This is a genomic window from Peribacillus folii (assembly GCF_030271255.1).
Classification (GTDB): domain Bacteria; phylum Bacillota; class Bacilli; order Bacillales; family DSM-1321; genus Peribacillus.
In genome coordinates, this window is record NZ_JASJOM010000007.1 from 1 (window position 1) to 57,671 (window position 57,671).

Sequence of the window (57,671 nt, forward strand, 5' to 3'; positions counted from 1 at the left end):
AACCCGCCAATCGAATGGCGGGTTTTTCATTAGGAAACGGTTATCGCTGCGGTTTTGGTTTCGGCAAACACGTGAAGCAAAGGAACCTCTTCTTTGACTGTCTTGAATTTAAGGACCTTTTGGACAACATCACTTTTCTCCTCAATGATGGTCAGCCCTTCCAGGGTTACGTTAAAACTGCCCAAGTTGGATTTCAGCTCGCCCTCGATCGCCTTACCAGGCGGCAGGTTCAGCTGGACCTTTCCAGTAACGGACTTCGCATGGATGGAGTCGCAATCCATCCCTGAATTATTGCAAACGATTTCACCGTTGAACGTTTGGACATCCAATTTCTTGAAATACCCATCAGCTTTGATCGCTCCGTTCAAGGTCTCCGCTTCAAGGTCAGTAAAATTCGTATCTGAAATGGTAATCATCCCGTTACCGGTTTCCAGCTCACACGAATCACCATGACCGTGCAGGATATGAATGGCTCCATTCGCGGTTTTGGCTTTCAGATTCCCTGATTTCAAGGACTCTGTCGTAATGGCACCGTTGAACATCCTTACCTGAATGTCCTCATATTCCTTCCTCGGAATATACATGATCGTATCGACCTTCACCGCTTTTTCGCGGACCTTGAATTTCATCTTTCCATCTTGTATCGAAAAGTCCACTTCATCCAAGAAATTTTTTCTCGCCGCTTCGATATCCTCCACCCGGTATACCTTTGCTTGGCATTCAACCCGGACATCCTGCTGATCCCATGTCGCGATTTTTATTTTTCCATTTGCAATATCCACATCCACTTCGTTCAGGAGGTCAAGGTCATGCTGAAATATATGGCTGACCTCCACCGATTTGCCGAAGTTAAAATCAAGATCGGTATCCTTGATTTTCTTAAAAGCACTTTCAACGAAATCAAGAATCTTTTCTTTTGATGATTGGATATTCTTCTTGAACGTATCCTGAGTGCTTTCTTCGCTTTTCTTTTCGACGACTACCGTTGATAATTCATTTTGCAGTGACTGCTCTTTCGCTTCACTTTCCTGACTGGCTTTTTCCAGTTCTTCCAAAAGGGCCATGGCTTCATCTGCGGTCAGCTTCCCGTCCTGAATCATTTCCAGAATCTTCTTTCTTTCCTCCTGCATGAACATTCCTCACTTTCTACAATCATTTTATTCATACATACGCCTAGATATCTAAAAAGTTTCATAAATACTGTTTTTACCATCATTCGACAAAGCGAAATGACATTTTCCGAAGCGGGATAAAGAAAATTCCCCCGGAAATATTCTGTTTCCCTGCATTTAATCAAATGATTGATTAAACACTCCCTTTCAATTTTCTACAAATTAGTCCATCTCGAAGGACATCCTCCCTTCAAGCAAGTACTATACGCAAAATCCCAGCCATCCGCTTAAGTCGCCATAAAAGGAGCAAGCCGATTGGCTTGCTCCCTGTTAAGCATGTTCATGCTCCTGTTCTTTTGCTTCGATTAAGTTTTCCATGCGAATTTGGTCACGCGTCAACACCGGCTTTAAATATTTTCCGGTATATGATTCGGAAACCTCACATATTTTTTCTGGTGTGCCATAGGTGACAATCGTCCCGCCCTTGTCCCCGCCTTCTGGTCCCAGGTCGATGATATGGTCTGCCGTTTTGATGACATCAAGGTTATGCTCAATCACTAAAACGGTATCCCCATTATCAACCAGGCGCTGGAGGACTTCCAGCAGCCTTGCAATGTCATCGACATGCAGACCGGTAGTCGGTTCATCCAGGATATAGAAGGAGCGGCCTGTCGAACGGCGATGCAATTCAGATGCGAGCTTCACCCTTTGCGCTTCACCGCCTGATAATGTCGTTGCTGGCTGTCCAAGCTTAATATAACCCAAGCCAACATCAAAAATCGTTTGGAGCTTCCGTTTGATTTTCGGGATATTCTCAAAGAAACTGACGCCTTCCTCCACTGTCATATCGAGGATGTCAGAAATGTTTTTCCCTTTATATTTCACTTCAAGCGTTTCCCGGTTATAGCGTTTTCCATGACACACTTCACATGGAACATAAACATCCGGGAGGAAATGCATTTCGATCTTGATGATCCCATCGCCCCGGCAGGCTTCGCAGCGTCCGCCCTTCACATTGAAACTGAAACGCCCTTTTTTATAACCGCGGATCTTCGCTTCATTCGTCGTCGCAAAAACGTCACGGACATCATCAAATACGCCTGTATACGTTGCTGGATTTGAACGCGGGGTCCTCCCAATCGGGGACTGGTCAATATCTATGACCTTATCCAAATGCTCGATCCCCTTGATTTCACGAAACTCCCCTGGTCTAGCCTTGGCACGGTTCAGCTTTTGGGCCAATGACTTGTGAAGGATCTCATTCACTAACGTACTCTTGCCTGACCCGGAAACACCAGTCACGGCCGTAAAGACCCCAAGCGGGAACTTCACATTCACATTCTTCAGGTTATTTTCCTTGGCCCCTTTTATTTCGATGACACGGCCGTCGTTCTTGCGGCGCTCCAATGGCAAGGGAATGAACTTCTTCCCAGCCAAATATTGACCCGTTAACGAGTCAGGATTGTTCATGACTTCCTCCGGTGTGCCGGCAGCCACGATTTCCCCTCCATGGGCCCCTGCCCCAGGACCGACATCAATCAAATAATCGGCTGCAAGCATCGTATCTTCATCGTGCTCGACAACAATCAGGGTATTTCCGATTTCGCGCATATTTTGCAACGTTTCGATCAAACGGTCGTTATCCCGCTGATGGAGCCCGATGGACGGTTCATCCAAAATGTACAGCACACCCGTCAATCGGGAACCGATCTGCGTTGCCAATCGGATCCGCTGCGCCTCGCCGCCTGATAGTGTTCCCGCTGCCCTGCTCAACGTCAAATATTCCAACCCTACATTAGCCAAAAATCCGAGCCGCTCGCGAATTTCCCGTAAAATCAGCCTGGCAATCGCGGCCTCTTTTTCCGTCAAATCAAGCTCATCGAAAAATACCAATGCATCCTCAACCGATAAGGCGGTCGTTTCACTTATATGGACCCCTTGGATGAGCACGGCCAGGCTCTCCTTTTTCAAACGATGGCCCTTACAGGTTGGACAGTGGTGCTCCGACATGTATTTTTGCATTTGCTCACGTATGAAATCAGAGCTCGTCTCCTTGAAACGCCTTTCGATGTTCCTTAAAATACCCTCGAAGGAAATATATCCTTCTTGCACTCTTCCAAAATCATTTTTATAGCGGAAATAAATCTTATCCTTGCCTGAGCCATTCAAGATCTTATCCATATTATCTTGGGACAAATCTTTTACGGGCACATCCATATCGATTCCATAATGGTTGCAAACCGCCTCAAGCAGCTGAGGATAATATTGTGAGCTGGTCGGTTCCCAAGGTGCAATCGCATGCTGGCGAAGGGTCAGATCCTTATCGGGTATGATGAGGTCCCGGTCCACTTCAAGCCTTGCACCCAAACCATCACAATCAGGGCATGCCCCGAACGGGCTATTGAAGGAAAACATCCTCGGTTCCAATTCTTCAACCGAGAATCCACAGTATGGGCACGCATGGTGCTCACTGAACAGCAGTTCCTCCTCACCCATGACATCAATGATGACCTTGCCTTCACCAAGCTTCAAAGCACTTTCCAATGAATCGGCAAGCCTGGCCCTCACACCCTCTTTAATGACGATCCGGTCGATGATGACTTCGATTGAATGCTTTTTATTTTTTTCGAGAACGATTTCTTCACTTAAATCATGCATTTCCCCATTCACGCGGATGCGGACATATCCCTGCTTCTTGACATCCTCCAAAACCTTCGCATGTGTCCCTTTCCTGCCTGAAACAATCGGTGCCAATACTTGAAGTTTGGTCCGCTCAGGGTAATCGAGGATGCGGTCCACCATTTGCTCGATCGTCTGGGAGGTGATTTCTATATTATGGATCGGACAGGTAGGCCTGCCGACCCGAGCGTATAACAGCCTTAAATAATCATAGATTTCCGTAACCGTCCCTACGGTCGATCGAGGATTGCGACTGGTCGTTTTCTGGTCTATGGAAATGGCAGGTGACAAACCTTCGATCGCATCGACATCCGGTTTATCCACCTGACCCAAAAATTGTCGTGCATAAGCGGACAATGATTCCACATAACGTCTTTGCCCTTCTGCATAAATCGTATCAAAAGCCAAGGACGACTTTCCAGATCCGGATAATCCGGTAAGGACGACCAGTTTGTCCCTCGGTATCGTGATATCAATATTCTTTAGATTGTTGGCCCTCGCGCCCTTGATCACAATCTTATCCATTGCCATGTTTCCTCACCCTTCCGCCTTTAACTCTAGTAATAAATCACGCAGCTCGGCAGCTCGCTCGAAATCCAGCGCCTTTGCCGCTTCCTTCATTTCTTTTTCCATGCTTTCCATCACTTTCAGGCGCTCTTTTTTAGGGAGCTTAGCGAAGCTTGGCGCAGCATCTTCCTGATACGCTTCCCCTTCTTCCGCTACATGGGTTGCCCTGATGGAGTCGCGAATATCCTTTTGAATGGTTTGCGGTCGGATTCCATGTTTTTCATTATGCGTTTCCTGGATTTCACGGCGCCGCCTCGTTTCATTAATGGCAAGCTCCATCGAATTCGTGATGCGGTCCGCGTACATGATGACATGCCCGTTGGCATTACGCGCAGCACGGCCCATCGTTTGGATGAGCGATCGCTCCGAGCGGAGGAAGCCTTCTTTATCGGCATCGAGGATGGCCACTAACGAAACTTCCGGTATATCTAGCCCTTCCCGCAAAAGGTTGATTCCGACCAGCACATCATATTTGCCCATTCGTAGCTCGCGGATGATTTCTATTCTTTCTAAGGTTTTCACTTCCGAATGGAGGTATTGGACCTTGATGCCAATCTCCTTTAAATAATCCGTCAAGTCTTCGGACATCTTTTTCGTCAAGGTCGTGATCAGGACACGTTCATCCTTTTTGACCCGATCCTGAATTTCACCGATCAAGTCATCGATCTGCCCTTCAATTGGCCGAACCTCGATGGTCGGGTCAAGCAACCCGGTTGGGCGAATGATCTGCTGGACCATTTCAGGGGTATGCTCGAGTTCATACGGTCCCGGTGTCGCTGAAACGAAGATCGACTGATGGACCTTTTTCTCGAACTCCTCAAATCTTAACGGACGGTTATCCTTTGCGGACGGCAGACGGAAGCCGTGATCCACAAGCACTTGCTTCCGCGCCTGGTCGCCATTGAACATGCCCCTGATTTGCGAAAGGGTCACATGTGATTCATCGACGACCAATAGGAAATCCTCTGGAAAGTAATCGATTAACGTATATGGCGTGGCACCTGCCGGACGGAGCGTCAAATGCCGGGAATAGTTCTCGATTCCTGAACAAAACCCCATTTCCCGCATCATTTCCAGATCATAACGGGTCCGTTGCTCCAAGCGCTGGGCTTCAAGGAGCTTTTCATCTGCCCTTAATTCCTTCAATCGTTCTTCCAATTCCAGTTCGATATTCTGTATCGCTATTTTCATTTTTTCTTCGCGCGTTACGAAGTGGGAAGCGGGAAAAATGGCAATGTGTTCGCGCTCACCGGTAATTTCACCAGTCAGGGCATCGACTTCACGGATACGGTCGATCTCATCTCCGAAAAACTCAACTCTTACGCAATGCTCATCGCGGGAGGCCGGAAAAATTTCGACCACGTCGCCGCGCACACGGAAGGTCCCGCGTTGAAACGCAATATCATTCCGCTCATATTGAATGTCCACGAGCCTGTGCAGCAAAGCATTTCGGTCCATTTCCATCCCTGTCCTGAGGGAAACCACCATCTCCCGGTATTCTTCTGGAGATCCGAGTCCATAGATGCAGGATACACTGGCAATGATGATGACATCTTTCCTTTCGAACAACGATGAAGTTGCCGAGTGTCGGAGTTTATCGATCTCATCATTGATGCTGGCATCCTTTTCGATGAATGTATCGGTGGATGGGACATACGCCTCCGGCTGATAGTAATCATAATAGCTTACGAAGTATTCAACGGCATTGTTGGGGAAAAACTCTTTGAACTCACTGTAAAGCTGACCTGCCAACGTTTTATTGTGGGCAATGACCAGGGTCGGTTTATTGATTTGCTGGATGACATTGGAAACGGTGAACGTTTTCCCTGTCCCCGTCGCACCCAATAACGTTTGCATTTCCTTTCCTTCTTTGACGCCATCGACAAGCAATTCAATTGCTGCAGGTTGATCTCCTTGAGGAGAGTATTTTGAGACTAACTCAAACTTATCCTTCACCAAGCATAGCCTCCTATTGAAATATTTTTATATGATAAACGGGACATGGACATACCCCTTCTATTTATTCCGGTTTAATAAAGCATATATACACATTCTACCACAATAGGCTCAAAACAAACCAGCAATAAGCGAACACGCATTCTGCCTTTCTCGGATGATACCGTTTATCCCGCTTGCGGGGCACCAAGCTAAGTACAAAAAAAGCACCTTTGATGTCAGGCGCTCTTGGAGGTTCGTTTCATCATTCTTTTCGATAGCCAGAATCCCACTGTCAGGGATAATGCATCAACGATGATCAATAAGTTCGTATGCGTATAACCTTTATATGCTGAAGCTGTTATCAAGGCGACCGTTAAAACAAGACCGACGACATTGTTATAGGTGACCCTTGAAAAAAGCATGACAAGTAAACAAGGAAGGAAAAGGGCAGAAAGAAGTTTAATCATTTTGTCATCTCCTTTGTAAGAGAAAAATAGAGTATTTTAAGTTTAAATGATTATGATGTTTTTTGCCAATCTATTTCCTGCTTGATTTCCGGTACCCGAGAACATATGGATGATTTTAACATTATCGCCATAACGAAAGGGAAGCAAACCCCCATTCAAGGAAGTTTGCTTCTTTGACGATCAATATGGATCCGCTTCGTGCCCTTTTTTGGCAGCATCCCCAGGGTTATCCGTCCCGCCCACCGGTTTGGAGGATTCCGTATGGTCCGCAGCGGAAGCAAGTCCGTCTCGAAGTCGGCGGCCATAGTCTTCATCGGCCTCTTTCGCAAGGGCGACCATTTTCTCCTGAATGCGGGGGTCGGCCGGTGCCAAGGCAGATACCAAATTGGAAATCAATTCGTCCCTTTCCCAATCTTCGAATTCACGGTATGTTTCCCCAGCCTGTTTCGTATTGCTTTGGCGATCTATGGTTTCACGTACCAGTTTTCCTTCAACGAAAGGTGTATATTCCGTACCCGTCTGCTTGGCTTCCTTCAAGCCTCCTACGGTTGATGGTTCATAGTTTATGTGTGGGCTTTGGTTTCCTCTGCCCACTTCATATTGCATTTGTCCGCCAGTCTGATTCGTGGCTGTCGGCTTTTTCGGAGCATTGATCGGCAATTGCAGGTAATTCGCCCCCACACGGTGGCGTTGTGTATCGGAGTATGAGAACGTACGCCCCTGAAGCATCTTGTCATCCGAGAAATCAAGGCCATCCACCAATACGCCTGTACCGAATGCAGCCTGTTCGACTTCAGTGAAATAGTCCTGCGGGTTTCTATCCAATACCATCGTGCCGACATGCAGCCATGGGAATTCATCTTTCGGCCAAATCTTGGTATCATCGAGCGGATCAAAGTCCAATTCGGGATGATCATCATCACTCATGATCTGTACGTTTAAATCCCATTCAGGAAATTCCCCGCGTTCGATCGCTTCATATAAATCCTGCGTGGCATGATTGAAATTGGTTGCTTGAATCTCGTTGGCTTCCTTTTGGGTCAGGTTCTTGATCCCCTGCTTCGGTTCCCAATGATATTTGACCAGTACAGCCTTGCCTTCTTCATTCACCCATTTATAGGTATTGACGCCTGAACCTTGCATCATGCGATAATTGGCGGGAATGCCCCAAGGGGAGAATAAAAACGTGACCATATGAAACGTTTCCGGAGAGCTGGAGCAAAAATCGAAAATCCTTCGCCCATCCTGGATGTTCGTGACTGGATCAGGTTTGAAGGCATGAATTAAATCGGGAAATTTCATGGCATCGCGGATAAAGAAGATTTTCAAATTATTCCCGACAAGATCCCAGTTCCCGTCTTCCGTATAAAATTTAACGGCAAACCCCCTCGGATCACGTAACGTTTCCGGTGATGTCCCGCCATGGATAACAGATGAAAATCTCACGAATACAGGCGTTTTTTTACCATCCTCCTGAAACACCTTCGCCCTCGTATATTTTGAAATCGGTTCGTCCCCTGCTTTGCCAGTCGGAACAAAATAACCATGGGCACCAGCACCGCGGGCATGCACGACCCGTTCAGGAATGCGCTCCCTATCGAAATGGCTGATCTTCTCCAGGAAATCATAGTTTTCCAGGGTGCTTGGACCTCTGTTCCCCACCGTTCGAAGGCTCTGGTTATTCGTTACAGGGTGCCCTTGCCTGTTCGTCAATGTTTCTTTGGATTCATCATTCGAGTTTTTGGATGTATCAGACATAAAAATCCCTCCTTTGTAAATAAAAGCCATATCACCACTTTACTTTCCCCAATTCCCTCCATTTCACTCTTCAATCTTTCATTTTTATTTATTTTCTTTAAAAAGAAAGATGGATTTCAAGACTTCCTTACGAAGCACACCTAATTTTGTATAAAGAGAGATCTCTCCATTATAATGAATATAAATAAAAATTTTAAAGCGGGGTGTCCTCATTGGATGAATCGATATTAAGTAGACTTGGCAGGATGATGACAGGAAAAATAAGTCGTTGGATTGTCATCGCCATATGGATAATTGCAGCAATATTATTGACCTTCACATTGCCTGCCGTAAAAGACGAAACAGCAAACAATGCCGCGGAACTGCCTGCGGACTCAGCATCTGTCGTTGCAGATGAATTCATTAAAGATGAATACCCTAATTCTTCAGGGATACCGGCCTTACTGACATGGCATCGCGAAGGCGGACTTACGGATGCCGACTTGGCTGAAATCCAGTACCTTTCAAAAGAGCTGACGGATCATCCACTGAAACAGCAGTCCTCCTTGCCGCCAATTCATGAAATTCCGTTGCCTGCTCTAAAAGGAAATGTTTCAGAAGATGGCAGCACCTTCGTTCAGCCGCTTTTCTTTAAAGAAAATGCCGAGACGGCCACTTTGGAAAAAAACTTGGAAAACATTAATGACATAGTTTCGGAACGCATCGGTACAGATCCTTTCAAAGTTGCGACTGATTCGGATGAGCTTTCCCTAAGGATCACAGGTCCTGTCGGGATATCCGTCGATGCTACGGGATTATTTGCGGGCGCTGATTTCCAATTGCTTTTGGCTACCGTAATCCTTGTACTTGTCGTTCTCCTGCTCATTTACCGGTCGCCGCTACTAGCCATCATTCCCCTGATCGGAGTGGGCTTCGCCTACCTTGTTACAAGTCCGATCTTAGGATTCATGGCGAACCAAGGCTGGATCACGGTCGATTCACAAGCGATTTCAATCATGACCGTATTATTATTCGGGGCAGGTACGGATTATTGTCTATTTTTAATTTCACACTTTAGAAGTGAATTAAGGAATCATGAAAGTAAACGGAAAGCCATGATGACAGCATTCAAAGATTCATCAGGAGCCATTGCGATGAGCGGCCTGACGATCGTCATCTCCCTGCTGACCTTGCTTGTCGCCCAATACGGTGCCTATCATCGGTTCGCGGTGCCGTTCAGCTTGTCCATTTTGATCATGATGGTCGCTTCCTTAACACTTGTACCAGCATTACTTTCGGTATTCGGCAGGGCTTCCTTCTTCCCAATCATACCCCGCACGGCGGCAATGGAAGAAGCACGTGCCAAGAAAAAAGGAAGAGCCGTCAAAAAACAAAAGGAAACAGGCCGCATCGGTAAATGGATCGGTCATACCGTCACGACCAAACCATGGACCGTCATCGTTTCCTGCCTAATCATTTTCAGCATTTTAGCGGGATATTCTTCACAGATCAAATATTCTTATGACATTCTTTCTTCTTTCCCTGAAGATATGAATTCCCGAGAAGGTTACGCTGTCATTTCCGACTCCTACTCACCGGGTGAACTGGCACCGGTCACGGTGGTCGTCGATACGGAGGGAAAGGATGTCGATTTAGCACCGGCGTTGAAAGGGATGAAAATCATTGGAAGCGTCAATGATCCCGTTTCCGGTAAATCCAATCCTGACCTGCAGTCCTATGAAGTCAAATTCAACATCAATCCGTACGATATAGCGGCAATCGATTCCATTCCCGGCATTCGCCAGCTGGCCGAGAAAGAATTGAAGGAAGCCAACATCTCGAACGTCGATGAAAAGGTTTGGATCGGCGGCCAGACCGCTACCCAATTCGATAAGAGGGATACCGTCAAAGCCGACGAATTCAAGATCATCCCGATTATCATTGTCTTGATTTCTTTGCTTCTCTTAGCTTATTTGCGGTCTGTAACAGCAATGGTGTACTTGATGGGAACCGTCATCCTTTCATTCTTTGCGGCCATGGGACTGGGCTGGATCATCCTGCATCATTTCATGGGCGTGGATGCCATCGAAGGGACCATCCCACTTTATTCATTCGTTTTCCTTGTTGCTCTCGGGGAAGATTATAATATTTTTATGGTTTCGAGCATTTGGCGCAAGAAAAGGACGATGCCGATCAAGCGTGCCATCAGGGAGGGAGTCGCTGAGACGAGCGGTGTCATCACATCAGCCGGAATCATTCTGGCTGCCACCTTCTCTGTTCTTGCCACACTGCCGATCCAGGTACTTGTCCAATTCGGGCTCATTACCGCTCTAGGAGTCTTGATGGACACATTCATCGTCCGTCCATTCCTCGTGCCGGCGATCACCGCCCTGCTTGGCCGCCGTGCTTTTTGGCCAAGTAAGGTCCATGATATAGAAGAAAAGGAACATGCCAGGCAATGACGTAAACCTGCCTGAAGCCTAATAATGAAAAACCCTGTGTCCTTGATGCACAGGGTTTTTCCGTGTTTTCAAAATTCAGGAAAAATTTTGGTTGACACCCTCTTCACCACCTTTTATAATTACATTAAGTTCAAATATCTCAAATTAAAGATAATTAATTTCAAGATTAATTTTTAGGAGGAATAATCATGACCGTAGCAAAATGGACGATCGACCCGACTCACAGTACGATTGAATTTTCAGTGAAACACATGATGATCGCTAAAGTGAAAGGCAGCTTCAACATATTCAGCGCCAATATTTCAGCGAATCCAACGGACCTGACTACTGCAGAAATTGACTTTAACGTGGATGTAGCAAGCATTGACACTCGCAATGCAGACCGAGATAATCACCTGCGTTCAGCTGATTTCTTCCACGTCGAAAAAAATCCAACATTAACCTTCAAGTCAACAAAGATCGTGAAAACGGATGACGATGAATACGATGTAACAGGAAACGTGACCCTTAATGGAATCACTCAAGAAGAAACCTTTGCCATCACCTTCGAGGGCCAAGGAAAAGATCCATGGGGAAATGAAAAAGCAGGATTTAGCGGCAAAGGGAAAGTCAAACGCAGTGATTATGGGCTTACTTACAACGCAGCATTGGAAACGGGCGGCGTCCTCATTGGTGATCAGATCACCCTCACCCTCGATATCGAAGCAGCTAAAGAAGCATAAGAAAGAAAAAAAAGAAGCAGTGCGGCTGCTTCTTTTTTTTATGAATTTCTCGTTCGATAAAGTAAATAAATGAAATAGGGGGCCCCGATGCTTGCCGTAAAGACACCGGCTGGTATTTCCAATGGGGAAAATAATGTGCGTCCAATCAAATCGGCTATCATGACGAGGATGCCGCCAAGCAAAGCTGATGCGGGTAACAGCACACCGAAGCTGGAACCTACCAGCCTTCGAGCCATATGGGGTGCCATTAACCCGACAAAGCCTATTCCTCCGGCAAAAGCCGTCGCACCGCCAATCAAGGCCGTACTGATCATCAATAATGTGAACCGTTGTTTTTGAACATGCCCGCCAAGCCCCGTCGCCAGGTCATCACCGAGCTCCTGTACATTGATATTCCTCGCATAAAGAAAAGCAATCAGTAGAAACAGAAACGTCCAAGGAGCCAGTATGGCGATATTATTCCATGTAGAATTAGACACGGAGCCCGTAATCCAGAGGTTCGCCTGGCTCGCTTGGTAGACCGGCCCAAGAATCATCATGATTGTCGTGAGCGCCTTCATCAAGGCCATGATCCCTATTCCGATCAACACGAGCCTTATTGGGGGAACGCCATTTTTCCAGGCTAAGGAATAAACAAGCAATGCCACGATAGTGGCGCCGATGAAGGCAGCTAACGGCAGCCAATTGATGCTCACCGTTAAAGAATGATTCTTATCGCTAAAAACTGCCATGAAGCCAACGACCGCCACAGTCGCCCCTCCTGTGATTCCCAGGATATCGGGTGAGGCAAGCGGATTCCGGATCATCCCCTGAAGAATTCCACCCGCTACGGCAAGACCCATCCCTACCAAAAGGGCAACGATGATCCTGGGCAGGCGGAAGGATTGGATGATCAGGCGATCGCCATCCGTTCCCCCTCCCAATAAAACCTGCAGGACATGCCAGGGATGAATATTCATTTCACCCATTCCAGTACTGATTACAAATACCGAGGAGGTGATTAAAAATAAGATGAATACGACGAACATCGCTTTTTTATCGATCAAAAATGATATTTTTTCATTAAATAAACGAAAGCTTTTATATGACTTCATCGGCCGCTGAACCCCTTTCTAGCTATATAAATGAAGAATGGGGTGCCAATGATCGCCGTCATCACTCCGACGGGAACTTCCCGGGGCATCAGGATATACCTGGATAGGATATCGGCTGCAAGTAAAAGCACCGCCCCGAAAAGTCCGGAAAACGGAATCAGCCAGCGATGATCGATTCCTGCTATATAACGGGTAAGATGCGGAACGACGATTCCTATGAAGCCTATCGGTCCTGCAACGGCCACCGATCCGCCGGCGAGCAGGATGACGGCCAGCCCCAAGGCCAGCTTAAGTAACACAATATTCAGCCCAAGACCCTTTGCCACATCTTCACCCATGGATAATACGTTCATTTTACCGGAGACGATCAAGGCCAGTCCCCATCCAACTATAAGGTAGGGAAGGACCGCAACTAAATTATCAAGGCTTCTGCCGGAAACCGATCCAGCGAGCCAGAACAGCACTTGATCCAATAGAGCTTCATTGGAAACAAGAAGACCTTGTGTCAATGAAGCTACCATTGCGGACATGGCAGCTCCAGCCAGGGTCAGCTTCATCGGTGTCAAGCCGCCCCTCCCCATGCTTCCTATCAAGTATATACTTATGGCAGCAATTGCGGCCCCGAGGAAAGATAACCAAGTGAATACCTGCAGATTGCTTATCCCCAAAATGGTGATGCCTGTAACTACCGCCAAGCCCGCCCCGGCGTTGACTCCGAATATATCCGGTGAAGCGAGAGGATTTTTAGTCAGTGTTTGCATCAGCACCCCTGAAATGGCCAAACTTGCGCCAATTGCCGAAGCGATCAAGGCACGCGGAAGTCTGACTGATTGGATCACGATATGTTCGTTCGATCCATTGAAATGGGTGAAAGCATCCATGGCCATTTGCCATGTCGTATTCGTATAACCGTAAACAATGCTTGAGCACAGTAAAAAAAGCAGCAAAAGAATGGTCATGAACAGCCCCATCCATTTCTGCCATTTATTTTTCAATAACATATCCAGTTACCTTTCCAATCTTGTTAGTTTACTAGTTTCCTTAATTGTACTGGCGCCATCGGAAGCATGTCAATGATTTTGATAATCGTTTTCAATTATATATTGACAGAAAAGTATATTCATTTTATGATTGTGCTGTTAAGTGCGAATGATTATCATTTGCTCAAAATTGGAGGGATACATATATGTTCAGGTTTAAGTCATTATTCACCATATTTACTATATTTGCAGTCTTCCTGCTTGCCGCATGCGGAAACACGGAAGAGAAAACGACAGGAAATAACAAGGAAGACAAGAAAGCGGATACAAGCTATACAATCGAGCATGCCATGGGTTCCACGAAGCTGAAAAAAGCACCTAAAAAAGTGGTCGTTCTCACCAATGAAGGTACCGAGGCATTGCTCGCTTTAGGGATCAAACCTGTTGGTGCCGTACAATCTTGGCTTGGCGACCCTTGGTATGACCATATTAAAGCAGATATGGATGGGGTCGAAGTGGTTGGTGTCGAACACGAGGTGAACTTGGAGAAAATCGCGGCCCTTAAGCCTGACTTGATCATCGGCAGCAAGATTCGTCAAGAAGCCATTTATGATAAACTAAGCGCAATCGCCCCTACAGTCTTTTCCGAAACCCTTAGAGGAGATTGGAAAGAAAACTTTATGCTTTATGCAAAAGCCGTCAACCTTGAGGATAAAGGGAACGACGTAATTGCACAATTCGATAAGCACGTCGAAGATCTTAAAGCTAAATTGGGTGACAAGGTAAATCAAGAGGTTTCCGTTGTCCGTTTCATGGCTGGCACTACACGGATTTATTATACCGATTCATTCTCTGGAGTGATTTTCGACCAATTAGGCTTCAAACGTGCAGCACAACAGAAGGAACTGTTCACTGCAGATAATAAACTAGGCAACCTTGCCATCGAGGTGGGCAAAGAAGTCATCCCGAAAATGGACGGAGATATCCTCTTCTACTTCACTTACGCTCCTGAAGGCGATAAACAAGCTCTCAGCACGGCAAAAGAGTGGACGAACGATCCACTTTGGAAAAACCTTGATGCAGTCAAAAAAGGGAATGCCTACGAAGTCAGTGACGCCACATGGAATACGGCTGGCGGAGTCATTGCCGCTAATGAGATGTTGGAAGATCTAGAAAAAATCATGCTTGAAAAGAAATAAACAAGACTACGCTCCTGCAATAATCATTACGTTCTAGAAAAAAGCACCCTAGGATGGACACTTTGAAAGTGTCCACCCTATAGGGTGCTTTTGTTTATAATGAAGAAATGCAGATTGCCCATAGATTTGCAGGATTGGACTTTATCCGTTGCTTTTCACTGCAGGAGGTCCGTTGAGACTCCGTTCCATTCCACTTTACAAAAGAACTTGATTAACTTGTGGGTTACGAAAGGGTTCACTGTTAGATGTCCTGTCCTAATCTCGTTGAGAGTTCAATCTAAAAAAGATGCCGCCTGCAAAATACAGGCAGCATCCCCTTCAAAATCCCGAGCCTTTTTATCTGCAGACGCTCGGCTTTGCTACTTAGCGTTAACCCGCTTGTCCACTTTCCTTCAGTTGATCGTCGACGAACAAGATGCCCAATTCATAATGCTCCCCGTCAAACAACGCTCTTTGCACGAAACGAATTTGTTCATTATTACCGATAACCTCAAGCTTGCAATGGGCCCTGTTGATTTGGAGCGCCCTGTATAGCTCTTCTTCTTCCCGAACGATGACACCGTTGATTTTGGAAATGACTTCTCCTTTGACCAATCCCATTTTATCAGCCGGAGACTGAGGGATGACGCCCAAAATCTGAACACCGAGCTTGCTTTTGGAAAAATAAAAAGGAAGCCTTTCATCCATTGCCTTTTGGGAATGATGCAGGAATTCACGTCCGAGAATAGCCAAAATGGCCGTGATGATGGCCAGTGTCGGGTACCAGTAGCCAACGATGGCCAGCGCCGTAATCACCACTCCCAATGCTCCCACTTTTTTGCCTTGTGCCCTGATTGCCCGCTCTGGGAGCGTGCCGTGAACTTTTTGCTTGAAACCGATCAATATCGGCAGCATGATTGGCGATATCGCCATATCCCCGATCGAGAAAACCGGATACCAATCGAAAGGAACCGGAAGCTGTCCTCCCGGTATCATGACGAACATCGGAATTAGCCAGATCCTTTGTGAAACGTAAACACCTATCGGCTGCCCCCTTTTTGACACCTGCAGCTGAGGTGAGGCTTTTTTACTGCCATTGCGGACAATTAAAAATCCTTCGGCAACGAGCAAAAGCCCAATCAGAATTACAAGCGTCGGGTAGATGGACCGAACCAGCTGATCCATGGCATCCTGGAATAACGGCAGCTTGATGTTTCTATCATATAAAAAGAAAAGGATGAAGAAGGTGATTCCCACTGTATATACGGGTGAAAGGATCCTTTTGTTCAAGGTCAATACAGCGAGTATCGTTACGCCGGCCATGATGAACACCGCTGCCAACGGAATGGTCAGCCCCGATGCCAGCGTTATGCATGAAAGGATCACTCCCCATAACAATCCATGAGGCAGCAATGAACGCAGCTCCATGGAAATCCTGTAGACCTTCGTATTAAAATCATGGCGTTCCCGTTTAACGCGAAGATAGCCGATGAATAAACAATATGCAATCGAAATATAAAGCAAAGGATGAAGGAATAGTTTTCCTAATCCCATCATGCCTGCCAACAGCCAATCCGTTGTCAATTTCTTTCCACCATCCTCAAAGGGTAATTAAATATTTGTGAAATTCGTTCTTGCCAGTTACCTCCTATTCTATCAAAAATGTAAGCTCCCTGCCTATCAAGATGCAGAAAAAGTAGCTTTCGCAAAAGTTTGTCCCACATCCTATACATGGTAAGGAAAAATGCTGGCACCAAACGGAGAAAAGGCACCGCCTCAGGGAGGCGGCACCTTCATTCATCATTTCACTAAATAGTTCAAAGCCGTGCGTAACTGGATATCATTATCTTCATCTTGGATTTTCTCCAGAATTGCGCTTTCCAAATGAGCTGCCGTTTTTGCATCCAGCTTTCCTGTCACCTTAAGACCATCCTGCTTTTGAAAGGCTTTCACGGCAATTTCCGTATTCCAATCGTAATAGCCGTCTTCGCGACCCGTTTCAAACCCAAGTCCCTTCAGAATGCTTTGGGCATATTGGATTTGTTCATCGTTCATGTCTCGCTCCAACACCCCTTCAACTGCAAGCTGATGGGCATTAAAGTAATCCGGCTGCTTCACTTTGATCGTCGGTTCAATTCCTTTTTTATGGATCCAATTCCCTGAAGGGGTCAGCCACTTATACAGTGTAAGTTTTATTTTACTGCCATCCCCCATCGGGACAGCCTGCTGCACGGTACCTTTCCCAAAGGTTTTCTCCCCGATCAAGGGATAGCCTCCTGCCTCCTGCATCGCTCCAGCAAGGATTTCCGAAGCTGAGGCGCTCCCTTTATCCGTCAAGACGGCAATCGGATAATTTTTCGCTTGCTTGAGGGTCGTAAAAAACGATTGCCTTTCGCCCGTTCTTTCGGCTATTTGCAAAAATGGCTTATCCTTTGTAATGAACTCGCCAAGAATCGTTTCCACACTGGAAAGGAGACCGCCCGGATTGCCGCGGACATCTATGACCAACCCTTTGATTCCTTTCTTTTCTAACTGTTTCATCTGCTTTTTGAAGTCTGCCGCCGTATTTTCCGAGAAGGTGGTCAACTCGATATAGCCAATTTGTTCCCCTGCCACTTCCTTGACGGATGAAAATACAGTATCCAATGGAATTTCGGCACGCACCATATTGAACTCCAGTGGATTAGATACCCCCGCTCGTTTTATTTCCATTTTGACGGGTGAGCCCTTTTTGCCACGGATTTTCAAGCGTGTCTCATAAAGATCCAAACCTTCGACACTCTCACCATTCACCTTAAGGATTTGGTCTTTTGGCTTCAAACCCGCCTTTTCGGCTGGCGAATCCTTATAAGGAGACACGATGATGACCTTCCCATCCTCCATGCCGATTTCAGTCCCTATCCCTTCGAAAGAAGAATCCAGGGTTTCATTGAATTGCTTGGCGGTTTCCTTATCCATATATACGGAATAAGGATCTTTCAAAGCCGACAGCATGCCTTGAATTGCTCCTTCCACCAAACGGGAGCCATCCACCTGTTCGACATACTCACTAACGATCAAGCCATAAGCTTGCTCCACTTTCGCCCACTCTTTATCCTTGGAAATGGCTGGGTTTTCAGGCTTTGTTTCATTTTTATCCGGGAGACTTGTCCAATATATGCCCCCCACTGCTCCAATGGCTAGTGATATGATGATGGCTAGCGGAAGTACCCATTTTTTGACCATATTTATCCCCATTTCTGACCTGATATGTATTCCACTATATGTAGCGGTGGACAAGAATATGCCCCATGCGAAAATCGTGGCCATAAAAAAACAGACCAGGAATTCATCCAGGTCTGTTTTACCTCAAGTTAACAGGGTATCAATTAGGTATATAGTTTAATGGATTGACAGCGTTCGATTTGCTATAATTCCATGCGCCTTTATGTAGTTCGAAGTGTAAATGCTGTCCGAATGAATGGCCTGTGTTCCCCATGATGCCCACTTGTTGGCCTTTGGCAACGACAGCGCCCTCACTTACTTGCCTAGAGCTTAAATGTGCATAAACCGTAGTCCATTGCTGTCCGCTGATTGAATGGGTAACAAAGACGACGTTACCGTACGAACTCGAGAAGTAAGAACGGCTTACGATCCCGTCGGCTGCCGCTACAACCGGCACCGTTCCGCTGGCAGCAATATCAATGCCGGCATGCTTTTTATTCCAACGTTCACCCATCGTGGAAGATACATAGCCTGCACTAGGTCTGGTGAATGTACCTGAAGATACAGCAGGTGCTGAACTTACATTGGCTGAAGAGTGAGAAGCTGCTGGCGCTGCACTGCTTTTTGCACTCGATCCCGAAGAAGATTGTTGCTTGGCTTGGGATGCCGCTTTCGCTGCAGCTTGTGCTGCTTCCTGCTCTGCACGTTTTTTAGCTTCGGCAGCCGCTTTTTTACGGGCCGCTTCCAATTCAGCAAGACGTTGATTTTCCAGGCTGATGGCAGATTTGATGGCTTTTTCTTGAGCAGCAAGATTCGCCTTTTCTTCCTCTAAGCCCATTTTCTCGTCTTCATGTTTTTTCGTTTGGTCCTTCAGTTTCTTGACTAAAGCATCCTTTTCCTGCTTTTGCTGCTTTTGCTGTTTTTCGATTTCCAACAGTTCAGCTTTTGCGACTTCTAGACTGGCAAGCTTTTGTTCGACAGCATTTTGTTTTTCTTCAAGATCTTTTTTATCAAGCTCATGCTGCTTCAAAATATCCCGGTCGGCCTCAGCGATCGTTGCTACAGCTCCGACACGGTCCACTAAATCGCCAAAACTTGATGATCCGAATAGCACTTCAAGGTAGTTGACATCCCCGCCGGTTTCCTGGAAAGAAAGTGCCCGTTCCTTCAACACTTCATTACGTTTGGCGATGCGCTCTTTCAATACTTCGATCTCTTTTTTTAATGCTTCGATCTCATTTTTCGTTTGTGTGATTTCAGCATTTTTAGCCTCGATTTTTTTGCCGGACTCTGCAATTTTCGCTTCAATCGCTTCGATTTGATCTTCTGCAGTCATTTGCTTATCCTGGAGGACATCGATTTTCTTCTCCGTATCGGAAATGTTCGATTCAACGCCCGAGCGTTTTTCCTGAATCGAATCTTTCTGCTTTTCCAGATCGGATATGGACTCCGCATGAACGGATGGTACTGCCAGAAAACTTCCCAACCCAATCATGATGGAAGCATTCATGGCAATGATATTTTTTTTCAACGTTTCATTTCCCCTTTCAATCCCGTCACATCTATTGCCCTGCAACGTCTCTCTATCTAGACCAAGCTTCTTTTTCTTTAAAAGGAACCACTTTTATACTTTCAAGAATTTCCTGACGGACATCAAGCTGCCCCATATCCCGATAACGGCACCTATCACGATGAGGATGGCCGAAACTTGATAAATAAATGGGCTTGCAGGCAGAAGCTCTACGAATTTGAACGTAATCTGCGGTTGTGCATATTTATATAGATTGTAATAGAGTACGGCAATCAGGCCTATTGGCACGATTGCACCGAGGATTCCTAACCAAAGCCCCTCGAGGAAGAATGGCCAGCGGATGAATGTATTCGTTGCCCCTACCAATCTCATAATCTCGATTTCTTTTCTTCTAGCTACAATTGTGATCTTAATCGTATTCGATATCAGGAACATTGCAGTGAATAGCAAGCCTACAATGAGGACGATCCCTATGTTTCTCGCAATATTCACGAAGCTGAAAAGCTTCTCGACGTATCCTTGGCCATATTTGACGCTTTGGATATAATCGAAGCCTTCGATTTTTTTAGCCACCTTGATGACATCTTGCGGCGATTTCGTTTTGATGATATAAACGTCCCTTAAAGGGTTGTCCTGTTCAAATGGTTTAAAGGCTTCCCCATTATCACCCAAGTCATCTATCAAATTCGTAAGCTCTTCATCTTTTGGAGAGAAAATGACTGATTCAATGCCATCCATCTCCGTAATTTTCTTACCGATCGCCTTTATATCGTTTTGATTCGCTGCGTTATCAATATGTGCGCGAACTTCGACATCCTTCTCCACATTTCCCGCGATATGATTTAAATTCATCATGAGCACTAAAAAGACTCCGACCAATGTTAGCGTGACCGTTACTGCGCTTACTGAAGCGAACGTCATCCATCCATTACGGCCAATATTTTTAAAACTTTCACGGAAGTGACGGAGCAATGTTCTAAATTTCATATCCGTAATCACCTCGATGTTCATCGCGAACTATTTTTCCACTTTCAATGGCTATGACCCGTCGTTTGATATTGTTGACGATGTCCCTATTATGGGTGGCCATGACCAGTGTCGTTCCGCGTTTATTGATTTCTTCAAAAATGTTCATGATTTCCCATGATGTTTCAGGATCAAGATTCCCTGTAGGCTCATCGGCTATGACGACCTTCGGATCATTGACGATCGACCTGGCAATCGCTACCCTTTGCTGTTCCCCGCCTGATAATTCGGAAGGCAGCATTCTGGCTTTATGCTTGATGCCAACCAGATCAAGGACTTCCATGACCCTCTTTTTGATTTCTTCCGGTTCCTTTTCGATGACTTCCATGGCAAATGCCACATTTTCATATGCTGTGAATGTTTGAAGGAGTTTAAAATCCTGGAATACCATACCAATATTGCGGCGGAATAGAGGAACTTTCGAATTGCGGATACTTGGCAGGCTAAGTCCATTGACCAAGATATTACCACTAGTCGGCTTTTCTTCCCTATACATCATCTTGATGAAGGTCGATTTACCGGCACCGCTGGGTCCTACTACATAAACGAACTCGCCCGGCTTAATTTTTACGTTGATCCCATTAATGGCAATGACGCCATTCGGGTATGTCTTTTTCACATCTATCATTTCTATCATTTTAAAACCACCTAATATGCTTGAATTATCTTTATGTAATTACAGCTTTTTCGACAATTTCCACTGAATTCTGACAGGAATCGCTCTTACTTGAGCACAGACACATTATAACATCATATTTTGTCAAATTAAGCATTAATAATATTACATTTTCATTTCAGTCAGTCATAATTCAAGATATCCGTAATAATTCCAGGGATTCGTTGTTGGTTAAGGAATTAAATGTGAGAGGAATCGGGGATTCATTAGGGGGAATGCGGAATGAAACGTCCTGCTGATGCAGAACGTTTCGGCGGTCACTCATTTATGTTCGGCAAGCCATTCGGCGACCATGCTGGCTTCTTTGCCCTGAATGATTCCCTTAGGCATGGCTCCTTGTCCATTTGCAATGACCTTTTCGATATCAGCCTTCGTCAGCTTCGAGCCGACTTTCGTCAAATTCGGTCCTACTCCGCCCTCAAGATTAGCCGCATGGCAGCTCGAGCATTTGTTTTCATAAATCCTGGCAGCATCACCGGCTCCTGCCGTTGTCGTTTCATTATTTTCACCTGCAGGCTCTTTGTCTGACGCACCGTCGTTCCCGCCGCATGCAGCCAATGCCAGAGAAGTGCCCAAAACTAGGGCCGCCCATTTCATCTTCATAGATCTTACCCCCTCTTTCTATTACCAATACAAGAACATTATACCAATGTCACTCCAGTTTAAAACCCTCACCCAGCACTTCCGATGCGTCCGTGACGATTACAAACGCTTTAGGGTCAACGAGTTTCACCAATTGTTTCAATTTGGTGAATTCGGACTGATCAATGACACACATCATGATTGGGCGGATGTCATCCGTATAACCGCCATAACCGGATATCCCCGTCACCCCTCGGTCCAGTTCATGTATGATAGCATCCCTTACATCTCTTTCCTTATTCGTGATGATCAATGCCATCTTGGATCGATTCAGCCCTACTTGAACAAGATCGATCGTTTTACTCGTCACATATAAGGCGATCAACGCATAAAGTCCTTTTTCAATATCAAAAACGATCGCTGCACTTAATACGATGATGCCATCGATAATGGCAACACAGGTGCCCAATGACATATGGGTGTACTTGTGAAAAATCTGGGCAGCTAGATCCGTGCCTCCCGTAGAGCCTTTCCCCCGAAAGACAATGCCTAGCCCAAGACCGACCATCATTCCTCCGCAAATGGAACCAAGCAAGGCATCATTCGTCCAAGCAGCCCAATCCTTTGTCAAAAATACCACCAATGGCAGGAACAAGGTTCCAATCAAGCTTTTGGCACCGAAATGCCGTCCCAGGATGATAAGTCCAGCAATGAATAAAGGAATATTGAACCCCCACAAAACATAAGCTGGTTCCCATCCGAGAGTGGACCGGAGGATCGTACTGATCCCGCTGACCCCGCCCGATGCCACTTGATTGGGCAGCAGGAAAACGTTAAAACCGATGGCAATTATGGCCGAACCCACGATTACCAATCCATATTCGATTAACTTTTGCATCAAAGGGGGCTTCGGCTCCCGGTATCTTTTTCTCATTCTTCATTATCTCCTCAAACCATCATTCATCATTATTTAGTATTGGCGGATCATAGCATGGCATGCCCTTTCACATCCTGTAAAAATAATCCAGACTGCCTATTTTAGCAGAACGTGTAAGGCAAGCATGATTTTCATAAAAAAAACCGGACCCCAGAACGGGTCCGGCCATTTCATTCAATTATAATTTTGACCGCAGGTATGCATCGATGAACATATCAATATCCCCATCCATGACCGCACCCAGGTTTCCGGTCTCCGCACTCGTACGGTGATCCTTGACCATGGAGTACGGATGGAAAACATAAGAACGAATTTGGCTTCCCCAGCCAATTTCCTTTTGCTCACCGCGAATTTCATCCAGATCTGCTTGTTGCTGTTCAATTTCACGTTGATAAAGTTTGGCTTTCAGCATATTCATCGCCTGGGCCTTGTTTTTGATTTGCGACCTCTCGTTTTGGCACGTCACTACCGTATTGGTAGGTAAATGGGTGATCCGGACAGCCGAGTCAGTCGTATTGATATGCTGACCGCCAGCGCCGCTTGCCCTGTACGTATCGACCTTCAAATCTTCCGTCCGTATTTCGATATTGATCGTCTCATCGAATTCCGGCATGACTTCACAAGAAACAAATGAAGTATGGCGTCTCCCCGATGAATCGAAAGGAGAAATACGAACAAGACGGTGAACGCCTTTTTCCGCTTTCAAATATCCGTAGGCGTTATGGCCTTTGAAAAGCAGAGTGACACTTTTGATGCCCGCTTCATCACCTGGAAGGTAATCAAGGGTCTCCACTTTAAAGCCTCTTTTTTCACCCCATCTTGTATACATGCGCAGCAGCATCGAACCCCAATCCTGCGATTCCGTTCCGCCTGCACCAGGATGCAGTTCAAGGATGGCGTTTTTCGAGTCATATTCTTCGCTTAATAACAGTTGCAGTTCGAAATCATTCATCTTCTGTGAAAGGATCGTGATTTCTTCTTCAAGCTCTGCCAAAAGTTCAGCATCATTCTCTTCTTTCACTAGTTCATACGTCAGATCCAGATTTTCGTATGACTCGTTCAGTTCAGCCAGCTGGGTGACCTGCTCTTTCAATCCATTCGTTTCATTGATGACGGTCTGTGCTTTTTGCTGATCATTCCAAAAATCAGGGTGTGTCATCTCATTTTCAAGCTGAGCGATTCGTGCCTCTTTTTCATCTAAGTCAAAGAGACCCCCTAAAGTCCGTTAATCGTTGCGCTGTCCGTTCAAGTTCATTTCTAATTTCTCCTAATTCCATTTCCATTCACCTCATCAAATATGTTAAAAAACTCCCTGCAGAGGGATTCCTCCGTGCAAATAAGCCTCTTCAAACTATATGCAAATATACGACTTTATGCAAACGAAACATGAAAAGAGGCGGCAAGTCATACACTTGACCGTCCCTTACTCATTATACACCTACTATTAGCCTACACTGCCATGGCAATTCTTATATTTTTTACCGCTTCCGCAAGGACATAACGTATTTCGGCCAACGTCATCCTTCTTACGGGCCGGAGCCTTTTTCACTTTGCCCCCATCTTCTTCCTTGGGGTTTACCGCTTGTCCTTGTATGACTTCCTTGCGCTCTAAATTGTTGCGGATTTCTGCTTTCATGATGTATTTAGCCACTTCATCTTCCATTGAGGCAATCATCGCCTCGAACATCGCGAAGCCCTCTGATTGATATTCACGAAGCGGATCGATCTGACCATAGGCGCGAAGGTGAATCCCTTGACGCAATTGCTCCATTGCATCGATATGATCCATCCATTTGCTGTCGACTGCACGAAGGACGATAACCTTTTCGAATTCACGCATTTGCTCGTCGGACAGCTCTTCTTCTTTTTGATCATAGTCTTCTTTCACTTTAGCTAAAATGAATTCAACCAATTCCGCTTCATTTTTCCCATCCAAATCAGCTGCGGAAATCGAACCCTCATCGAATAGGTTACCATTCAGGTAATCGACAAGGCCTTGCAGGTTCCAGCCTTCCTCATCACCCATTGGTGCAAATGCCGCCACATTGCGCTCGACGGAGGCAGCTATCATCGTTTCGACGATTTCGCGCAAGTTTTCGCTTTCCATCACATCGAAGCGCTGCTTATAGATGATTTCCCGCTGCTGGCGAAGAACATCATCATATTGCAGTAATTGCTTACGTGAATCGAAGTTATTGCCTTCCACCCGTTTCTGGGCGGACTCAACGGCCCTCGTCACCATCTTGCTTTGAATTGGCTGGGAATCATCCATGCCAAGGCGTGTCATCATGTTCTTCATGTTATCGGAGCCGAAACGGCGCATCAATTCATCTTCCATCGATAAATAGAATTGTGTGACCCCTGGATCTCCTTGACGGCCCGAACGGCCGCGCAGCTGGTTATCGATACGCCTGCTTTCATGGCGCTCCGTACCAATGACGGCAAGCCCGCCGAGCTCCTTCACGCCTTCTCCAAGCTTGATGTCCGTACCACGGCCGGCCATGTTCGTAGCGATCGTAACGGAGCCTTGATTCCCTGCGTTGGCAATGATCTCCGCTTCACGTTCGTGATTCTTCGCATTCAGGACATCGTGCGGAATACCCTTTTTGGATAAATAAGCTGAAATGACTTCAGACGTTTCAATGGCTACCGTTCCAACCAGGACAGGCTGCCCCTTTGCATGCCTTTCGGCGATATCCTCGACGACAGCTCGGAATTTGCCATCGGTTGACGCATAAATGAGATCGGCCCGGTCATCCCTGATGATATTCCTGTTTGTCGGAATCGCAATGACGTTCATATTATAGATATTGCGGAATTCCTCTTCTTCCGTTTTGGCAGTCCCGGTCATGCCGGAAAGCTTTTCGTACATCCGGAAGTAATTCTGGAAGGTGATCGTCGCAAGCGTCATGCTTTCATTTTGGATTTCAAGTCCCTCTTTCGCCTCAATGGCCTGGTGGAGGCCTTCACTGTAACGACGGCCTTTCATCAAACGGCCAGTGAATTGGTCGACAATGACGATTTCACCTTCCTGGACGACATAATCCACATCCAAATGCATGGAAACATGCGCCTTCAACGCCTGGTTGATATGATGATTCAAAGTAACGTGGCTTATATCGAATAAGTTATCGATATTGAACGCTTTTTCAGCTCTGTTCATGCCTTCTTCGGTCAGCTGTACGCCCTTTGTCTTTTCATCATACGTATAATCCTTTTCTTTTTGCAGCGTTTTGACAAACGCATTGGCCTGGATATAAAGCTGGGCCGATTTTTGGGCCGAGCCGGAGATGATCAACGGTGTCCTCGCCTCATCGATCAAAATCGAATCGACTTCATCGATTACAGCAAAATGCAAGGGGCGCTGGACCATTTGTTCTTTATATAACACCATGTTGTCACGCAGGTAATCGAAGCCTAACTCATTATTCGTGCTATAGGTAACATCGGCATTATACGCCTCTTGTTTTTCCTCTTTTGAATGGCTGTTCAGGTTCAGGCCGACGGTCAAGCCAAGGAATTCAAATAATACTCCCATCTCGGAGGCATCACGGTGGGCCAAGTATTCATTGACCGTAACGACATGGACACCTTTGCCAGTGAGCGCGTTCAAATAGACCGGCATGGTGGATGTCAGCGTTTTACCTTCCCCCGTTTTCATTTCCGAAATATTGCCGTCATGAAGGGATGCCCCGCCCATGATTTGAACGCGGTAAGGATATAAGCCAAGGGCACGCTTCGCCCCTTCACGGGCAACAGCAAAAGCCTCGACGAGCAAATCGTCGACGGTCTCCCCATTTTGGTAGCGCTCCTTGAACTGCCCCGTTTTGGCACGCAGCTGCTCATCCGATAAGGCTGCCGTCTCATCAGCAAGCGCTTCGACTTGGTCAGCAACTCTTTCCAGACGTTTTATTTCTCGCTTATTCGGATCAAAAACTTTATTTAATATATTAAGCATTCAATAACGCTCCTCTATTAGGGTAATGATCATACAGTGGCAAAATTCATATAAGTAAGAAGAAATGCATCTTCTATTATTCCTAATCCTCGTTTAATTTTACCACTTCTATCCTAGAGGTACAACTTCATGTCACTTCCATGCCTATTGTCCCGAATTCAATTCTTGCGAAAAACAATGGATAAACTATGAGTAAAACTGTTAAAATAGAAGGAAGTATAATTTTATTCTTGGAAATTCCCCACTATTCCAAAAGCAAATGTGAATGATCCATAACCTTCCATCACTAGCTGCTGCCAAGGTAATCCAACCAGATTTCATGTTTGAATTTTTAAAAGGTGGGCTACTAAAATTTAAAGTAGAAGATAAATAGAACATGTTTCGAGGTGGTATTATGATTGGTGAACGTGTAAAAAAACTGCGTGAAGAAAAGAAGATGTCGATGACTGAACTTGCCGATAAAGCCGGGGTGGCAAAGTCTTACTTAAGTTCGCTAGAGCGTAACTTACAAACGAATCCTTCAATTCAATTTCTCGAAAAAATCTCCGCCGTCCTTAACATTCCTGTTGATGCCCTGCTTTACGATGCACCAAATAAGGAAACCTTGGACAATGACTGGATGAAAATCGTGGAGGAAGCCATGAATTCTGGCGTGTCGAAGCAGCAATTCAGGGAATTCATCGAGTTCAATAAATGGAGAAAAGATAAAGAAGAATAGAAGTTTATTAGTCTACCTACATACTCCTGAAGTGAACGGCTTGAAAAGGCTAGACTCACTTAAAATTCATGGGAATTATAAGCCCTATGAACAGCAATGCGAACAATGCTGTTCATAGGGTGTTTTAGTCTCTTAATTTCCATCGCTCTCCTCTAGCGGAAGCTCAAGGCATTTCCGTTCAAAAAAAGCACTAATTTCCTCTTTTTTAAAACCCAAGCTCCGTGCTTCTGATATCAACTCCACCCATTCCTGATCCATTTCCATGTTAGCCACCTCTTCTACCTCCTAAAATACCTTTGTATTTCAGGCAGACCAGCCATCTTAGTCGAGCGGACCTTAGACCTGTGCCTTTGCGCCCTTATTTTTCAATAAGTTTGCCTTTGTCGTGGTACTAATTACCAAATACATCGCTTGTTAAACATATTATACCGGATACTCGCACCATATATTGTTATATTATGTCGCCAAACTAGCAAAATGCAAAAAATTTTATCCGACAAAATATTACAATATTAAGAAAATTCAAGTCCCTCTTCATCCACTTCACTTTCTTTTTTTTATGAAATAAAAAATGTTGCTCTTCCTATTCGGCTGATTTTGCCTATTAACTCTCTCCATCACCAGCGGATCCAAGGCTTTTTGCACAGTCAGGTCATCACCGCAGGTCGGGCAAAGCCACAGTCCATATTCTGCACTGCTAAAAGAAGCCCGATGGCATTTATGGCAATTCTTTTGATACAAGCTATCCAACCCCTCTGCACCTTGATCAAATTGTTTTTTATAAATAACTTAATGTTCTTTTTAAAGAACTAACAATTTGAGTATAGTACAAAAGCAAGAATCAATAGAATAGGTACTATTAACTATTTATCTTATTAAAGAACAGTATCGTTCTCTAAATAAAACATCCTATCCGCATGAACATCGCCACAGTTCACTGCCCTGAACACACTCTATCAACAAGCAAAAAAGCACAACCCATTCCTGGGCTGTGCTTAGTTCAAGGATTCAGTTTTAGCTAGGTTCGATCAAGCCGTAGCGGCCATCCTTACGACGGTATACCACGTTCGTTGTGTTAGTGTCAGCATTCGTATAAACGAAGAAGCTGTGGCCAAGCATATTCATTTGCAGAATCGCTTCCTCACTGTCCATCGGCTTCAAATCAAAGCGCTTATTGCGGACCACTTCCACATCATTATCATCTTCGAATTCATCGACCGCTTCATCAACGTCCGTATTGAAAGCAAATGCTTCCGGAGTCGTTGATAAGTTGTTCCTGAATTTACGGTTGACCTTCGTTTTATGTTTACGAATTTGGCGTTCAAGCTTATCATTGATCAAGTCAATGGCAGCATACATATCCGCATTTTCCTCTTCAGCACGAAGAACCAAATTCTGCATAGGAATCGTCACTTCGACCTTGGATGTATTATTGTTCACTTTCAAATTGACTAACACATTTGCATCTGGTGTATTGTTAAAATACCGTTCTAGCTTGCCGATTTTCTTTTCGACGTATTCTCGAATTGCTGGAGTTACCTCAATGTTTTCACCGCGTACGTTGTAATTCATAAAGTGAGTCCTCCTTAAATTAAGACTATAACAGTTAGATTCTACAATACCCCTCCTGTTTCCTTTGGAAACATATCATGAAATATGTCGAAATTACGAAACAATTGTCGGAAGGTTTTTGAAAGGGTTGATGTCTTCCCTAGCCTCATTATAACAAATGCCTGACGATAATGAAAAAATTAAGCATAAATAATTTACAGAAAATTTAAATATTTTTAACATAAAAGCCGTTTGGAAACCAAACGGCTGGGTATATCAATTTCTTTTATCGTAAAACATGCCGTCGATCGATAGACTTTCATATGGATTCATATATTTATTGGAGGACTTTTTCTTTTTGTTTATTTCCTGGATGTCCCGCTGTATCTCCTGCTTTTGAAGCTTCAGCAGGCTGTCGACCTGCTGATTAAGCAGCATCGTCCTGCGGCCCAGCTGCTGCTCTGCATCAGTAAAGGGCGGCTTGATTTGTGCTAGGGCCTCATCCCTTCGATCGATCAGCTCGATGATTTTCCCGATTTTATCCTCACGTTCCTCAATTGCCCTATCCTCCAGAACGGCAAGCAATTCATTGGTCAAGTCGTGAAAGGCTTGAAGCATTACACTTGCCCGCTTTGGCTGAATTGTTTTTTGCGATTGATCTGAATGACTTCCTTCCACGTATTACGGAAGTCCGTGACAAGTCCTTCCACCTCATCCAAGGCAGCCACATCATTTTTCGTATTCGCCTCTATCAGGCGGCGATTCATGAAGTCATACAGAATCATCATTTCCTTGGACACCTCGACATCCATGTTCAGCGTCACCATCAATTCATGGATGATGTTTTGCGCCTTGATGATGTTGGTGTTTTTCGCTTCGATGTTTCCTGCTTCAATGGCCTTCCGCCCAAGCGTGATGAACTTCAGGCAGCCATTGTAAAGCATCAATGTCAGCTCTCCCGGGGACGCCGTATTGACCGAATTTTGTTGATACGATTGATAGGGATTATTAATCGCCATATTTATCTTCCTCTCCCGCTTGCCTTAACTAAAATAAGATGCTAACGATGAACTTTGGCTGTTCGCCTTCTGGATTGCCTTTTCCATCGCCGTGAACTGGCTGTAATAGCGGGATTCCAGCTTCGTTAGCTTTGCTTCGAACGCTGAAATCCTCGTATCCAGTCCATTGACCATTTTCCCGATGGTAAAATTGTTATTCACATATCCGGCCTTCCCGGCTTTTTCCGTTATGACCTTCATCGAAGATTGTATATCATCACGCAAACGGCGTGCCAGTCCCTTTTCCCCTTTTTCCGCTCCGTCAGCCATGAACATATTGTAAATCGCATTCGGGTCCTCGCTGATCGCTGCCCGGAGCTTGTCCTCATCAATCGTCAGTTTACCGCCCTCCAAGTAATTCTTAGTCGTGGTAATGCCCAGGCTGCTGAGATTGTTTTTTCCCGCAATCCCATCCACAGCGGTGTATAGGGAGGTTCTCATCGTGGTCAAGAGGCTTTTAAGCGTCGAGTCGCTTTTTAGCATTCCGCTTTTCGCCTTCTCTTCCCACAGCTTCACTTCGTCTTCCGTCATTTCCTTCTTTTGCTCAGCAGTCAGCGGGGTGAAGGAGCGATATTTCGCTTCGCCGGTTTTATCCTGGACCTTTTTAATGATTTCATTGTATTTGTTCACAAACTGCGTGACCGTGTCCAAAACGGCATCCACATCAGCCGTCGAAGAGAACGTGACGGTATCTGTCGTTTTTTGCTTTACCGTAATTTCCGCTCCATTGATTTGGAACGTATTCGAAGGGCGGGAAATATCCAGGCCATTATACGTAACCGATGCATTTTCGCCTTTTGTGCCGCCAGCCTCTTCATTGTTGCTGCTCAGTTTTAACGCAGCAAAAAAATCTCCGCTGCCACCCAGTTTAATTTCAGGTCCATCCTTGACATCACCGGTATTTTTGGCGGTGACCGAAAAGTTTTGCGAATTTTGATCAAAAAACAGCGTGACCCCCGAATTGGCATTGATTTTATTGATGACACTCTCCAGGGTATCATCGGCATTAAGCGTAAGCGTATACGGCTTAGGCGTCACACCAGCATTATCTACCGTATCGAAGCCGCCCTCTTTATTTGGAGCCAATATCGTAATCTCTTGAGGTGCCGTGATACCTAATTCCGACAATTTCTTTTTCGCGTCAGTGACAGCCGACTTTTCCGTACTGGCCATCGTTGCTGCCTTGGCAAGACTGTTCACCTTGATATTTCCTGTAAAGTCACTTGCCGAGCTTACATTTTTTACGGATATGGCCTCTGGATTCGAAACCGATACCTTCTTTTTAATGAAAGAAGATTGCTTCCCGATCCCATCACGGATGAGCGTATCCAATTCCGATAATGAAGTATTGATCGAGCGGTAATCATCGCGCTGCCACTCGGAGTACTGCTTTTTCTGGGTCAATTTGTCCAAAGGCACCCGTTCCGCCTGCATCATGCTTTTGACCAATTCATCTATGTCCATTCCACTTGCCAATCCACTGATCCGTACCATATTTCATCACCCGCTTATATTTTTTCATCGACCATTATGCCGACAAACTCTGTCATTGCCGCATAGAAATCCAATAATTTTTTAGGGGGAATTTCCCTGATCGTCTCATCGGTTACGTCATCCACAACCTTGACATAATACTCATGAAGCTTTTCATGATACTCAAAGCGTACCGCCGTATGTGTCGGGTTGAGGAAGGTGTTTAAGCTCTCCACCACTTCCTGAACCTTTTCTTTCGTTGGCTGGCTGCTTTCCGCACTTTGTTCCGAATAGGCCAGCGTATTCATTTCACGCTGATAATAAGAACTGATACCATCCGAGATGGCTGTTCTGAGTTGTGAGGAAAGAATATTCGTGGACAAACTCTCCAGCATCTTAATAGCCCCCAATATGTTGTCTTTAGTTTTTATATCGGTTCTGAAATTGAACTTTACAGTGTTCATACAAAGGTTTTATCATTATACTGAGAACAAACATTCTGTTTCGAAAGGAGATAACATGATTAAAAAGGAAGTAGAGGAAAGGAATTCAGACTTTTATTAAGGAGGTGTCCATGATGATGCTTACTGAAATTCAGAGAAATATATTATACGCAAGCATAATAAGTGACGGGGAAATCACGAAAATTTATAAAAATAGCAGGAGAAAGAACAATAGCTACCGAGAGCACTACGGTATATCTCAAGAAGAGTACCGAAAATGGAAAGTCGCCTTCTTTGATGGGCTATTGTATATAACTCCGGCAAGCCAATCTGTACGTTCCGCATCTTTAGAATTATTCACTAACTTATTCCCTCATTTTTACAGAAAAGATGGAACTAAATATCTTCCTTTCACTTTAATTAAAAATTGTCTATTACCACATTTCTTAGCTATTCTATACATGGATGATGGCTCTTTAAGCATCTCGTTTAGGGTAAATCATAATAAGAAAATCATCTACCTCACACCTCATATTTACCTATACCTTCAGTGTTATCGTAAGGACGAATTAGAGAAGTTAAAGGACCATATTTTCACCACCTATGAGTTATCTTTTAGACTGGGTGCTCGTAAGGATGGACATGGATTCATTCTAAAAACTACTTCTGTTAAAGAAACGTTTCGTTTCCTTGAACTAATCGAACCTGTGACTACAACCTGTTCTTCTATGTTATATAAAACCTCTTGGGATTTTAGATATCAAAAAGAAATAATTAAATGGAAATCGAAGTATCCTGACTACACGGTTGTTACCAGCAGTTCCGATCGGTCTAAACCTTATTCTCCAGATGAAATCAAATTATTAAATCAACTCAAAGAAATTGGATACTCGACAAATGAAATAGCAAAGGTGCTAAAAAGAAGTTATTGGTCCGTTAATTACAAATGGAAAGATATTAAAAAAAGAAACTAACACCACTTCTTGATAGCATTCCATACAAAATGATAATTTCTATCCATTTGCTTTATAGAAAAAAAGAGACCCTAGCAAAACTAGAGTCTCTTTCACGTTATTAACGAAGAAGTTGTAAAACTCCTTGTGGTTGTTGGTTCGCTTGCTTTGCGACTATGTCTTTCGAGCATAGAATAGACTATATCTTCACCCTTAACTTAATAAGGGGCTGGGCACTTCGAATGGCTGCTGCCACCCTACGGATTTCATGGTCATAGCTTTCGCCTTAGACTGTATATCCTAGTCGTTGAACCTTCTCCAGAGTTTCCTCAAAGGAGCTTGGCTGCTGATTGTCCATTGTGTCATCTCCATCATTTTCAGACCATCACGCTTACTGTTTCCAGTTACGTTGTGGTTGGTAGAGCTTTAGGAAGTTCCAGCAATTCACCCAGTCATCCTTTTATCCATTACTGGATAAAACGCCCTTCAAATTTACCTTAGAAGTTGTAAAACTCCTTGAGGTGCGGAATTTGCTTGAGCCAACATTGCTTGAGAAGCTTGTGCCAAGATGGAGTTTTTAGTTTGCTCCATCATTGTTTTAGCCATATCGGTGTCTCGTACACGTGATTCAGCAGCAGTCAGGTTTTCAGAAGAAGTACCCAAGTTGTTGATTGTGTGCTCTAAACGGTTTTGGTTAGCACCTAATTTAGAACGTTCTGCCGATACTTTATCGATCGCAGATTGGATTTTCGTGATAGCAGCTGATGCGTTTTTAGCGTTAGAAACATCAAGACCAGATTCAACGCCTGTAGAATCAGTTCCGTTGCTTACATCAGCAGTAGCAGTGAAGCCTGTTCCTGTACCTGTCAATCCAAGAGCGCTTGCACGCATATCTTTGATTTCAAGTGTTAGGCTTTGGTTTTCGTTAGCACCGATTTGGAATTGAAGACCTGCGCCAGCTTCAACAGCATCTTTGGCTTTTACTTCAGCAGACCCATCTACAGTTGCAGCAGCATCTACTGATAAGCCTGCGTCTCCACCGATAGTTGCTGCAGTCGCAGATTCAAAACCAGCTTTTTGTTCAATTTTAAGGTTAGTCCCGTCAACAGAAGCAGTATATTTGTCTTTCAAGTCAGCGTTCGAATTGATCGCTGCAGCTAAGCCAGCAAGATCTTTGAACTCACCATTTGCTGCATCATCTGCAGCAGCGGCCGTGAAAGTTGCTCCATCGATTTCAACTGTCTTACCAACAGTAGTATCTAGAGTACCTGTTGATGTTACGCTACCTTTAACAGCAGCAGCAGCAGGTACAGCTGCTTGTGATACAGTTTTGCTATCTTTAGCACCGTTCAATAATTTTTGCGTATTGAACTCAGTCGTGTTACCGATACGGTTGATTTCAGATGTTAGGGAATCCATTTCTTTTTGGATTTCGCCGCGGTCGTTTGTTGTATTAGTATCAGTAGATGCTTGAGTAGCAAGTTCACGCATACGTTGAAGGATGTCAGTTGTTTCGTTTAATGCACCTTCAGCCGTTTGGATTAAAGAAATCGCATCTTGTGAGTTACGGGAAGCTTGATCCAATCCGCGGATTTGGCCACGCATTTTTTCAGAGATTGCCAGACCTGCAGCATCGTCACCAGCGCGGTTGATACGCATACCTGAGGCTAGTTTCTCCATAGATTTAGATTGCGCGTTTGTCGCACTTGATAATTGACGGTGCGTGTTAAGAGCTGAGATATTGTGATTGATGATCATTTGTATTTCCTCCTTGAGTTTTCAGTTCCCACATCCATGTGGTTCATTACGACGGGCAGTGACTAAGTCGGCCGCCTATATCATGGCCCGTCGTTGTATAGTTAATATCGGCCTGCTTCGAAACATATTTAGCGGATTTTACGATTTTTTCTTGAAATACTCATTTATGTTTTCCAAAAGATTGGATTCAGTTTGGGCGGCTTCGCCATTTTCCTGCTGGATCGATAGATAGATTTCCTTTCTATGGATCTCGACATTTTTCGGAGCATTGATTCCAAGCTTGATCTGCTCTCCCTCAATCGAGAGGATCGTAATTTCGATATCATCGCCGATCATGATCGATTCGTTAGGTTTTCTTGTCAATACGAGCATCATTTCGCCCCCTGTTCAATGCGGGGTTCAAACAGTTTATGCTTTGTGCGGTAATCACTGCCGCTCATGATGAATTGCTTGCCTAATTTTTTCGAGCCATTTATGATGACAGGAGCCTGAAGGTTTGCCGTCGATTGATTGAAGGGATCAGAAATCGTCAAAATCACGAACGTAAGGACATCCTGTTCTTTTTCTATTTGTAAAAGCTCGAGCACTTCATCTGTAAGCTTCACTTCGTAATCAGGAAATACATCAAAAGGGTTCGTCACAATGAAGGCAATCTCTCTTGTCCTTGTCGATTGCAGGACGAAAAACGGGGTGTCATCCAACGTGAGCAGGCCAAACTGCTTTTCCTCCAAAAAGCCCGGCAGCCCGCTTTCGAAATGATAAATCTCTTCTGCGGCCAATTCGATATCGCCATGAAATTTCGTTTGCACTTTCATCACTGTTCTCACTCACCTGTCTGATCCGGATATAAATTCATGAAGTCTATATCCAGCGTATTTTTTTGTAAAATTTCCACATTCACACGGCCCGGTGTGTATGTATGTTCCGGCCTGTTGATCTGGGCATCAATGATCGGTTTTTGGGCGGTTGCTTCAATCTCCACCTGTGCCGGCTCGTAGTCAAGCTGCACGCTGAAATAAGAGGGAATCCAGCCAAGATTGAATTGCTTTTCCGCTCCCTTGCTGTTTTGCTTGGCCTGATCGGCGAGCGGACTGCCGCCTCTTTCAATGTGCCTCAGCTCCGTCCCCTGCTGCGAGCGCCGAGCCATGCCTGCGAGCCAATCCTGGTATCCCTGCTGGGCAAATTCCTCCACTCGCTTGGAGATGCTTTTCAAATCCATATCCTCCCTGGCCTTTGTCTGATCGATCGTCAGCTTGCCTGGAGACGTATGGATTTCCAAAATGGCCTGTGGCTGTTCGATCGATTGGACCGCTGCCTTTTGTTCGATTTGCTGTACAGGCTGTTCGATATCCAACCCAATCTTCATTGGGGCGGATTGCAATCTAATTTGCGGAATCTGCATCATCAACACTCCTTATAGAAAAAAGCTATCCATTTAAGAATAGCTTAGCGTAGAAAATCCAATAAACTCGGCTGCATGATTTTTGCCCCGATACTTAAGGCGGCGCTATGGACGCTTTCCTGGGTCGTCAAATCCATGATCGCCTTTTCGATATCGACATCCTCGTTTTTTGAAAGGATCGAGGTAGCAAAAACCTCCTGCTGCTTGAGACGGTCCGTCATTAGCTCAATCCGGTTTTGCCTGGCGCCGACCTGGGCCTGCATGCCTAAGAATGTATTGATGGTTGCATCAAGCCCGTCAAGCGTCCCGGTCACATCCCCGCCGCTTTCCAGTGCAGCGATCGTCTTGTCGATGCTTCCGCCATTGGCCAACGCATCCCCAAAAACCTTCGAGCCGTCCGTGTTGATTTTCAAGGAAATCCCGGAAAACACCTCAAGGTTTATATCTCCTTTGCCATACACGATATTCCCATTCGCGTCTTTAACGGAAGAGGGCTTCACATTCGTATCCTGGCCGTTGAAAATATACTTCCCGCCGATCTGTGTGTCACCAAGGGTGATGAGATGTTCCTTCAATTGCTTGATTTCCTCGGCAACGTTTTTCAATTGATCGCCTTCATAGGTGCCATTGCTTCCTTGGACCGTCAGCTCCCGAATCCGCTGCATCGCGGAAACTGCTTCTGAAATGGTATCATCCGTACTGTCGATCCAATTCGTCGCCTCGGATATATTGCTTTGATACTGTCCGATTTGGTTCAAATTCGTCCGGTACCCCATGCCCATCATGGCCGCAACCGGGTCGTCTGATGGTTTGGAAAATTTCTTTTGAGAGGAAACCTGCTCTTGCAGCTTGGCCATTTTTTCGTAGCTGCTGCTTAAATTGGTTAACATATTATTGGTTAGCATCGATTGCGTTACCCGCATGTTCGTTCACTCCTCTTATCGGCCTACCGTGCCCATTCCATTGATGATTTTATCGAGCATTTCGTCCATCATCGTCATCATCCTTGCAGAGGCATTGTAGGCCTGCTGGAATTTGATCATGTCCGTCATTTCTTCATCAAGTGATACGGAGCTGACGGATTCCCTATTTTGATTGACGGAAGTGGCGAGCACAACCGAGTTGGAAAGATTCTTCTGGGCACTTTGGGAATCGACCCCAAGCTTGCCGATGATACCGGCATAATACGTGTCGAAGCTGCCCGTCAATTCATTGGAATTTTGGCCCTTCGTCGAGTACTCGCTAAATGCCTTCTTCTTCAGGTCCGCCAGCAGCTTGGCATTTTCATTGTCGCCGGATGCTCCGCCGCTTTTCCCGCCTGCAGCAATTTTCGAAGGGTCTTTTATGATCTCACCGTTCACCTTGATGCTTTGGGCAGCGCTTTTTCCCGGTTCGATCTCGAAGAAGTTCAGGGTGGACGTGCTGCCATCACCCAAAGCATACCCTTGTTTGTGAATGGCATTAAACTCATTCACGAAGGCCGCCGTCATATTATCGAGCTTTTTCAGCATATCAGGATAAGCTCCGCCGACCGAGCCGTCAGCCTTTTTATAACCAAAGCTGTTGATCAAGCCCGATAATTCGCCTGAAAACTTGTAGTCAGTCAATGTTTTTGACCCGACTTTCACTCCATCGACCAATCCAGTCGTTTTATCATAGCTGACTTCGATTTTCGAGGTGGCCACCATTCCGGTTTGGTTAACGCTCACTAAATTGATGGGCGGCTTATAGGAAGATCCGTCCTCCTGCATCAATTCGATATTATACAGTCCTGTCGCTACATCGCTGGCCCTGCCGTAATCCGTGGGAATGACGTTTTGCACTTTTATGCTGACAAGCTGTGAGAGATTATCGACAAGTACGTCCCGTTTATCATACAGGTCATTGGGGATATAGCCGTGAGGCTCGACCTTGCTGATTTGTTGGTTAAGCTGATCGATGCTGCTGATGAGCGTATTGATTTCGTTCGCTTTGACGTTGATCTGATTTCCGATATCCGTTTGGACGCTCGTTAGCGAGTTATAGTAGTAATTCAAGGTGTCCGCGACCATGACCCCTGTCGAGGCAACGACTTCACGCGCCCCGGAGTTTTCCGTGTTCGCCGTCAGCCCTTGGAGTGAATTCCAGAACTTTTCCATCGTGGCAGCCAAGCCGCTGTCGGTCGGTTCATTCATGACCCCTTCCATTTTCGTCAAGGATTCGCTCATCGCCCCGTAGTATCCGATTTTATTGCTTTGTGTCCGATATTGTGCGTCGAGGAAGCTGTCCCGGATACGCTGCACCGTTTCCGCCGCAACACCCGTGCCGATTTGGCCCGCCACCCGCGGGCTGTTCATCCCGACAGTGGGGAAGCCCGGCGTCTGGACGAGGTTGACCCGCTGCCTGGAATACCCTAATGTATTGGCATTGGCCACGTTATTTCCTGTGGTGTACAAGGCTCCTTGCGAGGTAGATAATCCACGCTTCGCCGTCTCAAGACCCATGAAGGTTGAAATCATTCGCACTCGCCTCCTTTTCTTCCGTTTTCTTATGCTTTTGAATCAAACATCGTCATCCCGCTTTTGGCAGGTTTTTTTACTGAGTTTCCGTAATTCAGGTTTTGATTCCGAGGCCTGAACATATCCAAAGAGACATTGATGAACTGAAGCGATTGATAGATCAATTGCTGATTTAAACCGTTCCGTTCCTTCAGCTTAGCCACTTCTTCCATCAATTCCGCTTTTAGCCGGTTCAATTTTTCCGTTTCGTTCGCTCCTGTCAGTTCAGCTACACTGTGGATGGAGGCAGGCTGTCCCGCTTTTCCATATGCACGAAGGAACTCCGCGACCGCCCCTTCTCTTTCCTTATCCGTTTGACTGATCGCTTTTATATGCTTTTGTTCCTGTATCAGCAATGCGGTTATTGCCTCGGTATCATTCGCTTTCAAAAGGGCCGTTTTCCTTATCGCTAATTGGTTGAAACTTGTATGCAGCTTGATCAATTTTTCAAGCGACTCGATGATGCTCTGTACAGACATTTTGCTGCCTCCCCTCCTCATGAATGAGGGACGGAAATGGGTGCCTTCCGTCCAATCCATTCATCCTTTTCGTTTTCAAACAATCATTTCCGGTAAAAATCGATGAGACCTTTAGCCGTCGCTTGTGGATTCAACTTATAACTTCCGTTCTCCACTTGGAGCTTCAATTCGTCCACTTTCGCTTGTCTTGCAGCAGGAATCGGAGATGATTGCTGCATTTCTTTTGCTGCTGAGGAAATTTCGACTTTATCCTTGGCATTAACCTTGGATTCCTTGATAGTAGCTGCTTTATTGGCTTGAAGATTATACGGGTTAACACCTGTCACACCGACGTTATTGATTTTCATATTCCAGATCCTCTCCTTCGGTCGATTTTTTCCATCCTACTTTACGATTTCCAAAACAGGCCATTCAAGTGGCTATGGACCGCATCATTCTCCCTATCATTATTATCGACAAGGAATGGATATCTTTTATGGTTTCTGGTTATCTTTCCTTCGACAGCATTTGCCGAAAAACGTTCTCAATATCGAATATTTTAGCAAATCATGCAACAATTTTCCATGAATTACCCCTTTTGATCATCCTTCATGTAATACGTACTTCTTTTATCATTCCCGGAGGCCAAGCGTTTTTCCTCCTCTTCAAATGCCTGCAAATCCGTACGCAGGGAATCGCTGCAATTGCCGCATAACCTTCCGCTTTTGATTAGAGTGCCGCACTTTTCACAAGGAATTCCTAAATTAGGGAACTGCGAAATCCTTAGCTTTCCTGTTTTCACGAATTTAATGATGAGCATTTCTTCCACACCTGTGTCTTTAACCACTTGCATCATCGAGGCCGTACGATTTATTTTCTTGCGAATATAGGCATATACTTTATCATAATTAGCTTCTTCCTCTTTATAGCAGGCATCGCAAACATCGCGAAATTTCGTCATGACGAATAACGAATTACAGCTTGGACAGTTGGATATATCCATCAAGGCCCCTCCTCACCAACACACCGATTATTGATTTGTACTGTATATATCGAATAATCCGGACGATACTTTAGGAAGTTCCTTAAAATTGTGCTATTTCACCTACTCAAGGTGATTGATGATACGGCTTTCGCCCCAGCTTTTTTCAAGGCTTTGGCTGCCTGCCGGAGTGTTGTGCCGGTCGTGTAAATGTCATCGATGACCAAGATCGACCGACCCTGCAGCAAATCCTGGTTTTTGACCTCGAAAACCTGTGGTAACGAAATCCTCTCCAGACGTGATTTCTTTGATTGTTTTTCCGTATCGATCCGGTTCAGGAGCTCGACCGTACAAAGGCCAAGAAGATCAGCCAAAGCCTGCGCCTGGTTGAAACCGCGCTCCCTTAGCCGTTCATCACTAAGCGGGATGCATGTTATAAGGTCATGCTCCATGTCCTTCAGCACCTCCCGCAAATAGGGGACGAAAATCGATGCCAATGCATAATCCCCGCGATACTTAAATTTGGCAATGATTTCTTTCAGTTGTTCATTATAATGAAAGAGCGAAATATTCCTGGACAATTGGCCGGACCATTCGTTATCGCTTTCCCATCTTGAGCAATCGTAGCAAAGGTCGCCGCTTCGGTGAATGCCGTCCAGCTCCCTTGAGCACAAGGAACATCTCTCCCCGGTAATCCTCTCCAGTCCACCCTCACAGCTTTTGCAAATTACCTTGGCATCCGCCCTCTTCAATAGGGTCCTCCATGTCAGGACATCCTTCATGGCTTCATTGCAGACTAGGCATCTATTCATCATCAAGCAGCCCCCTTTCCCGGGCAGTCTTGTTCATCATCCGAATGTGCTGGATTGCCTCGATCATCGCTTTGCTTTTTCCATAGTGAAAAAAAGTGATCGTGCCGCGAGGGAATGCCAGGCTTCTCCCAACCCGCCCGGCAATCTGGACGAGGGCGCTTTCTGAAAACACTTCATGCTCCGAGCCAATCACGGCCACCTCCAAACGTTCGATTGTCACGCCGCGTTCAAGGATGGTCGTGGTCAATAATCCAGGCACCTCCCCATTCCTCAACGCCATCACTCTTTCCTTACGTTCGGGATGCTGTGAGTGGACGATTTTCAATTTAGGGGACAGCAATTGAAAAAGCGGGTTAACTTGTTCCAGCATTTTAATGCTTGGGAAAAATAGGAGAAGGGGGATGTTCTGGCTCATGCGGTCACTTACCCACCTGCCAATTGCGGGGGGTATCTTTTTTTCAAGGAATTTCTTTTGCCAGTTCCCGCACCACACCATTTCCGGGACAGGAATTGGCTGACGGTGGTAGCGGGCCGGGATGGTCACTGCTTTCAATTTGCCGCTACGGTACAATCGCTTCATACGCTTCGAGGGTGTTGCGGTCAGGTAGATGGTTGCGGCAGCAGATTTTTTTGACTTGTTTACGGCATAATGAAGGGAATCATCCGCGGAGTAGGGAAACGCATCGACCTCATCGACGATGATGACATCAAAGGCTTCAATAAAGCGAATAAGCTGATGAGTCGTGGAGATGATGAGCTGAGAGGGGGTATGGCGATCCGAACTGCCTCCATAAAGGGCAGCAACATCAATTTTGGGAAAGGCCTTTTTCAATCTTGGGAAAAGTTCGAGAACGACATCCGTCCGCGGCGTTGCCAGGCAGATTCGGTTCCCCGCCATCAAGGCCGTCTTGATCGCGGGGAATAAGACCTCCGTCTTGCCGGCACCACAGACGGCCCATACCAGCAGTTCCCCCTTTTCGTTCACCGCATCAACCACTCGATGCGAGGCCGTTAGCTGCCCTTCGGATAGCTTGCCGTCCCAGCTCATCACTTGATCAGGAACGGGATACAGCAAACGAGGACCGGTCCATTGGTATAATTTCGCGCATTCGCTGACACGCCCCATCATGATGCATGAACGGCAGTAAGCACAATCCCGATGGCAAACCTTACATGGGATTGCATAAAACATGGATTGATCTTCGTTGCCGCAGCGCAAACAGGTAAACTTCCCGCTTTCGGCATGCACGCCGCTTAGTTGCGAGACATACCCATTCTTGAGATGCTCTACGATCATTTCTTCGGAAAAGGGGATTTCGGAGGCCAGCAGATGCCTGCCAAAAAGGTGGTTCTGAAGTTCCGGGGAAAAGGACTCGGGAATGCTTGAATGTTTCACACTATACCCTACTTTCATTATGGATTTACTCTTCATATCTTCGCCTTAAGACATCCCGATTCCTTGTTGCTCCATTAAAAAAAACGCCCCCCATTCGGGGAGGGCGTCCTTGAGTTACACTTTATACCAGCCCATCCCCATCGATCCTTCACCAAGATGGGTTCCGATTACAGGACCGAAATAGCTGATGTCAAATTCCACATTCGGGAATCGTGCTTCAAGTTCGGCTTTCCACTCTTGTGCTTCAGCTTCCCGTTTTGCATGAATGATGACCGCTTTATATTCTGCACCGCTTGCCGCATCTTCTCCAAGTAAATCGGCAATTCGCTTCATCGCTTTTTTCCTTGTGCGGATTTTTTCGAATGGGACAATGACCTTATCAACGAAATGGAGGACCGGCTTCACTTGAAGCAGGCTGCCGATCAAAGCTTGGGCGCTGCTTAACCGCCCTCCACGCTGTAAATGGGTTAGGTCGTCCGCCATGAAGTATGCCCTGACGGACGGCTTCATTTCCTCGAGCCTGGCCATGATATCTCCGGCACCCTTTCCCTCAAGGGCCATCTTTGCCGCTTCCAGCACATAAAACCCCTGGACGCTGCAGCTGATTTCCGAATCAAAGGCATGAACGTCTATTCCCTCGACCATCTTCCCCGCTGAAACCGCACCTTGATACGTACCGCTGATGCCGCTCGATAAATGAATGGAAATCACATCATCATATTCCTTTTTCAGCTCCTCGAATTTCTCGACGAACAGTCCGATTGGAGGCTGTGACGTCGTCGGCAATTTTTCCTGCCTCTTCACTTCCTCATAAAACTCATCCGCAGTAATATCGACTTCTTCCCGGTAAGCTTCATTGGAGAAAATGACATTAAGCGGCATCATATGTATATGTAAACGTTCACGTATTTCCTTTGGTATATATGCGGTGCTGTCTGTTACGACTGCCGTTTTCATCATGAGTACCATCCTTATAAAAATTTGCTCGTATTTGTACTTATTCAACATTTTAGCTGAAAATGCCTTCATTTGCATTAAAGAGCTTTTTCAATCTCTGAAAAGGCAAAAAAAAATTCCGGCTCCCTAGTAACCATTATGGAAACTGAGGAGCCGGATCTATTCGGAAGAATTATTTCACTTCTACCCAGCCGTTTTTAATAGCCAGGACAACCGCTTGTGTACGGTCATTCACATTCATTTTCTGAAGTATGTTACTTACATGGTTCTTAACTGTTTTTTCACTGATATAAAGCGTCTCGCCAATGGCGCGGTTGCTTTTTCCGTCAGCCAATAGCTGAAGCACTTCACATTCGCGTCGAGTCAAGAGGTGAAGCGGTCTCCTGATTTCGATCGTATGAACGGAATCACGATCAGCACCCTCGTCGGCTGCCAAGCGGCGATATTCCTTCACTAAATTATGTGTAACCTTCGGATGGAGGTATGAGCCGCCTTCCGCTACCACACGAACGGCATCGATCAACGCATCCGCATCCATCTCTTTCAATAAGTACCCTTGGGCTCCCGTTTTCAACGCATGCTGTACGTAGTTCTCATCATCATGAATCGAAAGGATGATGACTTTTGTTTCAGGGTATCGGTTCACAAGCATTTTCGTTGCTTCGACCCCATTCATGTTCGGCATGTTGATATCCATGATCACAACATCTGGTTTATGTGTCTCAACGAGATCCATTGCTTCACTTCCGTCATCACCCTCGGCAACAACATCGAATGATGATTCAAAATCTAATATGCGCTTAACGCCTTCACGGAAAAGCTGATGGTCATCGATAATGATGATACTAGTCTTCAACGGCTTCTTCCTCCTAGTTTCTATTTAAAATGCCTATTCTCTATAATTTATAATTGATAGGGAATCTGTATAAATACCAAAGTGCCTGCGCCTGGCTGTGAATCGATCGTCATTTCACCTTCAAGCAGCTCGACCCTTTCTCTCATGCCTACCAAGCCAAATGAGCCTTCTTTTTGAATGGAACTGTCAAACCCTTTTCCATCATCCTTGACGACAACGGTCACCATCTCCTTCGAAATGGACAGTTTAACTTGAACCTGTCTTGGCTCCGCATGCTTCAATGAATTTTGTACCGCTTCCTGCACAAGCCTGAATAAAGCGACCTCCATATCGGAAGGAAGTCTTTTGACCTGTCCAAGATTGACGAAATTCAGATGCACGCCATCATTATAGTCTTCGGTCGTTTGCAGGTACTTTCTGAGGGTAGGGACAAGGCCCAAATCATCAAGCGCCATGGGCCGAAGATCATAGATGATCCTGCGCACTTCATATAAAGCATTCCTTACCATGACCTTCAAACTGCGGATTTCCACGAGCGCTTCATCAGGCCCTCTCTCCCGCTGGACACGTTCGATCAGGTCGGAACGCATCATGACATTCGCGAGCATTTGTGCTGGACCATCATGAATTTCCCGTGAAAGCTTCTTGCGTTCCTGCTCCTGGGCTTCGATTATTTTTAAGCCGAAGTCCTGTTTGCGTTTCGCTTCCTGCAGGGCTTCCCCTACGAATTTCAGGTCCTGGGTCAAATAATTCTGCACGACCGATATTTGCGAAACAAGATGCACCGCTTTATCTATCGTCTGCTGCAGGGCCCTTAACCTCAATTCAAGTTCATCCCGGCGATTGCGAAGTTCCTTCTCCAATTGCCGGTTTATTTGCAGGTCGACTTGAAGCTTATGAGCCCTTTCATAAGCATCCCGTACCTGCTCTTCAGAAAAATGGTTGAAGTGCATACTGACCTCGGAAAGCCTTTTTCGTGCAAATCTGGCTTTTGAATCCAGCGCATCACTGTCGTTTATCACGATGGCAACCCTGATTTTCACATCATCAAGCTCTTTTGTTAATGATTCAAAATCTTTCCGGCATTGCTCGCCGATGTCGAAGACCTCGTCCTTACTTTCACTAACAGTGCTCACCATTGTTTCCAAGATCTTGTCCAATGCTTTAGCATCAACCTTTTTAATGGACATTAAGATCCCTCCACTTAAATCAAAAGACTTAAAAAAATGTATTGTCTTAAAGACTATGTATATGGAAAAAGGTTCTTTTCCTTTTTCATGAATGGCTAAACTTCAGGAAACTTTTGTATGCAGCAACCTTCATGAACATATTGTACCAAAAAAAGAATAAAAATACGTTAATTTCCTTGCCGGATTTTTACGAAATGTCCATAGATGGTACATATATCCCGGTTATAGGTATTATGGCCGAAATGGTAGTCTAGCATACCCATTAAAGGCCATTACCCTTTCCATTAGCCTAATACAAATGATCCTTTTCAATCAAATCGGGTATTCCGCTCCGTTGATTGATTATTATATGAAACAGATCGATTTATTAAATGGCAAAATCCTTGAAATGTAGGGACACGATAGGAACTAGCGGGGCCTTGTGATCAAAACCCGATGTTTTTCCTAAAATGTTATTCTTTTAAGCATAATATTCGCTCCAAAATGGCAGGCAATAGAACTAATTATAACATGGACTTCCCTTTCTAATATTAAAGTTTCTTTACACATCTGCCTTAAAACCGAATCGTGATTGCCACTTTTCAAACAAAGAATTATAATGAATCAACCAATAGTAAGCCGAAGGTGGAATAGGTATGCTCACTCAATATTTAACGGTGGCAGGTCGCGGGGAACATGAAATCATCATTGAAAAATCCCGGTTCATTTCGCACATCGCCCGAGTTGAAACGGAAGAAGCCGCACAGGCTTTCATCCAAGAAATCAAGAAAAAGCATAAAGATGCTACACATAATTGTTCAGCCTATATGATCGGGGAACAAAACCACATCCAAAAGGCCCTCGATGATGGGGAGCCTAGCGGCACGGCAGGCGTCCCGATCCTTGAGGTGCTTAAGAAAAAAGATTTGAAGGACACCGCTGTAGTGGTCACAAGGTATTTCGGGGGCATCAAGCTCGGTGCCGGGGGACTCATCCGTGCTTATAGCAAATCGACTTCAGAAGGTTTAACTGCCACCGGGATTGTCAGCAGAACGCTAATGCGGGTCATTTCGACAACGGTCGACTATACGTGGCTTGGAAAATTGGAAAACGAATTACGTTCCTCGATTTATCAAATTAAGGAAATTCAATACCTCGATCAGGTAACGATCCTCGTATATGCTGAAGAGGCCCAAAAAGAATCATATATCTCCTGGATGACAGAGCTGACAAACGGTCAAGGTCAAATCTCAGAAGGCGAACTGCTTTATTTGGAGCAGGCATTCGCCTGATTTGCCCCTGCATTTTTTCCTTTTTTAGGGTGTAATATAATTGAAAAGAAATATTTATTTTACGATTTTATTAAATCATTGTAAAATTAGGGTTAATATGTGACGAAATATAAAAAGATAGATTCGAAAAATAGCGATTTATGTCTGAGATTCGTTATTTAAAAGGAGAAGAAAAGATGTCTACTACTAGGCGTGTCTATAAAATAAAAAAGACGAAGAAAAAAAGGCGAAAGAGGCTTTGGCTGTTCCTGGTGCCCCTGCTGGTACTCGGTCTGGGCGCTACCACGTATGCTGCGACTCTATATTTAAAAGCACAGGATGTATTCAAGGGTTCCTATGATCCGGTGGAGGCTTCAGCAAAGCGGAGCGAATCGGTCGACCCTCTCGAAGATAATTTCTCGATCCTCTTCATCGGAATCGATGATAGTGACGAACGTGACTATAAAGGAAACTCACGGTCTGATGCATTAATCTTGGCTACATTCAATAAAGATCAGAAATCGATTAAGCTTTTAAGCATTCCGCGTGATTCTTATGTGTACGTGCCTGCCAAGGGCGTCACCACAAAAATCAATGCGGCACATGCAGCCGGAGGTCCAAAGGCGACAATGGACACCGTGGAAGAATTATTCGATATCCCAGTCGATTATTATGTCCGCATGAACTTCAACGCTTTCATAGATGTTGTCGATTCATTGGATGGAATCGAAGTTGACGTACCATACGAAATGAACGAAATGGATTCACATGATAAAAAGAATGCGATCCATCTGGAAAAAGGAATTCAGACGGTAGATGGTGAAGAGGCCTTGGCCTTTGCCCGGACACGTAAAAAAGACAGTGATATCCAACGCGGCGAGCGGCAGCAGGAAGTCCTTAAAGCCATCATCTCCAAGGCAACATCCGCTGGAGCTTTAACGAAATATACAGACGTAATGGAAGCTGTCGGGGACAATATGACAACGAACCTACAATTCTCACAAATTAAGGGATTCATAAAATATGTAACTGGCGATAATGGTCTTAATCTTGAGACGGTCAAGCTTGAAGGACAGGATTCCACCATTAACGGAACCTACTATTATCAGTTGAACGAGACTTCCATAGCGAATACGAAGCTATTGCTTCAATCACATTTGAACTTGGGACCTAAAGAAGTCACCAATCAAACCGTCCAGCCGCAAATAGAAGAATGAACAAAACTCCCCACTTGCAAAAGTGGGATTTTCTTTGCTTCCTTAAACATAAAAAGGCTCCGACCGCATACAACACGGTTGGAGCCTTTCACATATCCGTACAGGATTCTAGTAATCTATTTGCCCATCTATCATGGTTTGTTTTTAAAATTAAGCATCTTGAGCAATGGCTGGTAATTTGAATTGACCAAGCCGATTTTTTCGACAAAAATCTCGATGATCAGCAGCAGACCCGTCACTAGGATCAAAGCCCCCCACATCGTGGCAAATGAGAAAATGATGGCTGCCAAGCCGAAGCAAGCAGCTAGGGCGTAGATGAGCAGGACGGTCTGTTTATGCGTGAACCCCAAATTAATTAAGCAATGATGCAGATGGGATTTATCGGCTGCTGAAATCGGCTGTTTATTGACGAGCCTGCGGATTATCGCAAAAAATGTATCCGAAATCGGCACGCCCAAAATGATGATCGGAACGATCAAGGAAATCATCGTAACGTTTTTAAACCCTAGCAGGGACAGGACGGCAATGATATAACCAAGGAACAGGGCGCCTGTATCCCCCATGAAAATCTTTGCCGGGTGAAAATTATATTTCAGGAAGCCAAGTGTGCTTCCTATTACGATCAAGGCAACCGTGGCAACGAATAGATCGCCTTTGATGAGCGCCATCGTTGCAATCGTCACTAATGCAATGGTTGAAACGCCGCCGGCAAGGCCATCGAGACCATCTATCAGGTTGATGGCGTTGATGATGCTGACAATCCATAGAATGGTGATCGGTGTACTTAATATGCCAAATTCCAGCGTATCAGTGAAGAAGGGCAAATTGATGAATTCAACTTCAAGCCCGCCCCACAGTACGATGATGAGGGCAGCAAGGATTTGGCCCAGAAATTTTGGTGCAGCCCTTAGTTCATATATATCATCGGCCATCCCGATCAAAATGATGATGAGAGCGCCGACCAGAAGCGGCAATTGACCGGAAAAATCATTCGTAAACAGCGAAAAGGTAATGAAAAAACTCAAAAATATGGCTAAACCGCCCATTCGCGGCATAATTTTACTATGAACCTTCCGCTCATTTGGTTTGTCGGTAGCTCCTAATTTAAAGGCCAGCTTTCCGACAAAAGGAGTCAAGAAAATGGATAATAAAAAGGATACTAACAAGGCCCCAATTAACATTAAGAACCACCTCAATTCAACTAAAAATCTGATACCCGTAACGATCTATAAGAAAACCTATATATATGAATGCTTATTTTAATTTTTCATCCTCAAATAAACATTATATACGTTTTCAGCTAAAATCTCTATAGAAAAGTTGTTTTTTGCAAATTTTTGTAAATTCGACCCTATCTTTGTCAGTTCTCCGGATTCCTTTAATTCCAAAGCATGAAAGATGGCTCCCGCAAGCTCGCCTACATTGCCGATTTCCGTGACCCAGCCCTTGCTCCCATCGGAAATCAATTCCCTCACTCCGCCAACATCGCTCGTGATGGCAGGAAGGCTTGACCTTGCCCCTTCAAGCAAAACTAGCGGGAAGCTTTCGCTTAAGGAGGTCAGCAAGGTGATGTCACCAAGCGGATAGATTCTTTCAATATCCGTACGATGCCCCAAAAAGATGACGTTACCGGATAACCCTGTTTCTTGGACAAGCCGTTCCAGGGCCTTCCTCCTGCTCCCGTCACCTATAAGCAAAAGCTTCACATGAGGTGACTTGGAAACCACAGCTCCCAATGCCTTCAAGGCACATTCATGCCCTTTCACAGGCTCCAATCTTGCCGGCATGATGATGATGAAGTCATTATCTGCTAACCCGAAATCGCCTCTTTGAAAAGAGAGCGGCATTTTTTTCCCGAAGTCGATCCCATTAAGGATCTTGGTCACCTTGGACGGATCGATTCCTTGATCGATCAAATCTTGCCTAAAGCGGTCTGAAACCGCCAGTATATGATCAGCATGTTGAAATGACCTGACATGCAGGCCCGTAAACACCCTTCCCTTGATGCCCTGACCCAGGAAGTCATGACGGGGTGAGCTGTGAACGGTGAGAAGCCAAGGGCGATTGATGAGGCGTTTCAAAAAAGCACCGTATATATTCGCCCGCGGTCCATGGGTATGAATGATGTCTATATCATTTAGACGGATGAAGTCACGTAAACGTTTCAAGATGGACAGGTCATATTTGGAATGCTGAAGGAAAAGCTCGGTTTTTATCCCAGCAGTCACCGACCGCCGGTAGAGCTCCCCCTCTTCGAACACCCCAAGCATGCACTCCTCTTTTTTCAATCGGTCCAATAAGGACATGATATGGAACATGCCGCCGCCAGTTTCATTACCAGCATTTAAATGCAAGACTTTCATCCAGTCCACTCCTTATGTCAGGAACGCTGCACCCTTTTCCTTAATCGCCTGACCTTGAAAACGAATCTTGGCAGTGCAAGCATCCGTTTCCATCGGGATGGCTGCTGGATCAACCGGTACAACCATTCAAGACGCATTCTTTGCCAAAAAACCGGGGCGCGGTTCACTTTGCCTGCAAGGACGTCGAAGCTTCCGCCCACTCCCATGAATACCCCTTTTTCGAATAAGGGATAGTGCCTGGAAACCCACTTCTCCTGCCGAGGAAACCCCAGTGCAGTCAGAATGATGTCAGGTTCAAGTTCCGCAATCGACATCGCCAGGTTTTCGTCCTTTATATCGATATATCCGTGGTGATAACCTGCCAATACGACGCCCGGATAGTGTTGTTTCACTTTAAGAGCGGCCGTTTCAATTACATCTTTCTCCGCCCCGAGCAAATATATCTTCAGACCCTTTTCATCAGCAATCCTATATAGTTCATTCATCAAATCGAATCCAGTAATTCGCTCTTCCAAAGGTTGATTTAGCCATTTGGAGGCCATAATAATACCAACGCCATCCGGCGTGATGTAATCAGCCGATAGAATGATGTCCTTATAATCTTGATGCTCATTGGCATATTCAACGATTTCCGGGTTTGCCGTAACGACAAACGTTTTCTCCTGATTCATTAATCTTGGATAGACGATCTTATTCACAAATTCATCCATATTGCTATCGATGAATGGAATGGAGAGTATTTCAACAAACTTTTCAGTCATTTCACTTCAGCCTTTCATATGTACTATACATCTAAAGGGTGGGGTATTATTCAAGAAATTTTTTCATACACATCATAGAACTTGATTATTGATTCAAAGGTGGTTACTCATTTGAAGCTTCCAAACAAACACGCTTTACCGATTCTAATCCTGTGCCTGCTCATACCTGCAGCAGTGCCCTACCCTATCACCGGCTACATAGCGACGGCGTTGATGCTCGTTTTTGTCGGTATAAATAAAAAAAGTCTCGTATTCATTTTATTCATTTATTTCCCCGCCCGTCCCTTGTTCATGGAAATGAACGGCGGCCTGGCCTATACAGGTGACCTGATCATACTCTCCTTATTCTTCTCATTGCTTATGGAAAGGTTCAAAAAGAACGATTGGTCATTTTCAAAATATCAATTCACGGTGCCCTTTTGGCTCTTTTGCTTAGTCGGCACTTTAGCTGCACTCATAACCGGAGTGAAAATACTGCCCATCCTCTTTGAACTACGGGCCTTGCTAATAACATTCTTGCTCCTTTACATTATCGGCGAATTAAATCTAGAAAGAAAGGATATCTTTCACTTTTTAAAGGCAACCCTGATATTTACGATCATCCTTTGCCTATATGGCCTTATCGAGAAAATTTTTTCGCGTTCGATCCTGCTGCCCCATGCATGGGAAATGTGGAAACTCTCTTCCACAAACAAGATGAGGATTTATGGGGCAGCTGCCAACCCCAATGTTTTCGCCCTATACTTAAGCATACAGCTGTTTCTAAGCTTTTTCCTATTTCGCTCGCTGAAAAAGCACAAAGCCCTCGTCTTACTGGCATCAGGTTTGCTTGCCGGGACGTTATTGCTCACATATTCCCGGGGCACGTTGATTGCATTCGGATTGGCGTCGCTCGTCTTCATACTCTGGACGAGAAGTAAATCATTTCTAAAATATGCAATAGGAGCCTTTGCACTTGGATTGCTTCTGATTTACTACCCAGTTTTATTCGCTTCAAGCAAAATGGAGCTATCCGCAGCCGTTCCGATGGATAACCTGGCGATTGGGAGCAACACCGCTTCCGAACCTGAACAAGACCTCTCCAGCCGTTTTTCGGAAATGTTTTCCGAAAAGATCGTGCACCAAAGTACGGAATGGGGACGGTTATATGTTGTTTTCAAGGGCATCGAAGTTTCCAAGGATCATCCAATCATAGGTACCGGGCTTGCTACATTCGGGGATTCAGCCACCCTTTCCTTCCCTTCGCCAATCTATGGAAAATATCAAATTGGGGAAAGAATGTATACGGACAATCAATACATCCAGATACTGGTACAAACAGGCATGCTTGGTTTCCTTGCCGTTCTTGTTTTCGTCATTTTTGCCATCCGTAAAATCACGGCAGCGTCCAAGGGTAGCCTTACAGCGTTCTCTGCCTGCCTGCTGCTAGCGGCCTTAACGGCGGGTCTATTTTACAATATTCTCGAGGATAAGACGTTCACCCTATTTTTTTATAGTTGTGTAGGAGTCATTTTACAAAAGGACATCATGTTAAAGGATTGAAAATATGCCTAATCGTTCACATGTACTTAAATCGGTGGGGCTCGTCACCATCATCGCCGCCGTTGGAAAAGTTCTCGGCTTCGGCCGGGAGTCGATCATAGCCGCCTATTTCGGGGCGTCATCGACGGCGGATGTTTTTTTCGTGGCAAGCCTTATACCAACCATACTTTTCACGGCTCTCGGCAGCGGGCTCCAGGCTGGGGTCATTCCGGTTTATTTGGAAAAGAAAGCCGAAAACCGCATGAAGGCGGATGCTTTCATCAGTTTATTAGGTTCCTTCTTCATGCTGGTCGCAGCAATCATGACAGTTGCCAGCATGATTTTTGCAAAGCCGCTCGTCATGATGGTTGCGCCTGGTTTTTCGGATGCAGAGCTGGATTTGACGGAATCACTTACCCGGATCATGCTGCCCAGCCTACTTTTTTTCACACTTTCATATATGGCAACCGGCGTGCTGAACGCGAATAAGCGTTTCATTCTCCCAGCGCTCACATCCACTGCCCTGAACACGGTCATCATAGCGGCCACCGTGTTATTCGCTGCCCGTTTCGGGGTGGAGGGCTTGGCCTGGGGCTTTGTATTCGGGGCTGCCAGCCAATTTCTTATTCAATATCCATCATTGAAGAAATACAGCATTCGGCCCATTCTCTCTTTCCTGCCCCATAAACGGCAGATCGTACAAACACTGTACACCTTTTATCCGATCATCATCGCCGCCCTAGTGATCCAATTGACTAGTGTCGTGGATCGAATCATAGCCACTTCGCTCGAAACCGGGAGCGTATCGGCGCTGAATTATGCCAACCGGCTGCTGTGGCTGCCGTTAAGCATTGTCCTCACGCCGCTGATTACCGTCTTGTATCCATCCATCGTCGAACGGGCCCTTATCGGCTACGATTCGTTCCTCAGCTTAACCTTAAGAGGAATGAAAACACTTGTTTTTTTGGCGATTCCCTTCATGATCGTCATGTTAATCTGCGGAAACAGCTTGATTAGCTTGGCTTTCGAACGCGGGGCATTCGATGCTTCGGCTACCAAAACGACACATGCAGCATTTTTCTTTTATTCAGCAGCCCTGCCATTTTTTGCCCTTAGGGATTATTTGATGAATGCCTTTTATGCTTTAAAGAAGACGAAAGTGGCCATGTATTCCTGTGTGTTCGCCGTATTTCTTAATGTCATGCTAAGCTGGCTGCTATCGCGGCAGCTTGGCGTAGGAGGGATTGCCCTTGCATCGGGGATCTCCATGTTCCTTCAATCTCTCTGCCTATTTTACTTCCTTTGGCTCGAGGCTGATAGGAAAAGGGACCATGCTGTTTTCAGGGATGTTTTGTCCGAAAGCGGTAAGCTGCTCATCATAGGCGCCATCATTTACAGTCTTGCCCGATGGCTTTACCCGCTTGCTTTGACGTTCCCCGTCATCGTCGAATTAGTGTTCATCTCGTTATTGGTATTCGGACTGTACCTCGGATTATCGTTGATTTTCAAAGTGAGCAGCCTGCAGTCTTTGAGAAAGCTCAAATCGAAGTGAAAAGAAAAGGAGTGCCCATCATGAACATATTGATCACAACGATCTTCAACTATCCTCACGAAGGGGGACTATCAAGTCATATCATGACATTGAAGAAGGGGCTGATGTCACGGGGCCATACTGTAGATGTTTTATCTTTCTCACAATTCCCCCCATTCAAGAAGAAAGTGCTCGCACAGGCACCCGGTTTTTTAATGAACAAAGTAAAACAAGGAAGCGGTCAGCTTTTCAACGACAGGCAACGGCAAAAATTATTGGCGTCTTTGATAAAAAGCTTGGATAAGCACTATGATGTCATCAATGCCCAAGATATTTACGCTACACTCGCCTCCGTTGAGTCCGGGATTCCAACGGTCCAAACCGTCCATGGGTACTATTCATTCGAGGCAGTCAGCAGGGGAGCGCTCCTTAAGGACAGTGAAGAAGATTTGGCCATTCGGGAGCTTGAATGCAAAGCCTACCGATCCGCCGCAAAAGTCGTGACGGTCGACCAGAGAATCAAAGATTATATACACCATTCAGCACATGTCGAGGCGGAAGCGATTAAAAACTTCATTGATGTGTCAGCCTTTGCACCGGAAAGCACGGAACGGGAGCAAACCCGTCAAGCTTTCCAGCTTCCCCTACACAAGAAGATGATTTTCGTGCCTAGAAGGATGACGGAAAAGAACGGAGTCATATATCCGCTCCTTGCCCTGCCCGAGGTGCTCGAAACACACCAGGAAACGGCATTGGTTTATGCCGGTACAGGGGAGCAGCACGCCCGGCTCGAGGAAACGGCAGCAAGGCTCGGATTAACCGAGTACGTTCATTTCATCGGGTCCGTGCCTTACGAAGAAATGCATAACCTCTATGAAACGTCAGATATCGTCCTCATCCCTAGCGTACATTCGCACGGGGTGGAAGAAGCGACCTCCATTTCGGCATTGGAAGCGATGAGCTGCGGCTCACCCGTCATTGCCAGTGCAATCGGAGGCTTAAAGGAAATCATTGTTGATGGTGAGGACGGCCTTCTCGTGGAGGAGAAGAATACGAAGGCGCTTGCCCAATCGATTTTAACATTGCTGCATGATCCTCGATATGCTTCCGCGTTAGCCTTGAGGGCACGATTAAAGATGGAACGCGAATATTCTCACCTTGCGGCAGCCAAAAAATTCGAGGCCGCTTACCAAGAAGTGCTTAACTAAAAAAAAAGCAGACCCAATGCCAGGGTCTGCTTTTCCTATTCATACCAGTGCGTTACTGCGCCGTTTCATTTGTTCTTCACGGTATTTTTTTTGCTCTTTTTTGGACATGGCATTATATTCTTTTAAAAATGCTTCATATTGCGGCATGACATCGTTCATGGCACCATATGCTTTTAACTCTCCGTATTCAAGCCATAGAGCTTTTTGGCAGAATTTTTTCATCTGGCCGATTGAATGGCTGACGAAGAACATCGTTTTACCTTTTTCCTTAAACTCGTTCATCTTCTCCAGACACTTTTCGGCAAAGTTTTTATCTCCCACTGATAAGGCTTCATCGATGATAAGGATATCTGGATCAATATGCACCGAAATCGAGAAACCAAGTCTAGACTTCATCCCGCTCGAGTAGGATTTCACTGGTTGATCAATGAACTTACCAAGCTCTGAAAACTCGATGATTTCAGGCTCCAGTTCTTTGATTTGGTTCTTGTCGAATCCAAGCATCAGCATTTTCAGTTCGATATTTTCCCTGCCCGTCAATTGATTATTAAGACCCGATGAAACGGCAATCAAAGCCGTTTTCCCATTCGTTTGGAGATTTCCATCCGTTGGTGGGATAATTCCGGCAATAATATTGGACAGAGTGGATTTCCCGGAACCGTTGACACCGACAAATCCGATCACATCACCCTTTTCCGCTTCAAAGCTAACATTCCTCAAAGCAAAGTACTCATCACCATAGCTTTTCGGTAATAGGAGATCCAACAATTTTTCCGAGCTTTTATTATATAATTTATATTTTTTTGTTACGTCCTTGACTATTACTGATTTTTCCAAAATTTTCTCACTTCCGTTTACTTAAAGTCAACAAAGCGATCTCTAAACCTAACATGCAGCGAGGAACCTATTAAAAACAAGAGGATTACGACTCCCCAGAAATAAAGCGTATATTCCCAATGCACTACAAGGTACCATGATTCCCCCAATAATGAAGCCCGATACCCTTCCACAATATAATATAGCGGATTCAACTTCATAATATCCGCGATGAGTGGATGATCTTTCGCATCTATTACCCAGAGGATTGGCGTTAAATAAAACAGTACTCTCATTAAGGACCCGATTAAATTTTGAACATCACGAATGATGGTCGATAAGGTTGAAGATATTAATCCAAATGAAAATAATAAGGTAACCGTAGCTATGAGAAAGTACGGCAGTTGTATGATATAAAATGTAGGGAGGTAACCAGTAAAGCCTAACAGTATGATGATCACTCCAAGCAGCAGAAGATGCTGGTATAGCTTCGCAAAAATGACGTAGGTAGGAATGACACTAAGCGGAAAGCTCATCTTGGAAACCATATTCAGTCGGGTATAGATAGACTTGGAAACCTGTGTTGTAGTCGCTGTCACAAAAAACCAAACAACGATCCCTGCCATCAGCCATGGAAGAAAATCCTCACCGCGATTAAAGATCCCAAATCCGAAAACGAACCAATAAATCGAGATCTGGATCATCGGACTGATGATTTCCCATAAAATCCCCAGATAGTTACTGCTGTTAGCACTTTTCACCTCATAAACAGACAAGCGCCTTGCCAAATAAAAATTGTTGATTTGCTCTTTTAAAACGGTCAAAGCTGAACTCATAAATTACACGGACCTTCCTAAAAACACTTTTTCTACGACACGGCGTGAAGCCTGGCCATCCTCGAGTGCACAAAACCGCTCGTGAAAAAGATTCATTTCAACTGTATTTTCTAATCGAATCATCTTGATGCTATCAATGATTTCATCAGAAGTTTTAACTAACGAACCTGGTGCATTCGTTTCAAAATCAAAGTAAAACCCGCGAAGCTTGTCCCTGTAGTTTTCAATATCATATACATAGAAAAGCATCGGACGCTTTAAATTAGCGTAATCAAAGAATACTGACGAATAATCCGTTATTAATAAGTTTGATATTAGGTACAAATGACTAATATCTTCATAACTGGATAGATTGTAGACGAACCCTTGATAAGCCGATAAATCCAAGTTCTCGGAAATTAAATAATGAAGACGGAGCAAAACAACATGCTCATCCCCTAATTCCTGTTTCATTTTATTCAAATCCAGTTTAATGTCAAACTTATATTTCCCCTTACCATAAAACTCATCATCTCTCCACGTAGGGGCATATAAAATGACCTTTTTCTCTAATGGTATACCCAACTTCCGTTTCAATGAATCGATTGTATCACGATTATTTCCATTGTAAAGTAAATCATTGCGCGGATAACCAGTTTCCAGAATTTTAGTAGGATCGACGTTGAAGGCACGGGCAAATATTACCGTTGAATAAGCATTAGGTGAAATTAAATAATCCCATTTGCTTGATTCGGCATGGAAGTTTTCTTTATAACTTTCCGTGGTCATCCCAGG

General features: G+C 45.1%; 51 protein-coding genes, 1 pseudogene and 1 riboswitch (1 of these 53 running past the window's edge). Of the genes and pseudogenes, 10 read left to right on the plus strand and 42 right to left on the minus strand.

Annotated features, from left to right (window positions below; translation table 11 throughout):
* Positions 1–29: 29 nt before the first annotated feature.
* The 5 genes from QNI08_RS12855 to QNI08_RS12875 all read right to left on the minus strand — a co-directional run bounded on the left by QNI08_RS12855 (position 30) and on the right by QNI08_RS12875 (position 8,521).
* Entirely contained in the window at positions 30–1,130 is a 1,101-nt protein-coding gene (locus QNI08_RS12855) for a DUF4097 family beta strand repeat-containing protein (protein ID WP_285767832.1), read from the minus strand.
* 312 nt (positions 1,131–1,442) lie between these two features.
* Entirely contained in the window at positions 1,443–4,322 is a 2,880-nt protein-coding gene (uvrA, locus tag QNI08_RS12860) for an excinuclease ABC subunit UvrA (protein ID WP_285767833.1), read from the minus strand.
* A gap of 6 nt (positions 4,323–4,328) precedes the next feature.
* On the minus strand, positions 4,329–6,314 hold the full coding sequence (uvrB, locus tag QNI08_RS12865) for an excinuclease ABC subunit UvrB (protein ID WP_285767834.1): 1,986 nt from the start codon (positions 6,312–6,314) through the stop codon (positions 4,329–4,331).
* Between the two features lie 218 nt (positions 6,315–6,532).
* Complete coding sequence (locus QNI08_RS12870; RefSeq protein WP_192207123.1) at positions 6,533–6,763, minus strand: CsbA family protein; 231 nt, start codon at positions 6,761–6,763, stop codon at positions 6,533–6,535.
* 180 nt (positions 6,764–6,943) lie between these two features.
* Positions 6,944–8,521: a catalase gene (locus tag QNI08_RS12875; protein WP_285767835.1), complete on the minus strand. Its 1,578-nt coding sequence runs from the start codon at positions 8,519–8,521 to the stop codon at positions 6,944–6,946.
* Between the two features lie 212 nt (positions 8,522–8,733).
* On the opposite strand from QNI08_RS12875, the gene QNI08_RS12880 reads away from it, so the two are divergent.
* Complete coding sequence (locus QNI08_RS12880; RefSeq protein ID WP_483313776.1) at positions 8,734–10,962, plus strand: MMPL family transporter; 2,229 nt, start codon at positions 8,734–8,736, stop codon at positions 10,960–10,962.
* 188 nt (positions 10,963–11,150) lie between these two features.
* Positions 11,151–11,684, plus strand: a complete 534-nt coding sequence (locus QNI08_RS12885) for a YceI family protein (protein WP_285767836.1) — start codon at positions 11,151–11,153, stop codon at positions 11,682–11,684.
* Between the two features lie 38 nt (positions 11,685–11,722).
* On the opposite strand, the gene QNI08_RS12890 is transcribed toward QNI08_RS12885, so the two are convergent.
* A complete protein-coding gene (locus tag QNI08_RS12890) occupies positions 11,723–12,778 on the minus strand; it encodes a FecCD family ABC transporter permease (protein ID WP_285767837.1) in 1,056 nt (351 codons plus the stop codon).
* Positions 12,775–13,779: a FecCD family ABC transporter permease gene (locus QNI08_RS12895; protein ID WP_285767838.1), complete on the minus strand. Its 1,005-nt coding sequence runs from the start codon at positions 13,777–13,779 to the stop codon at positions 12,775–12,777. Before QNI08_RS12895 ends, QNI08_RS12890 begins: the two co-directional genes overlap by 4 nt.
* A 185-nt stretch (positions 13,780–13,964) precedes the next feature.
* Here QNI08_RS12895 and QNI08_RS12900 point away from each other — a divergent pair, with 185 nt between their 5' ends.
* Positions 13,965–14,957, plus strand: coding sequence for an ABC transporter substrate-binding protein (locus QNI08_RS12900; protein ID WP_285767839.1), 993 nt, complete (start codon positions 13,965–13,967; stop codon positions 14,955–14,957).
* 369 nt (positions 14,958–15,326) lie between these two features.
* Here QNI08_RS12900 and QNI08_RS12905 read toward each other — a convergent pair whose 3' ends face one another.
* The 9 genes from QNI08_RS12905 to secA all read right to left on the minus strand — a co-directional run bounded on the left by QNI08_RS12905 (position 15,327) and on the right by secA (position 26,850).
* Positions 15,327–16,520 (minus strand): PDZ domain-containing protein, encoded by a 1,194-nt coding sequence (locus QNI08_RS12905; protein WP_285767840.1) that lies wholly within the window; start codon positions 16,518–16,520, stop codon positions 15,327–15,329.
* A 216-nt stretch (positions 16,521–16,736) separates the two neighbouring features.
* A complete protein-coding gene (locus QNI08_RS12910) occupies positions 16,737–18,161 on the minus strand; it encodes a S41 family peptidase (RefSeq protein WP_285767841.1) in 1,425 nt (474 codons plus the stop codon).
* Between the two features lie 139 nt (positions 18,162–18,300).
* On the minus strand, positions 18,301–19,671 hold the full coding sequence (locus tag QNI08_RS12915; protein WP_285767842.1) for a murein hydrolase activator EnvC family protein: 1,371 nt from the start codon (positions 19,669–19,671) through the stop codon (positions 18,301–18,303).
* A gap of 93 nt (positions 19,672–19,764) precedes the next feature.
* On the minus strand, positions 19,765–20,658 hold the full coding sequence (gene ftsX / locus QNI08_RS12920) for a permease-like cell division protein FtsX (RefSeq protein ID WP_285767843.1): 894 nt from the start codon (positions 20,656–20,658) through the stop codon (positions 19,765–19,767).
* Positions 20,648–21,334, minus strand: a complete 687-nt coding sequence (gene ftsE / locus QNI08_RS12925) for a cell division ATP-binding protein FtsE (RefSeq protein ID WP_061141190.1) — start codon at positions 21,332–21,334, stop codon at positions 20,648–20,650. Before ftsE ends, ftsX begins: the two co-directional genes overlap by 11 nt.
* 300 nt (positions 21,335–21,634) lie before the next feature.
* Positions 21,635–21,976, minus strand: a complete 342-nt coding sequence (cccB, locus tag QNI08_RS12930) for a cytochrome c551 (RefSeq protein WP_285767844.1) — start codon at positions 21,974–21,976, stop codon at positions 21,635–21,637.
* Positions 21,977–22,025: 49 nt separating this feature from the next.
* A complete protein-coding gene (locus tag QNI08_RS12935) occupies positions 22,026–22,889 on the minus strand; it encodes a YitT family protein (RefSeq protein WP_285767845.1) in 864 nt (287 codons plus the stop codon).
* 181 nt (positions 22,890–23,070) lie between these two features.
* Positions 23,071–24,169 (minus strand): peptide chain release factor 2 gene (gene prfB / locus QNI08_RS12940; RefSeq protein ID WP_285767846.1). Its coding sequence is split into 2 segments (ribosomal slippage): positions 23,071–24,105 and positions 24,107–24,169, totalling 1,098 coding nucleotides; the frame shifts between segments, so codons are not numbered across the junction.
* 167 nt (positions 24,170–24,336) lie between these two features.
* Entirely contained in the window at positions 24,337–26,850 is a 2,514-nt protein-coding gene (gene secA / locus QNI08_RS12945) for a preprotein translocase subunit SecA (protein WP_285767847.1), read from the minus strand.
* A 394-nt stretch (positions 26,851–27,244) separates the two neighbouring features.
* Here secA and QNI08_RS12950 point away from each other — a divergent pair, with 394 nt between their 5' ends.
* The gene (locus QNI08_RS12950) at positions 27,245–27,568 is read left to right on the plus strand and encodes a helix-turn-helix domain-containing protein (protein WP_061141195.1); all 324 of its coding nucleotides are present in this window, start codon (positions 27,245–27,247) and stop codon (positions 27,566–27,568) included.
* Positions 27,569–27,700: 132 nt separating this feature from the next.
* Here the strand turns inward: QNI08_RS12950 and QNI08_RS12955 are convergent, their stop codons facing one another.
* The 6 genes from QNI08_RS12955 to flaG all read right to left on the minus strand — a co-directional run bounded on the left by QNI08_RS12955 (position 27,701) and on the right by flaG (position 32,045).
* Complete coding sequence (locus tag QNI08_RS12955) at positions 27,701–27,832, minus strand: anti-repressor SinI family protein (protein WP_285768107.1); 132 nt, start codon at positions 27,830–27,832, stop codon at positions 27,701–27,703.
* Between the two features lie 39 nt (positions 27,833–27,871).
* Positions 27,872–27,957: riboswitch (cyclic di-GMP riboswitch) on the minus strand.
* Positions 27,958–28,582: 625 nt separating this feature from the next.
* A complete protein-coding gene (gene hpf / locus QNI08_RS12960) occupies positions 28,583–29,140 on the minus strand; it encodes a ribosome hibernation-promoting factor, HPF/YfiA family (RefSeq protein WP_285767848.1) in 558 nt (185 codons plus the stop codon).
* Between the two features lie 255 nt (positions 29,141–29,395).
* A complete protein-coding gene (gene fliT / locus QNI08_RS12965) occupies positions 29,396–29,737 on the minus strand; it encodes a flagellar protein FliT (RefSeq protein ID WP_285767849.1) in 342 nt (113 codons plus the stop codon).
* On the minus strand, positions 29,737–30,138 hold the full coding sequence (fliS, locus tag QNI08_RS12970) for a flagellar export chaperone FliS (RefSeq protein WP_285767850.1): 402 nt from the start codon (positions 30,136–30,138) through the stop codon (positions 29,737–29,739). The genes fliT and fliS overlap by 1 nt, the downstream gene beginning before the upstream one ends.
* A 24-nt stretch (positions 30,139–30,162) precedes the next feature.
* Positions 30,163–31,671, minus strand: coding sequence for a flagellar hook-associated protein 2 (locus QNI08_RS12975; RefSeq protein ID WP_285767851.1), 1,509 nt, complete (start codon positions 31,669–31,671; stop codon positions 30,163–30,165).
* Between the two features lie 14 nt (positions 31,672–31,685).
* Positions 31,686–32,045 carry a flagellar protein FlaG gene (flaG, locus tag QNI08_RS12980; protein ID WP_285767852.1) on the minus strand — a complete coding sequence of 120 codons (360 nt, stop codon included), beginning with the start codon at positions 32,043–32,045 and terminating at the stop codon, positions 31,686–31,688.
* 179 nt (positions 32,046–32,224) lie between these two features.
* On the opposite strand from flaG, the gene QNI08_RS12985 reads away from it, so the two are divergent.
* The gene (locus QNI08_RS12985) at positions 32,225–33,067 is read left to right on the plus strand and encodes a DNA endonuclease (protein WP_285767853.1); all 843 of its coding nucleotides are present in this window, start codon (positions 32,225–32,227) and stop codon (positions 33,065–33,067) included.
* Between the two features lie 471 nt (positions 33,068–33,538).
* On the opposite strand, the gene QNI08_RS12990 is transcribed toward QNI08_RS12985, so the two are convergent.
* The 14 genes from QNI08_RS12990 to QNI08_RS13055 form a co-directional block, all read right to left on the minus strand.
* Positions 33,539–34,804, minus strand: a complete 1,266-nt coding sequence (locus QNI08_RS12990) for a flagellin N-terminal helical domain-containing protein (RefSeq protein WP_285767854.1) — start codon at positions 34,802–34,804, stop codon at positions 33,539–33,541.
* Between the two features lie 138 nt (positions 34,805–34,942).
* Positions 34,943–35,176 carry a carbon storage regulator CsrA gene (gene csrA, locus QNI08_RS12995; protein WP_285768108.1) on the minus strand — a complete coding sequence of 78 codons (234 nt, stop codon included), beginning with the start codon at positions 35,174–35,176 and terminating at the stop codon, positions 34,943–34,945.
* Positions 35,176–35,619: a flagellar assembly protein FliW gene (gene fliW / locus QNI08_RS13000; protein ID WP_285768109.1), complete on the minus strand. Its 444-nt coding sequence runs from the start codon at positions 35,617–35,619 to the stop codon at positions 35,176–35,178. Before fliW ends, csrA begins: the two co-directional genes overlap by 1 nt.
* Positions 35,620–35,627: 8 nt before the next feature.
* Positions 35,628–36,209 carry a DUF6470 family protein gene (locus QNI08_RS13005; protein WP_352231221.1) on the minus strand — a complete coding sequence of 194 codons (582 nt, stop codon included), beginning with the start codon at positions 36,207–36,209 and terminating at the stop codon, positions 35,628–35,630.
* A gap of 41 nt (positions 36,210–36,250) precedes the next feature.
* Positions 36,251–37,129, minus strand: a complete 879-nt coding sequence (gene flgL, locus QNI08_RS13010) for a flagellar hook-associated protein FlgL (protein WP_285767855.1) — start codon at positions 37,127–37,129, stop codon at positions 36,251–36,253.
* Between the two features lie 15 nt (positions 37,130–37,144).
* Positions 37,145–38,704: a flagellar hook-associated protein FlgK gene (flgK, locus tag QNI08_RS13015; protein ID WP_285767856.1), complete on the minus strand. Its 1,560-nt coding sequence runs from the start codon at positions 38,702–38,704 to the stop codon at positions 37,145–37,147.
* A 29-nt stretch (positions 38,705–38,733) separates the two neighbouring features.
* Complete coding sequence (locus QNI08_RS13020; protein ID WP_285767857.1) at positions 38,734–39,222, minus strand: flagellar protein FlgN; 489 nt, start codon at positions 39,220–39,222, stop codon at positions 38,734–38,736.
* A gap of 83 nt (positions 39,223–39,305) precedes the next feature.
* Positions 39,306–39,569, minus strand: a complete 264-nt coding sequence (gene flgM, locus QNI08_RS13025; protein WP_285767858.1) for a flagellar biosynthesis anti-sigma factor FlgM — start codon at positions 39,567–39,569, stop codon at positions 39,306–39,308.
* 221 nt (positions 39,570–39,790) lie between these two features.
* Positions 39,791–40,204 (minus strand): TIGR03826 family flagellar region protein, encoded by a 414-nt coding sequence (locus QNI08_RS13030; protein ID WP_285767859.1) that lies wholly within the window; start codon positions 40,202–40,204, stop codon positions 39,791–39,793.
* A 98-nt stretch (positions 40,205–40,302) separates the two neighbouring features.
* Entirely contained in the window at positions 40,303–40,998 is a 696-nt protein-coding gene (locus QNI08_RS13035) for a ComF family protein (protein ID WP_285767860.1), read from the minus strand.
* Positions 40,988–42,409, minus strand: a complete 1,422-nt coding sequence (locus QNI08_RS13040; protein ID WP_285767861.1) for an ATP-dependent helicase ComFA — start codon at positions 42,407–42,409, stop codon at positions 40,988–40,990. The genes QNI08_RS13035 and QNI08_RS13040 overlap by 11 nt, the downstream gene beginning before the upstream one ends.
* A gap of 96 nt (positions 42,410–42,505) precedes the next feature.
* Positions 42,506–43,348, minus strand: coding sequence for a DegV family protein (locus tag QNI08_RS13045; protein ID WP_285768111.1), 843 nt, complete (start codon positions 43,346–43,348; stop codon positions 42,506–42,508).
* A gap of 172 nt (positions 43,349–43,520) precedes the next feature.
* The gene (locus QNI08_RS13050) at positions 43,521–44,204 is read right to left on the minus strand and encodes a response regulator (protein ID WP_064467174.1); all 684 of its coding nucleotides are present in this window, start codon (positions 44,202–44,204) and stop codon (positions 43,521–43,523) included.
* A 47-nt stretch (positions 44,205–44,251) separates the two neighbouring features.
* Positions 44,252–45,394, minus strand: coding sequence for a sensor histidine kinase (locus QNI08_RS13055; protein WP_285767862.1), 1,143 nt, complete (start codon positions 45,392–45,394; stop codon positions 44,252–44,254).
* A 635-nt stretch (positions 45,395–46,029) separates the two neighbouring features.
* On the opposite strand from QNI08_RS13055, the gene QNI08_RS13060 reads away from it, so the two are divergent.
* Both QNI08_RS13060 and QNI08_RS13065 read left to right on the plus strand, forming a co-directional pair.
* Positions 46,030–46,665 carry a YigZ family protein gene (locus tag QNI08_RS13060; protein ID WP_285767863.1) on the plus strand — a complete coding sequence of 212 codons (636 nt, stop codon included), beginning with the start codon at positions 46,030–46,032 and terminating at the stop codon, positions 46,663–46,665.
* A gap of 176 nt (positions 46,666–46,841) precedes the next feature.
* The gene (locus QNI08_RS13065; protein ID WP_285767864.1) at positions 46,842–47,861 is read left to right on the plus strand and encodes an LCP family protein; all 1,020 of its coding nucleotides are present in this window, start codon (positions 46,842–46,844) and stop codon (positions 47,859–47,861) included.
* A 131-nt stretch (positions 47,862–47,992) separates the two neighbouring features.
* On the opposite strand, the gene QNI08_RS13070 is transcribed toward QNI08_RS13065, so the two are convergent.
* From QNI08_RS13070 to QNI08_RS13080, 3 genes are all read right to left on the minus strand, one after another.
* On the minus strand, positions 47,993–49,042 hold the full coding sequence (locus QNI08_RS13070) for a glycosyltransferase family 4 protein (RefSeq protein ID WP_285767865.1): 1,050 nt from the start codon (positions 49,040–49,042) through the stop codon (positions 47,993–47,995).
* Positions 49,043–49,120: 78 nt separating this feature from the next.
* Complete coding sequence (locus QNI08_RS13075; protein ID WP_285767866.1) at positions 49,121–50,224, minus strand: glycosyltransferase family 4 protein; 1,104 nt, start codon at positions 50,222–50,224, stop codon at positions 49,121–49,123.
* A 17-nt stretch (positions 50,225–50,241) separates the two neighbouring features.
* Positions 50,242–50,985: a WecB/TagA/CpsF family glycosyltransferase gene (locus tag QNI08_RS13080; protein WP_285767867.1), complete on the minus strand. Its 744-nt coding sequence runs from the start codon at positions 50,983–50,985 to the stop codon at positions 50,242–50,244.
* 111 nt (positions 50,986–51,096) lie between these two features.
* On the opposite strand from QNI08_RS13080, the gene QNI08_RS13085 reads away from it, so the two are divergent.
* The 3 genes from QNI08_RS13085 to QNI08_RS13095 are packed head-to-tail and all read left to right on the plus strand — an operon-like array spanning position 51,097 to position 55,245.
* A complete protein-coding gene (locus QNI08_RS13085) occupies positions 51,097–52,527 on the plus strand; it encodes an O-antigen ligase family protein (RefSeq protein ID WP_285767868.1) in 1,431 nt (476 codons plus the stop codon).
* A 4-nt stretch (positions 52,528–52,531) separates the two neighbouring features.
* On the plus strand, positions 52,532–54,058 hold the full coding sequence (gene murJ / locus QNI08_RS13090; protein ID WP_285767869.1) for a murein biosynthesis integral membrane protein MurJ: 1,527 nt from the start codon (positions 52,532–52,534) through the stop codon (positions 54,056–54,058).
* A 20-nt stretch (positions 54,059–54,078) separates the two neighbouring features.
* Positions 54,079–55,245: a glycosyltransferase family 4 protein gene (locus QNI08_RS13095; protein ID WP_285767870.1), complete on the plus strand. Its 1,167-nt coding sequence runs from the start codon at positions 54,079–54,081 to the stop codon at positions 55,243–55,245.
* 39 nt (positions 55,246–55,284) lie between these two features.
* On the opposite strand, the gene tagH is transcribed toward QNI08_RS13095, so the two are convergent.
* From tagH to QNI08_RS13110, 3 genes and pseudogenes are all read right to left on the minus strand, one after another.
* Positions 55,285–56,082 carry a teichoic acids export ABC transporter ATP-binding subunit TagH gene (gene tagH / locus QNI08_RS13100; protein ID WP_285767871.1) on the minus strand — a complete coding sequence of 266 codons (798 nt, stop codon included), beginning with the start codon at positions 56,080–56,082 and terminating at the stop codon, positions 55,285–55,287.
* A 17-nt stretch (positions 56,083–56,099) separates the two neighbouring features.
* Positions 56,100–56,897 (minus strand): ABC transporter permease, encoded by a 798-nt coding sequence (locus QNI08_RS13105; RefSeq protein ID WP_285767872.1) that lies wholly within the window; start codon positions 56,895–56,897, stop codon positions 56,100–56,102.
* 3 nt (positions 56,898–56,900) lie between these two features.
* A pseudogene (locus QNI08_RS13110) lies at positions 56,901–57,671 on the minus strand (CDP-glycerol glycerophosphotransferase family protein); its annotated part runs 432 nt beyond the window's last position; the annotation flags it as partial.

Bases quoted from the DNA above. Each gene is read 5' to 3' on its own strand.
- QNI08_RS12855 (WP_285767832.1), bottom strand. From the start codon at position 1,130: ATGCAGGAGGAAAGAAAGAAGATTCTGGAAATGATTCAGGACGGGAAG.
- uvrA (WP_285767833.1), bottom strand. From the start codon at position 4,322: ATGGCAATGGATAAGATTGTGATCAAGGGCGCGAGGGCCAACAATCTA.
- QNI08_RS12870 (WP_192207123.1), bottom strand. From the start codon at position 6,763: ATGATTAAACTTCTTTCTGCCCTTTTCCTTCCTTGTTTACTTGTCATG.
- QNI08_RS12875 (WP_285767835.1), bottom strand. From the start codon at position 8,521: ATGTCTGATACATCCAAAAACTCGAATGATGAATCCAAAGAAACATTG.
- QNI08_RS12885 (WP_285767836.1), top strand. From the start codon at position 11,151: ATGACCGTAGCAAAATGGACGATCGACCCGACTCACAGTACGATTGAA.
- QNI08_RS12890 (WP_285767837.1), bottom strand. From the start codon at position 12,778: ATGAAGTCATATAAAAGCTTTCGTTTATTTAATGAAAAAATATCATTT.
- QNI08_RS12895 (WP_285767838.1), bottom strand. From the start codon at position 13,779: ATGTTATTGAAAAATAAATGGCAGAAATGGATGGGGCTGTTCATGACC.
- QNI08_RS12900 (WP_285767839.1), top strand. From the start codon at position 13,965: ATGTTCAGGTTTAAGTCATTATTCACCATATTTACTATATTTGCAGTC.
- QNI08_RS12910 (WP_285767841.1), bottom strand. From the start codon at position 18,161: ATGGTCAAAAAATGGGTACTTCCGCTAGCCATCATCATATCACTAGCC.
- ftsX (WP_285767843.1), bottom strand. From the start codon at position 20,658: ATGAAATTTAGAACATTGCTCCGTCACTTCCGTGAAAGTTTTAAAAAT.
- ftsE (WP_061141190.1), bottom strand. From the start codon at position 21,334: ATGATAGAAATGATAGATGTGAAAAAGACATACCCGAATGGCGTCATT.
- cccB (WP_285767844.1), bottom strand. From the start codon at position 21,976: ATGAAGATGAAATGGGCGGCCCTAGTTTTGGGCACTTCTCTGGCATTG.
- QNI08_RS12935 (WP_285767845.1), bottom strand. From the start codon at position 22,889: ATGAGAAAAAGATACCGGGAGCCGAAGCCCCCTTTGATGCAAAAGTTA.
- secA (WP_285767847.1), bottom strand. From the start codon at position 26,850: ATGCTTAATATATTAAATAAAGTTTTTGATCCGAATAAGCGAGAAATA.
- QNI08_RS12950 (WP_061141195.1), top strand. From the start codon at position 27,245: ATGATTGGTGAACGTGTAAAAAAACTGCGTGAAGAAAAGAAGATGTCG.
- QNI08_RS12955 (WP_285768107.1), bottom strand. From the start codon at position 27,832: ATGGAAATGGATCAGGAATGGGTGGAGTTGATATCAGAAGCACGGAGC.
- hpf (WP_285767848.1), bottom strand. From the start codon at position 29,140: ATGAATTACAACGTACGCGGTGAAAACATTGAGGTAACTCCAGCAATT.
- fliT (WP_285767849.1), bottom strand. From the start codon at position 29,737: ATGCTTCAAGCCTTTCACGACTTGACCAATGAATTGCTTGCCGTTCTG.
- fliS (WP_285767850.1), bottom strand. From the start codon at position 30,138: ATGGCGATTAATAATCCCTATCAATCGTATCAACAAAATTCGGTCAAT.
- QNI08_RS12975 (WP_285767851.1), bottom strand. From the start codon at position 31,671: ATGGTACGGATCAGTGGATTGGCAAGTGGAATGGACATAGATGAATTG.
- flaG (WP_285767852.1), bottom strand. From the start codon at position 32,045: ATGCTGGAGAGTTTGTCCACGAATATTCTTTCCTCACAACTCAGAACA.
- QNI08_RS12985 (WP_285767853.1), top strand. From the start codon at position 32,225: ATGATGATGCTTACTGAAATTCAGAGAAATATATTATACGCAAGCATA.
- QNI08_RS12990 (WP_285767854.1), bottom strand. From the start codon at position 34,804: ATGATCATCAATCACAATATCTCAGCTCTTAACACGCACCGTCAATTA.
- csrA (WP_285768108.1), bottom strand. From the start codon at position 35,176: ATGCTCGTATTGACAAGAAAACCTAACGAATCGATCATGATCGGCGAT.
- fliW (WP_285768109.1), bottom strand. From the start codon at position 35,619: ATGAAAGTGCAAACGAAATTTCATGGCGATATCGAATTGGCCGCAGAA.
- QNI08_RS13005 (WP_352231221.1), bottom strand. From the start codon at position 36,209: ATGATGCAGATTCCGCAAATTAGATTGCAATCCGCCCCAATGAAGATT.
- flgL (WP_285767855.1), bottom strand. From the start codon at position 37,129: ATGCGGGTAACGCAATCGATGCTAACCAATAATATGTTAACCAATTTA.
- flgK (WP_285767856.1), bottom strand. From the start codon at position 38,704: ATGATTTCAACCTTCATGGGTCTTGAGACGGCGAAGCGTGGATTATCT.
- QNI08_RS13020 (WP_285767857.1), bottom strand. From the start codon at position 39,222: ATGTCTGTACAGAGCATCATCGAGTCGCTTGAAAAATTGATCAAGCTG.
- flgM (WP_285767858.1), bottom strand. From the start codon at position 39,569: ATGAAAATCAATAACGTCGGTGTGACAGGTGTTAACCCGTATAATCTT.
- QNI08_RS13030 (WP_285767859.1), bottom strand. From the start codon at position 40,204: ATGGATATATCCAACTGTCCAAGCTGTAATTCGTTATTCGTCATGACG.
- QNI08_RS13035 (WP_285767860.1), bottom strand. From the start codon at position 40,998: ATGATGAATAGATGCCTAGTCTGCAATGAAGCCATGAAGGATGTCCTG.
- QNI08_RS13040 (WP_285767861.1), bottom strand. From the start codon at position 42,409: ATGAAAGTAGGGTATAGTGTGAAACATTCAAGCATTCCCGAGTCCTTT.
- QNI08_RS13045 (WP_285768111.1), bottom strand. From the start codon at position 43,348: ATGAAAACGGCAGTCGTAACAGACAGCACCGCATATATACCAAAGGAA.
- QNI08_RS13055 (WP_285767862.1), bottom strand. From the start codon at position 45,394: ATGTCCATTAAAAAGGTTGATGCTAAAGCATTGGACAAGATCTTGGAA.
- QNI08_RS13060 (WP_285767863.1), top strand. From the start codon at position 46,030: ATGCTCACTCAATATTTAACGGTGGCAGGTCGCGGGGAACATGAAATC.
- QNI08_RS13065 (WP_285767864.1), top strand. From the start codon at position 46,842: ATGTCTACTACTAGGCGTGTCTATAAAATAAAAAAGACGAAGAAAAAA.
- QNI08_RS13070 (WP_285767865.1), bottom strand. From the start codon at position 49,042: ATGTTAATTGGGGCCTTGTTAGTATCCTTTTTATTATCCATTTTCTTG.
- QNI08_RS13075 (WP_285767866.1), bottom strand. From the start codon at position 50,224: ATGAAAGTCTTGCATTTAAATGCTGGTAATGAAACTGGCGGCGGCATG.
- QNI08_RS13080 (WP_285767867.1), bottom strand. From the start codon at position 50,985: ATGACTGAAAAGTTTGTTGAAATACTCTCCATTCCATTCATCGATAGC.
- murJ (WP_285767869.1), top strand. From the start codon at position 52,532: ATGCCTAATCGTTCACATGTACTTAAATCGGTGGGGCTCGTCACCATC.
- QNI08_RS13095 (WP_285767870.1), top strand. From the start codon at position 54,079: ATGAACATATTGATCACAACGATCTTCAACTATCCTCACGAAGGGGGA.
- QNI08_RS13105 (WP_285767872.1), bottom strand. From the start codon at position 56,897: ATGAGTTCAGCTTTGACCGTTTTAAAAGAGCAAATCAACAATTTTTAT.